This is a genomic window from Kribbella kalugense (assembly GCF_004365875.1).
GTDB lineage: Bacteria > Actinomycetota > Actinomycetes > Propionibacteriales > Kribbellaceae > Kribbella > Kribbella kalugense.
In genome coordinates, this window is the sequence record NZ_SODF01000002.1 from 961045 (window position 1) to 1016200 (window position 55156).

The 55156-nt window shown below is 67.7% G+C and carries 64 protein-coding genes and 1 riboswitch (2 of these 65 running past the window's edge); of the genes, 28 read left to right on the forward strand and 36 right to left on the reverse strand.

Annotated elements, in window-relative coordinates; all coding sequences use genetic code 11:
- Positions 1-289: the 3' portion of a DinB family protein gene (locus EV650_RS22260; RefSeq protein ID WP_134120965.1), read on the forward strand. Its footprint begins 215 nt before the window's first position; only the last 289 of its 504 coding nucleotides appear in the window; its start codon lies beyond the left edge, outside the window; it ends in the stop codon at positions 287-289.
- 5 nt (positions 290-294) lie between these two features.
- A complete protein-coding gene (locus tag EV650_RS22265) occupies positions 295-990 on the forward strand; it encodes a pirin family protein (RefSeq protein ID WP_134120966.1) in 696 nt (231 codons plus the stop codon).
- Here the strand turns inward: EV650_RS22265 and EV650_RS22270 are convergent.
- Positions 987-1316 (reverse strand): L-rhamnose mutarotase, encoded by a 330-nt coding sequence (locus tag EV650_RS22270; RefSeq protein ID WP_134120967.1) that lies wholly within the window; start codon positions 1314-1316, stop codon positions 987-989. The two genes, EV650_RS22265 and EV650_RS22270, sit on opposite strands and share 4 nt — an antisense overlap.
- A gap of 230 nt (positions 1317-1546) precedes the next feature.
- Here EV650_RS22270 and EV650_RS22275 point away from each other — a divergent pair, with 230 nt between their 5' ends.
- Together EV650_RS22275 and EV650_RS22280 are read left to right on the forward strand one after the other, a co-directional pair.
- On the forward strand, positions 1547-3448 hold the full coding sequence (locus EV650_RS22275; RefSeq protein WP_134120968.1) for a penicillin-binding transpeptidase domain-containing protein: 1902 nt from the start codon (positions 1547-1549) through the stop codon (positions 3446-3448).
- A gap of 63 nt (positions 3449-3511) precedes the next feature.
- Positions 3512-3778, forward strand: coding sequence for a TFIIB-type zinc ribbon-containing protein (locus EV650_RS22280; protein ID WP_134120969.1), 267 nt, complete (start codon positions 3512-3514; stop codon positions 3776-3778).
- Positions 3779-3797: 19 nt separating this feature from the next.
- On the opposite strand, the gene EV650_RS22285 is transcribed toward EV650_RS22280, so the two are convergent.
- Complete coding sequence (locus tag EV650_RS22285) at positions 3798-4211, reverse strand: PaaI family thioesterase (protein ID WP_134120970.1); 414 nt, start codon at positions 4209-4211, stop codon at positions 3798-3800.
- A 33-nt stretch (positions 4212-4244) separates the two neighbouring features.
- Here EV650_RS22285 and EV650_RS22290 point away from each other — a divergent pair, with 33 nt between their 5' ends.
- Entirely contained in the window at positions 4245-4718 is a 474-nt protein-coding gene (locus tag EV650_RS22290) for a GNAT family N-acetyltransferase (protein ID WP_134120971.1), read from the forward strand.
- Here EV650_RS22290 and EV650_RS22295 read toward each other — a convergent pair.
- A complete protein-coding gene (locus EV650_RS22295; protein ID WP_134120972.1) occupies positions 4687-5544 on the reverse strand; it encodes an alpha/beta fold hydrolase in 858 nt (285 codons plus the stop codon). The two genes, EV650_RS22290 and EV650_RS22295, sit on opposite strands and share 32 nt — an antisense overlap.
- A 316-nt stretch (positions 5545-5860) precedes the next feature.
- Between EV650_RS22295 and EV650_RS22300 the strand changes: the two genes are divergently transcribed.
- The 5 genes from EV650_RS22300 to EV650_RS22320 are packed head-to-tail and all read left to right on the forward strand — an operon-like array spanning position 5861 to position 10882.
- Positions 5861-6883 (forward strand): ABC transporter ATP-binding protein, encoded by a 1023-nt coding sequence (locus EV650_RS22300; RefSeq protein WP_134120973.1) that lies wholly within the window; start codon positions 5861-5863, stop codon positions 6881-6883.
- Positions 6880-7692 carry an ABC transporter permease gene (locus EV650_RS22305; protein WP_134120974.1) on the forward strand — a complete coding sequence of 271 codons (813 nt, stop codon included), beginning with the start codon at positions 6880-6882 and terminating at the stop codon, positions 7690-7692. Before EV650_RS22300 ends, EV650_RS22305 begins: the two co-directional genes overlap by 4 nt.
- Positions 7689-8513: an ABC transporter permease gene (locus EV650_RS22310; RefSeq protein ID WP_134120975.1), complete on the forward strand. Its 825-nt coding sequence runs from the start codon at positions 7689-7691 to the stop codon at positions 8511-8513. Before EV650_RS22305 ends, EV650_RS22310 begins: the two co-directional genes overlap by 4 nt.
- Before the next feature lie 18 nt (positions 8514-8531).
- Complete coding sequence (locus tag EV650_RS22315; protein WP_134120976.1) at positions 8532-9620, forward strand: DNA polymerase IV; 1089 nt, start codon at positions 8532-8534, stop codon at positions 9618-9620.
- Positions 9621-9676: 56 nt separating this feature from the next.
- Positions 9677-10882 carry a Fic family protein gene (locus EV650_RS22320; protein ID WP_134120977.1) on the forward strand — a complete coding sequence of 402 codons (1206 nt, stop codon included), beginning with the start codon at positions 9677-9679 and terminating at the stop codon, positions 10880-10882.
- Between the two features lie 47 nt (positions 10883-10929).
- On the opposite strand, the gene EV650_RS22325 is transcribed toward EV650_RS22320, so the two are convergent.
- Genes EV650_RS22325 through EV650_RS22355 form a run of 7 tightly spaced genes read right to left on the reverse strand, consistent with a single transcriptional unit; the run spans position 10930 to position 18456 of the window.
- A complete protein-coding gene (locus EV650_RS22325; RefSeq protein WP_238174376.1) occupies positions 10930-11868 on the reverse strand; it encodes a phosphotransferase family protein in 939 nt (312 codons plus the stop codon).
- 8 nt (positions 11869-11876) lie between these two features.
- Positions 11877-12716 carry an amidohydrolase family protein gene (locus tag EV650_RS22330; RefSeq protein WP_134120979.1) on the reverse strand — a complete coding sequence of 280 codons (840 nt, stop codon included), beginning with the start codon at positions 12714-12716 and terminating at the stop codon, positions 11877-11879.
- On the reverse strand, positions 12713-14230 hold the full coding sequence (locus tag EV650_RS22335) for a sugar ABC transporter ATP-binding protein (protein ID WP_134120980.1): 1518 nt from the start codon (positions 14228-14230) through the stop codon (positions 12713-12715). The genes EV650_RS22330 and EV650_RS22335 overlap by 4 nt, the downstream gene beginning before the upstream one ends.
- Positions 14227-15222 carry an ABC transporter permease gene (locus EV650_RS22340; protein WP_134120981.1) on the reverse strand — a complete coding sequence of 332 codons (996 nt, stop codon included), beginning with the start codon at positions 15220-15222 and terminating at the stop codon, positions 14227-14229. Before EV650_RS22340 ends, EV650_RS22335 begins: the two co-directional genes overlap by 4 nt.
- Entirely contained in the window at positions 15219-16289 is a 1071-nt protein-coding gene (locus EV650_RS22345) for an ABC transporter permease (protein ID WP_134120982.1), read from the reverse strand. Before EV650_RS22345 ends, EV650_RS22340 begins: the two co-directional genes overlap by 4 nt.
- Positions 16286-17374 (reverse strand): mandelate racemase/muconate lactonizing enzyme family protein, encoded by a 1089-nt coding sequence (locus EV650_RS22350; protein WP_134120983.1) that lies wholly within the window; start codon positions 17372-17374, stop codon positions 16286-16288. The genes EV650_RS22345 and EV650_RS22350 overlap by 4 nt, the downstream gene beginning before the upstream one ends.
- Positions 17371-18456, reverse strand: a complete 1086-nt coding sequence (locus EV650_RS22355; protein WP_134120984.1) for a substrate-binding domain-containing protein — start codon at positions 18454-18456, stop codon at positions 17371-17373. Before EV650_RS22355 ends, EV650_RS22350 begins: the two co-directional genes overlap by 4 nt.
- Before the next feature lie 125 nt (positions 18457-18581).
- On the opposite strand from EV650_RS22355, the gene EV650_RS22360 reads away from it, so the two are divergent.
- The 4 genes from EV650_RS22360 to EV650_RS22375 are packed head-to-tail and all read left to right on the forward strand — an operon-like array spanning position 18582 to position 21226.
- On the forward strand, positions 18582-19277 hold the full coding sequence (locus EV650_RS22360; RefSeq protein WP_238174377.1) for a GntR family transcriptional regulator: 696 nt from the start codon (positions 18582-18584) through the stop codon (positions 19275-19277).
- Positions 19278-19303: 26 nt separating this feature from the next.
- Positions 19304-20155, forward strand: a complete 852-nt coding sequence (locus tag EV650_RS22365) for a fumarylacetoacetate hydrolase family protein (RefSeq protein WP_134120985.1) — start codon at positions 19304-19306, stop codon at positions 20153-20155.
- 33 nt (positions 20156-20188) lie between these two features.
- A complete protein-coding gene (locus tag EV650_RS22370) occupies positions 20189-20839 on the forward strand; it encodes a class I SAM-dependent methyltransferase (RefSeq protein WP_238174378.1) in 651 nt (216 codons plus the stop codon).
- A 9-nt stretch (positions 20840-20848) separates the two neighbouring features.
- Positions 20849-21226 (forward strand): VOC family protein, encoded by a 378-nt coding sequence (locus tag EV650_RS22375; protein WP_134120987.1) that lies wholly within the window; start codon positions 20849-20851, stop codon positions 21224-21226.
- 519 nt (positions 21227-21745) lie between these two features.
- Here EV650_RS22375 and EV650_RS22380 read toward each other — a convergent pair.
- The 6 genes from EV650_RS22380 to EV650_RS22405 are packed head-to-tail and all read right to left on the reverse strand — an operon-like array spanning position 21746 to position 25373.
- A complete protein-coding gene (locus EV650_RS22380) occupies positions 21746-22132 on the reverse strand; it encodes a hypothetical protein (protein ID WP_238174379.1) in 387 nt (128 codons plus the stop codon).
- A 56-nt stretch (positions 22133-22188) separates the two neighbouring features.
- On the reverse strand, positions 22189-22560 hold the full coding sequence (locus EV650_RS22385; protein WP_134120988.1) for a hypothetical protein: 372 nt from the start codon (positions 22558-22560) through the stop codon (positions 22189-22191).
- Positions 22557-23792: an alpha/beta hydrolase gene (locus tag EV650_RS22390; protein ID WP_134120989.1), complete on the reverse strand. Its 1236-nt coding sequence runs from the start codon at positions 23790-23792 to the stop codon at positions 22557-22559. Before EV650_RS22390 ends, EV650_RS22385 begins: the two co-directional genes overlap by 4 nt.
- Before the next feature lie 58 nt (positions 23793-23850).
- Positions 23851-24411: a histidine phosphatase family protein gene (locus EV650_RS22395; RefSeq protein WP_134120990.1), complete on the reverse strand. Its 561-nt coding sequence runs from the start codon at positions 24409-24411 to the stop codon at positions 23851-23853.
- Entirely contained in the window at positions 24408-25172 is a 765-nt protein-coding gene (locus tag EV650_RS22400) for a CbtA family protein (protein WP_134120991.1), read from the reverse strand. The genes EV650_RS22395 and EV650_RS22400 overlap by 4 nt, the downstream gene beginning before the upstream one ends.
- A 3-nt stretch (positions 25173-25175) precedes the next feature.
- The gene (locus EV650_RS22405) at positions 25176-25373 is read right to left on the reverse strand and encodes a CbtB domain-containing protein (protein ID WP_134120992.1); all 198 of its coding nucleotides are present in this window, start codon (positions 25371-25373) and stop codon (positions 25176-25178) included.
- Between the two features lie 38 nt (positions 25374-25411).
- A riboswitch (cobalamin riboswitch) is annotated at positions 25412-25554 on the reverse strand.
- An 81-nt stretch (positions 25555-25635) separates the two neighbouring features.
- On the opposite strand from EV650_RS22405, the gene EV650_RS22410 reads away from it, so the two are divergent.
- Positions 25636-26277 (forward strand): LysE family translocator, encoded by a 642-nt coding sequence (locus tag EV650_RS22410; protein ID WP_134120993.1) that lies wholly within the window; start codon positions 25636-25638, stop codon positions 26275-26277.
- On the opposite strand, the gene EV650_RS22415 is transcribed toward EV650_RS22410, so the two are convergent.
- The 4 genes from EV650_RS22415 to EV650_RS22430 all read right to left on the reverse strand — a co-directional run bounded on the left by EV650_RS22415 (position 26267) and on the right by EV650_RS22430 (position 30712).
- Positions 26267-27628, reverse strand: coding sequence for an MFS transporter (locus EV650_RS22415; RefSeq protein WP_134120994.1), 1362 nt, complete (start codon positions 27626-27628; stop codon positions 26267-26269). The two genes, EV650_RS22410 and EV650_RS22415, sit on opposite strands and share 11 nt — an antisense overlap.
- 29 nt (positions 27629-27657) lie before the next feature.
- Complete coding sequence (locus tag EV650_RS22420) at positions 27658-28026, reverse strand: DUF1304 domain-containing protein (protein WP_134120995.1); 369 nt, start codon at positions 28024-28026, stop codon at positions 27658-27660.
- A 15-nt stretch (positions 28027-28041) separates the two neighbouring features.
- The gene (locus EV650_RS22425; protein WP_202874817.1) at positions 28042-28950 is read right to left on the reverse strand and encodes a phosphotriesterase family protein; all 909 of its coding nucleotides are present in this window, start codon (positions 28948-28950) and stop codon (positions 28042-28044) included.
- A gap of 73 nt (positions 28951-29023) precedes the next feature.
- Positions 29024-30712: a DEAD/DEAH box helicase gene (locus EV650_RS22430; RefSeq protein ID WP_238174380.1), complete on the reverse strand. Its 1689-nt coding sequence runs from the start codon at positions 30710-30712 to the stop codon at positions 29024-29026.
- 204 nt (positions 30713-30916) lie between these two features.
- On the opposite strand from EV650_RS22430, the gene EV650_RS22435 reads away from it, so the two are divergent.
- On the forward strand, positions 30917-31426 hold the full coding sequence (locus EV650_RS22435; RefSeq protein WP_134120996.1) for a DinB family protein: 510 nt from the start codon (positions 30917-30919) through the stop codon (positions 31424-31426).
- 748 nt (positions 31427-32174) lie between these two features.
- Here EV650_RS22435 and EV650_RS22440 read toward each other — a convergent pair.
- Genes EV650_RS22440 through EV650_RS22450 form a run of 3 tightly spaced genes read right to left on the reverse strand, consistent with a single transcriptional unit; the run spans position 32175 to position 33652 of the window.
- The gene (locus tag EV650_RS22440) at positions 32175-32840 is read right to left on the reverse strand and encodes a TetR/AcrR family transcriptional regulator (RefSeq protein ID WP_134120997.1); all 666 of its coding nucleotides are present in this window, start codon (positions 32838-32840) and stop codon (positions 32175-32177) included.
- Complete coding sequence (locus tag EV650_RS22445; RefSeq protein WP_134120998.1) at positions 32812-33222, reverse strand: thiol-disulfide oxidoreductase DCC family protein; 411 nt, start codon at positions 33220-33222, stop codon at positions 32812-32814. The genes EV650_RS22440 and EV650_RS22445 overlap by 29 nt, the downstream gene beginning before the upstream one ends.
- Positions 33215-33652 carry a hypothetical protein gene (locus EV650_RS22450; protein ID WP_202874819.1) on the reverse strand — a complete coding sequence of 146 codons (438 nt, stop codon included), beginning with the start codon at positions 33650-33652 and terminating at the stop codon, positions 33215-33217. The genes EV650_RS22445 and EV650_RS22450 overlap by 8 nt, the downstream gene beginning before the upstream one ends.
- Before the next feature lie 126 nt (positions 33653-33778).
- Here EV650_RS22450 and EV650_RS22455 point away from each other — a divergent pair, with 126 nt between their 5' ends.
- The 3 genes from EV650_RS22455 to EV650_RS22465 all read left to right on the forward strand — a co-directional run bounded on the left by EV650_RS22455 (position 33779) and on the right by EV650_RS22465 (position 36767).
- Entirely contained in the window at positions 33779-34825 is a 1047-nt protein-coding gene (locus EV650_RS22455) for an amidohydrolase family protein (protein ID WP_238174381.1), read from the forward strand.
- Entirely contained in the window at positions 34822-35181 is a 360-nt protein-coding gene (locus EV650_RS22460; RefSeq protein WP_134121000.1) for a YybH family protein, read from the forward strand. The genes EV650_RS22455 and EV650_RS22460 overlap by 4 nt, the downstream gene beginning before the upstream one ends.
- 143 nt (positions 35182-35324) lie before the next feature.
- A complete protein-coding gene (locus EV650_RS22465; protein WP_134121001.1) occupies positions 35325-36767 on the forward strand; it encodes an ankyrin repeat domain-containing protein in 1443 nt (480 codons plus the stop codon).
- Here EV650_RS22465 and EV650_RS22470 read toward each other — a convergent pair.
- Positions 36733-37836, reverse strand: coding sequence for a calcium:cation antiporter (locus tag EV650_RS22470; RefSeq protein WP_134121002.1), 1104 nt, complete (start codon positions 37834-37836; stop codon positions 36733-36735). The genes EV650_RS22465 and EV650_RS22470 overlap by 35 nt on opposite strands.
- Positions 37837-37900: 64 nt before the next feature.
- Here EV650_RS22470 and EV650_RS22475 point away from each other — a divergent pair, with 64 nt between their 5' ends.
- Entirely contained in the window at positions 37901-38407 is a 507-nt protein-coding gene (locus EV650_RS22475; protein ID WP_134121003.1) for a GNAT family N-acetyltransferase, read from the forward strand.
- Positions 38404-39243: an SCO6745 family protein gene (locus tag EV650_RS22480; RefSeq protein ID WP_134121004.1), complete on the forward strand. Its 840-nt coding sequence runs from the start codon at positions 38404-38406 to the stop codon at positions 39241-39243. The genes EV650_RS22475 and EV650_RS22480 overlap by 4 nt, the downstream gene beginning before the upstream one ends.
- Here the strand turns inward: EV650_RS22480 and EV650_RS22485 are convergent.
- Positions 39227-39826, reverse strand: a complete 600-nt coding sequence (locus EV650_RS22485; RefSeq protein ID WP_134121005.1) for a TetR/AcrR family transcriptional regulator — start codon at positions 39824-39826, stop codon at positions 39227-39229. The genes EV650_RS22480 and EV650_RS22485 overlap by 17 nt on opposite strands.
- A 102-nt stretch (positions 39827-39928) precedes the next feature.
- Here EV650_RS22485 and EV650_RS22490 point away from each other — a divergent pair, with 102 nt between their 5' ends.
- The gene (locus EV650_RS22490) at positions 39929-41137 is read left to right on the forward strand and encodes an FAD-dependent monooxygenase (protein ID WP_134121006.1); all 1209 of its coding nucleotides are present in this window, start codon (positions 39929-39931) and stop codon (positions 41135-41137) included.
- Here EV650_RS22490 and EV650_RS22495 read toward each other — a convergent pair.
- Positions 41088-41975: a LysR family transcriptional regulator ArgP gene (locus EV650_RS22495; protein ID WP_134121007.1), complete on the reverse strand. Its 888-nt coding sequence runs from the start codon at positions 41973-41975 to the stop codon at positions 41088-41090. The two genes, EV650_RS22490 and EV650_RS22495, sit on opposite strands and share 50 nt — an antisense overlap.
- Positions 41976-42048: 73 nt before the next feature.
- On the opposite strand from EV650_RS22495, the gene EV650_RS22500 reads away from it, so the two are divergent.
- The 3 genes from EV650_RS22500 (at position 42049) to EV650_RS22510 (ending at position 44543) form a co-directional block, all read left to right on the forward strand.
- The gene (locus EV650_RS22500; protein ID WP_134121008.1) at positions 42049-42645 is read left to right on the forward strand and encodes a LysE/ArgO family amino acid transporter; all 597 of its coding nucleotides are present in this window, start codon (positions 42049-42051) and stop codon (positions 42643-42645) included.
- Between the two features lie 120 nt (positions 42646-42765).
- Complete coding sequence (locus EV650_RS22505) at positions 42766-43743, forward strand: Abi family protein (RefSeq protein ID WP_166678237.1); 978 nt, start codon at positions 42766-42768, stop codon at positions 43741-43743.
- A gap of 158 nt (positions 43744-43901) precedes the next feature.
- A complete protein-coding gene (locus tag EV650_RS22510; RefSeq protein ID WP_238174382.1) occupies positions 43902-44543 on the forward strand; it encodes an MBL fold metallo-hydrolase in 642 nt (213 codons plus the stop codon).
- Here EV650_RS22510 and EV650_RS22515 read toward each other — a convergent pair.
- On the reverse strand, positions 44540-45451 hold the full coding sequence (locus EV650_RS22515; RefSeq protein WP_134121011.1) for an SDR family oxidoreductase: 912 nt from the start codon (positions 45449-45451) through the stop codon (positions 44540-44542). The two genes, EV650_RS22510 and EV650_RS22515, sit on opposite strands and share 4 nt — an antisense overlap.
- A gap of 46 nt (positions 45452-45497) precedes the next feature.
- Between EV650_RS22515 and EV650_RS22520 the strand changes: the two genes are divergently transcribed.
- Entirely contained in the window at positions 45498-46190 is a 693-nt protein-coding gene (locus EV650_RS22520) for a TetR/AcrR family transcriptional regulator (protein WP_134121012.1), read from the forward strand.
- On the opposite strand, the gene EV650_RS22525 is transcribed toward EV650_RS22520, so the two are convergent.
- Entirely contained in the window at positions 46112-47035 is a 924-nt protein-coding gene (locus EV650_RS22525) for a DMT family transporter (RefSeq protein ID WP_134121013.1), read from the reverse strand. The two genes, EV650_RS22520 and EV650_RS22525, sit on opposite strands and share 79 nt — an antisense overlap.
- 35 nt (positions 47036-47070) lie before the next feature.
- Positions 47071-48273, reverse strand: coding sequence for an MFS transporter (locus tag EV650_RS22530; protein WP_134121014.1), 1203 nt, complete (start codon positions 48271-48273; stop codon positions 47071-47073).
- 103 nt (positions 48274-48376) lie between these two features.
- Between EV650_RS22530 and EV650_RS22535 the strand changes: the two genes are divergently transcribed.
- Entirely contained in the window at positions 48377-49246 is an 870-nt protein-coding gene (locus tag EV650_RS22535; protein WP_238174383.1) for a hypothetical protein, read from the forward strand.
- On the opposite strand, the gene EV650_RS22540 is transcribed toward EV650_RS22535, so the two are convergent.
- The 5 genes from EV650_RS22540 to EV650_RS22560 form a co-directional block, all read right to left on the reverse strand.
- Positions 49233-49625, reverse strand: coding sequence for a GNAT family N-acetyltransferase (locus EV650_RS22540; RefSeq protein ID WP_238174384.1), 393 nt, complete (start codon positions 49623-49625; stop codon positions 49233-49235). The genes EV650_RS22535 and EV650_RS22540 overlap by 14 nt on opposite strands.
- Entirely contained in the window at positions 49622-50368 is a 747-nt protein-coding gene (locus tag EV650_RS22545; protein WP_134121016.1) for a phosphotransferase family protein, read from the reverse strand. The genes EV650_RS22540 and EV650_RS22545 overlap by 4 nt, the downstream gene beginning before the upstream one ends.
- Positions 50353-51342, reverse strand: a complete 990-nt coding sequence (locus tag EV650_RS22550; RefSeq protein WP_202874821.1) for a pyridoxal-phosphate dependent enzyme — start codon at positions 51340-51342, stop codon at positions 50353-50355. Before EV650_RS22550 ends, EV650_RS22545 begins: the two co-directional genes overlap by 16 nt.
- 3 nt (positions 51343-51345) lie before the next feature.
- A complete protein-coding gene (locus EV650_RS22555) occupies positions 51346-51702 on the reverse strand; it encodes a helix-turn-helix domain-containing protein (protein ID WP_134121018.1) in 357 nt (118 codons plus the stop codon).
- A gap of 113 nt (positions 51703-51815) precedes the next feature.
- On the reverse strand, positions 51816-52967 hold the full coding sequence (locus EV650_RS22560) for a trans-sulfuration enzyme family protein (protein ID WP_134121019.1): 1152 nt from the start codon (positions 52965-52967) through the stop codon (positions 51816-51818).
- A 131-nt stretch (positions 52968-53098) separates the two neighbouring features.
- Here EV650_RS22560 and EV650_RS22565 point away from each other — a divergent pair, with 131 nt between their 5' ends.
- Entirely contained in the window at positions 53099-53605 is a 507-nt protein-coding gene (locus tag EV650_RS22565) for an Lrp/AsnC family transcriptional regulator (RefSeq protein ID WP_134121020.1), read from the forward strand.
- Here the strand turns inward: EV650_RS22565 and EV650_RS22570 are convergent, their stop codons facing one another.
- Both EV650_RS22570 and EV650_RS22575 read right to left on the reverse strand, forming a co-directional pair.
- Positions 53606-54625: an LLM class flavin-dependent oxidoreductase gene (locus tag EV650_RS22570; RefSeq protein ID WP_238174385.1), complete on the reverse strand. Its 1020-nt coding sequence runs from the start codon at positions 54623-54625 to the stop codon at positions 53606-53608.
- A gap of 129 nt (positions 54626-54754) precedes the next feature.
- Positions 54755-55156, reverse strand: partial view of an NADPH-dependent FMN reductase gene (locus tag EV650_RS22575; protein WP_134121021.1) — the 3' portion only. 123 nt of this gene lie beyond the right edge of the window; 402 of the gene's 525 nt are visible here — the last part of the coding sequence; its start codon lies off the right edge, out of view; the stop codon is at positions 54755-54757.

Sequence of the window (55156 nt, forward strand, 5' to 3'; positions counted from 1 at the left end):
CTTCCTCGACGAGCCGGCGGACAACCCGGTCTTCCAGAAGGAGCCGAGCAGCGCCGACTGGCGGGTGGACGGCGTACCGCTGGCACGGCTGCTGGACGAGTTCGACGCGCAGTGGGCGGACTCGAACGAGATCACCGCCGCCCACGCGCTGGACGACGTCGGAGAGGACCCCGAGTTCCAGCCGACGTTGCGATGGATTCTGATCCACATGGTCGAGGAAACCGCGCGGCACGTCGGGCAGCTCGACACCATGCGCGAGCTGCTCGACGGTGAGACCGGGTATTACTAGATCTCATGGAGATCCGGCGGGCAGGTGAGCGGTTCCGGACTGCGAGTGGGTGGCTGGAGTCGTGGCATTCGTTTTCGTTCGGGGCGGACTACGACCCGGCGAATGTCGGGTTCGGGTTGTTGGTGGCGCACAACGACGAGACGGTTGCTCCTGGCACCGGGTTTGAGACGCATCCACATCAGGACCTGGAGATCGTCACCTGGGTACTGCGGGGTGCGCTGGCGCACCGTGATTCGGAAGGGAACAGCGGCCTGGTCTACCCGGGCCTGGCCCAGCGGATGAGTGCCGGCTCCGGGATCCAGCACTCGGAGTGGAACGACGGCGGCGAACCGGTGCACTACGTCCAGATGTGGGTGCGGCCGGAGGCGTTCGATCTGCCGCCGTCCTACGAGCAGGCGGAGTTGGACCTGACCACGGGTGAGCTGATCCCCGTCGTGTCGGGGCTGGCCAAGCACGCCTCGAGTACGGCGATCCACCTCAACCAGCCCCAGGCCGGGATGTCGGTCGCGCGACTCATGCCGGCGCAGGCGGTCGAGCTGCCGGCAGCGCCGTACCTGCATCTGTTCGTGGCGAGCGGTACGGCCGAGCTCGAGGGCGCCGGTGAGCTGGGCACCGCGGACGCTGTGCGAATGAGCGACTCAGGCGGGCGTCTCACCGCCGGGCCGGGTGGCGCCGAGGTGCTCGTCTGGGAGATGTACTAGTCGGCCTGCTCGCTCATGGTCCAGACGTGGCGTAGGGACTGGCCGGCTACGCCTTCGGGGTTTTGGGCGAAGCCTTCGACGAACTGGCTCATGTGTTGCTGCCAGCGCTGGTCGGTCGGGTCGTCGCGCAGGTAGGCGACCGCGGCCTCGAAGTCGTCGGACACGACCAGGTGGAACAGGTCGCGGCCGCTGCGCCAGATCGACCAGTCGCTGATGCCGGCGGTGTGCATCGCGGTGATCAGTTCCGGCCAGACACGAGCGTGCTCGATCTCGTAGGCCTCTTCGGTGCCGGGAATCAGGCGGCTGTGCAGAGCAAGGCGGGTCACAAGGGTGCAGAATACGCCGGGTACGACGAGGCTGGAACGCGGTTCCACCATCCGTGCAGACCGATTCGCGCAGACTCTTGCCCCTGATTCACGCTCCCTCTGGCGCCAACTCCTGAGCGGGACTGAGCGTCGTACTTGGGTGGGTTGAGTAGTTTCGCCCTCGTGGTGAGGTAGCCACACGCCGAAGACTGTGCCCGGTGTCCATCCGTCGTCGTGCGAGAGTTGGGATTGTGAAGCGAACCACTGCGATCGTCTGCCTGAGTAGTCTGCTGATCACCGCGGGTTGTTCGGACAGCAAGTCCGGCAGCGGGAAATCCGGGAACGACGAGCAGAAGGCGTCCGGTGCCGTCATCAAGCAGTTCGCCGACGCCTGGGTGAAGGCGTGGGCGCCGGACGGGAAGCCTGACGCCGCAGGAGCGCTCACCGACAACCCGACGGTGTTCGCCAAGCGGCTCGACGACACCGACACCGCGCTGGTCGCCAGCACCGTGACAGTGAGCCCACAGGGCGACCCGAAGTGCAGCGACGCCAACAACTGCACGCAGGAGCTGGCCGTCGAGGCGCAGCTCCGCGGCATCGGCGCGATGAAGTGGACCAGTACGGCGACCGCCGTGAAGACCGGCGACGCCTGGAAGATCAAGGCCTCCGGCGACACCATCTACCCGGGCCTGGGTGACGCCAACTATCTGAAGCGGGTCCGCGCCCTTCCGGCCCGGGCCTCGATCCTCGACCGCAACGGCGTCGCCCTCACCGCGAACCGGCCGGTCGTCATCGTCGGAGTCGCGTCCGGCATCACCGCGACACCGGCGACGTACGCCGCATTCACGAAGAACCTGCAGGTCGACGGTGCCAAGCTCGCCGCGCGGGCGAAGGCGGCGCCGGCCGGGCAGTTCGTGGACGCGATCACGATCCGGGCCGAGCAGTGGGAAGCGCTCCGGCCGACGATGAGCAAGCTCCCCGGCGTGCTGACCATGGGTGGCACCCAGTCGCTGCCGCCGAACGCGACGTTCGCCCGGTCGATCATCGGCACGATGAAGACCGCGACCGCGGACACCCTGAAGAACGCGGGCACACAGGCGTCCGCGCAGGACCAGGTCGGTACGACGGGCCTGCAGTACGCGTTCCAGCAGCAGCTCGCCGGTACGCCGGGCGGCACGGTCACGCTGCGGGACGGCAAGACCAAGCTGACGATCAAGACCGTCTTCAGCCAGAAGGGCACCGCCGGCAAGCCGGTGAAGACCACCCTGGACACGAACATGCAGAAGGCCGCCGAGGCCGCGCTGGCGACCAGCAAACTGCAGGCGTCGCTGGTCGCGGTACAGGCGTCGACCGGCCAGATCCTGGCTGCGGCGAACGGTCCGACGGTCGCGGCGTACAACCGCGCCTTCCAGGGCCAATACGCACCGGGCTCGACGTTCAAGATCGTCACCTCGGCGGCGCTGCTGGCCAGTGGTGAGACCGCCGCGACCCCGCTGCCGTGCACGAACACGATCAACGTGTTCGGCAAGACGTTCAAGAACTACGACGGTCTGGCGGCGTACGGCGCGGGGACGATGCAGAAGGCGTTCAACGAGTCTTGCAACACGGCGTTCATCTCGCAGCACGCGCGGCTGCCGAAGGACGCGATGACCAAGACCGCGGCGATGTTCGGCATCGGCCGGGACCTGAACCTGTCGATCTCGGCGTACGGCGGTCAGGTGCCGGCGCCGAAGGACGACGTGGCCGAGGCCGCGTCGATGATCGGCCAGGGTACGGTCACCGCGAGCCCGCTGGCGATCTCGCTGGTCGCGGCCGCGGTCGACCACGGTACGGCGATGAAGCCGGTACTCGTACCGGGCAAGGACGCTGCCGGTGCGGCCGCCTCACCGTTGCCCGCAGCAACGGTCGCGAACCTGCGGACCTTCATGCGGACGACGGTCACCAGCGGTACGGGAAGCGTGCTGGCCGGCAGCGGTGCGGTCGCGGCCAAGACCGGTACCGCCGAGGTCGTGTCGGGCGGCAAGGTCATCACCAACGCGTGGATGGCCGGCTACCGCGGCGACGTGGCGTTCGCGGTCATCGTCGAGGGCGGCACGTCCGGCTCGCACACGGCCGGCCCGATCCTGAAGACCTTCCTCGCCAGCTTCAAATGAGGACTTGCTGAGAGTTCGCTGAAAGCTCGCTGTGACGGCGAAATCGTCACTTAGGGTTGCTGGATGGAGAGCTTGGTTTGCCCTAAGTGCCGCGGCGGAATGCGTACGTACGAACGCAGTGGGATCACCGTCGACCAGTGCGGCGAGTGCCGTGGGATCTTCCTCGACCGGGGCGAGCTGGAGCGCTTGGTGGACGCCGAGGCTCGCTTCAACGCCCCGCAGCAGCAGCCTCGGTACGAAGAGAAGAAGAAATACGACGACCGCCGCTACGACAACCAGTACCAGCACAAAAAGAAGAAGAAGTCCTTCCTCGAAGACCTCTTCGACTAACTGACGAGGACGTGTGTGGTCATCGGGTCAGGGCGATGACGGTGCCCTGGGCGATGGCGCAGAGGGTGGTTGTGCCGGCTTCGTCGGTGGTGGTGAGTTCGCAGGTGCAGGTGGCCTGGCGTTTGCCCGAGTGGGCGACTTTCGCTTCGGCGCGGAGGGTCGCGCCTCGGGCCGGGCGGAGGTAGCTGATCGTGAACCCGCCGGTGAGTACGTCGGCGCCCAGCGTCGTACCGCCGGCGAACGTGATGGCGTTGTCGGCTGCATAGGCGAGTACGCCGCCGTGCAGGAAACCGTTCTGCTGCTGGAGATCCTCGCGGATGTCGACCTCCAGCGTCGCGCCGCCGTCACCGAATGCGGTCACCCGGGCCCCGACCAGCACGCTGAACGGCTGCGCGGCCAACAGCTTCTGAGCCACCTCGAGCGTCAACTCCATGCCGCTAGGCTAACGGGCGGCTATCGTCAGCATGTGACGACGCCAACCCCGCCTGCGGTGGTCCTCCGCCCCATTACCGACGCCGAGTACCCGGACTGGAAGGACCTGACCGCGACATCGTTCGCGGCCGGCATCGGTCCGGTCCGAGGACTGAATGCCGACGAGGCGGTGAAGTTCGCATACGAAGAGACCGAGCGGCTGCTTCCGGACGGGCCGGCCACCGAACACCACCTGATCTGGATCGCCGAGGCCGGTGACGAACCGGTCGGCAGCCTGTGGATCAGCCTGCGCTCGAAGATCCCGTTCATCTTCGGCATCGAGGTGGACAGCACTCAGCGCGGCAAGGGGTACGGCCGGGCGATCATGCTCGCCGGCCAGGATGAGTGCCGCCGCCTCGGCCACACCCAGATCGACCTGAACGTCTTCGCGGACAACACCACCGCGGTCGGGTTGTACGACTCGCTCGGGTACGCCGTCATTTCTCAGCAGATGCGCCTCGACCTCTGACGAACTCCCTGATCAAGCCGGCGAACTCCGCCGGCTGGTCCAGCGGCATAAGCGTGTAGCTGTCCGCAACCTCAGCGAACTGGGCCTGGGGCAACAGTTCGGCGAGCCGACGGCCGTGGTCGAGGGGCATCACGCGGTCCTCGGACGCCCAGACCACCAGCGCAGGCTTGTCGAAGTGCGCGAGCTCCGGCGCGGTCTCGACCAAGAGATTGCGGTCCGCGAAGACAGCCCGGAGCATCCGTACCGTCTCCGCACGGATCTCGGGCTGCTCGAGCACCGGCCTGATCCATCGGGCGGTCACCGCGTCGCCGCGCTTCGTCAGTGTCCCGAAAGCGAGCGGCGTACGACGGACAGCCCGGACCCGCAACTGCTGCATGAACGCGCCGAACAACCCCGGCGACAGCTTGCCGGACAACGCGAGCGTCTTTCCCGTCAGTCCAGGCGGCAGGTTGTCGAACGCCTCGCACGACGCCAGCACAGCCCGTCCCACCCGCTTCGCACCATCGCGCAGTACGAGCTGTACGACGGCCCCGCCGGTGTCGTTCCCGACCAGTACGACGTCGTGCAGATCGAGCCGGTCGAGGAACTCGGCGACCAGGCCGGCGATCCCCGGCAGAGACAAGTCGGCATCCGGACTCATCGGCCGCCGGTGTGCTCCGAGCGGCAGGGTGGGCGCGATGCAGCGGTGGTCAGTGCTCAGGTCGGCGATCACGTCGTCCCAGAGCGAGGCATCCATCAGCAGCCCGTGCAGCAGCACGACCACGGGTCCGTCGGTACCGCTGTCGACGTACTGCAAGGTCCCGGCCGAGAGCTCGATCTCATTCATACGGGAATCATATTATATGAACCTCATACACGCCGAGGAAACGTGGTGGACGACGCTTTCCGGGACGGCATACCGTTAGCGGTGGCAGCCGCACGTCGGAAGGACCCACAGGGAGCGATGCCTACACCTCGCCGAGATAAGGGTTGATTTTGCGTCAACCGGCGCGATCGTCCTGGATCGCGCAGCCGAGACGGACCTCGAGGGCCGCCCGGTAGTTCTCGTACGGCGGAGTGACCGGCCTGTGCTCTGCGCGTTGTGCGCGGTGACGCTGCCCGGTCCGTAGTCAACCGACTCTCTCGAAAGCGGTGCATCGCCCGTGACATCTGCTCACGCCTTGCCGCCTGTCATCGCGGCACACGATCTGACCAAGACCTACACGTTCCACCAGCAGCGCGCCGGACTCGGCGGGGCGCTGAAGAGCCTGGTGAAACGCAAGTACGAAACCCGGCTCGCGGTCGACCGCGTCACCTTCGACATTGAGCGCGGCGAAGTAGTCGGCCTGCTCGGCCCGAACGGCGCCGGCAAGACGACCACGCTGAAGATGCTCTCCGGCTTGCTCTACAAGACCTCCGGCGACCTGGAGGTTCTCGGCCACACGCCCTCGGATCGCAAGCACGATTACCTGCGCCGGATCGCGCTCGTCATGGGTCAGAAGACCATGCTCTGGTGGGACGTCCCGGCGATGGAGAGCCTCCTGCTGCACAAGGACATGTACGGCTTGTCCACAGCGGAGTTCGACCGCAACGTGGCCGAGCTGGCCGAGTTGCTCGAGGTCGAGCACCTGCTGAACGTCCAGGTCCGCAAGACCTCACTCGGTGAACGGATGAAGCTCGAGCTGATGGCGGCGCTCGTCCACGGCCCGGAGATCCTGTTCCTCGACGAGCCGACGATCGGCCTCGACGTGGTCGCGAAGGCCCGGGTCCGGACGTTCCTCGCCGACGTGAACCGGCGCCGCGGTACGACGATCCTGATCACCAGCCACGACATGGACGACATCGAGGCGCTCTGCTCGCGGGTGATGATCATCGACCACGGCCGGCTGCAGTTCGACGGCGGTCTGGATGATCTGGTTCGTACGGCGCAACCGCGCAAGCTGGTGCGGGCGACGTACGCGACACCGGTCGACGGCGCCCGGCTCGAAGGGCTGGAAGGTGTGACCGCGGTCGAGGTCTCCGGCCAGACGGTCAAGCTCCAAGCCGATCGGGAGCGGGCCGGTTTCGTGATGGAGCAGCTCACCCGGCTCGGTCCGCTGGTCGACCTGGATGTTGCGGACGCGGACGTCGAGGACATCATGCGCGACCTGTTCCTCCGCCGCAGCACGCTGGGGGACGCCTCATGAGCACAGTCGCCCGGAACCTTCGCGTCGTACGGCGGATGACGGCGGCCGAGATCGCCCAGCAGTCCGTGTACCGCGGCGCCTGGATCATCTTCATGCTGGCCAACATCTGCATGCCGATCATCTCGCTGCTGATCTGGCGGACCGCGCTCTCGAACGGCGCTCAGCTCCCAGTCGACGAGCGCTACATCACGACGTACTTCGTGCTGCTCGGGTTCGTCACGATGGCGACGTCGTCCTGGATGGCGGCGTTCCTGGCCAACGACATCCGGCTGGGGAAGTTGTCGAGCTGGATGGTGCGGCCGGCGTCGTTGCTGGTCGGCTTCGTGGCGAACAACCTGTCGGAGAAGTTCCTGAAGCTGTTCGCGCTGGTGCCGATGATCGGCATCGTCTGGTGGATCTTCCGCGACTCGATGAACATCCCGGCCGGGCCGGGCCGGTGGGCGCTGTTCGCGGTCAGCATCGTGCTTGGAGCGGTGCTGGTGTTCACGATCGACATCCTGATCGCGGCGCTGGCGTTCTGGATGGATGACGTCGGCGCGTTGGTGCAGGCGCGGGTGATCATCTCGAGTGTGCTGTCGGGAGCCGTCGTACCGCTGGCGTTGATGCCTACGTGGTCGCGGGGTTTCGTTGATCACCAGCCGTTTCGGTTCACGGTGTCGTTCCCGGTCGAGATCGTGGCGGGACAGCTGACCGGGCGCGAGTTGCTGGCGGGCTTTGGGATCCAGCTCGGGTACGTCGTCGTGCTCGGAGTGATCGCCCGGCTCGTGTGGTCGGCGGGGATCCGCGCGTACTCGGCGGTGGGCGCATGAGCACACCGCTTGATCGGAACTGGATGCACAAGCAGTGGCGGCATCTCCGGCTGTGGCGGCGGTTCTTTGCACAGGCGGTCGTTCGGGAGACGCACTACCGCGCGCATTTCCTGACCACGCTGCTCGTCGGTCTGGTCCAGCTGGGGTTGGGGATCGTGCCGACGCTGCTGCTGTTCGGGTTCACGTCGGAGGTGCACGGATGGTCGCGGGCCGAGGTGATCGCGCTGGTCGGCGTGTACCAGATCGTCACCGGGCTGATGGCGACGTTCGTCGCGCCGAACATGAACCGGATGACGTCGTACCTCACCGAGGGTGAGCTGGACGTCGTCCTGCTGCGGCCGGTGTCGAGCCAGTTCTACCTGACCTTGCGGTGGATCAACATCGCAGAGCTGACGAACGTTGCCAGCGGCATCGTTGTGCTCGTGATCGGGTTGGTGCAGTCGGATCTGCGGCCGGGTTTCGGGCAGGTGGTGCAGGCCGTCGTACTGGCCGGCTGCGGGTTGGTGTTGCTGACGGCGGTGTGGTCGGCGATGTCGTTCCTGGCGTTCTGGCTGCAGTCGGTGGGCCCGATCGGGGTCGTGTACCTGAGCGCGGTCGAGGCCGGCCGGTACCCGTTGGTGTTCTTTCCGGTCGCGGTACGGGCGTTCCTGACGTTCGCGTTTCCGGTGGCGTTCGCGACGACGTACCCGGTGCGGGCGCTGGCGGGCGATCTGGGCTGGGGCTGGGTCGCGCTCGGCGCTGGGCTTGCGGTGGTGGCAATGACCCTAGTTCGTTTGTTGTGGCGGCGTGGATTGCTCACGTACGCGAGCGCGTCTAGCTGATGTGGTTATCTGTGAGGTATGAGCTGGTGGGTCCTGCACGTGGACATGGATCAGTTCATCGCGGCCGTGGAGATCCGGCGGCGGCCTGAGCTGCGTGGGCTGCCTGTCGTGGTGGGCGGATCCGGGGATCCGACCCAACCACGGCAGGTGGTCGCCACGGCGTCGTACGAGGCCCGGGAGTACGGCGTACATTCCGGGATGCCAGTGCGGGCGGCGTACAAGAAGTGCCCGCAGGCGGTGTTCCTGCCCACGGACCCGACGGCGTACGACGCGGCGTCTGTCGAGGTCATGGACGTGTTGCGCGGGTTTCCGGTCGTGGTCGAGGTGTGGGGCTGGGACGAGTGCTTCGTCGGAGCCGAGACAGACGACCCGGAGGCACTCGCCGCCTCGCTCCGCGCCGCCGTCGCGTCTCAGACCAAGCTGACCTGCGCGGTCGGCATCGGCGACAACAAAACCCGGGCCAAGCTGGCCACCAACTTCGCCAAACACACCCGCTCCCATGCCGAACCTTTCACCGGCGCCGGTGAAGGCTCATCCGCCGGCGTCTACCGACTCACGGCCGCCAACTGGCGCGAGGTGATGAACCACCGCCCGATCCGCGATCTCTGGGGCATCGGCAGCCGGATGGAGAAGAACCTCAACGAACTCGGCATCACCACCGTCGCCGACCTCACCGCCGCCGACGTCGACGCCCTGAAGAAACGCTTCGGCCCCAACATGGGCGCCTGGTACGCCGCCCTCGGCCGCGGCCTCGGCGACACCCAGGTCACCGACGTCCCCCGCGAACCCGTCTCCCGCAGCCACGAAGAAACCTTCCCCACCGACCTGGTCGAACTCCCCGACATCGAACGCGAACTCCGCCGCATCGCCGAAGAGGTCACCCGCGAAGTAGTCGCCGACGGCCGCACCATCCAACGCGTCTGGGTAAAACTCCGCTTCACCAGCTTCTACACCCCCATCAAAAGCCGAAAACTAAAAACCCCAACCCAAGATCCAGAGGTCATCTCCACCACAGCCCTTGAATTGTTGAAGAAGTTCGAGATCCGCCGCCCCATCCGCCTGATCGGCGTCCGCGTCGAGTTCGTCCCTCCCGAGCCCGCGCGATAGCTCCAGCAGAGACGTCATATATAACTTTAACCCGATAACGTTGTATAGTGGCAGACGTGAACCAATCCGCAGACGCTCAGCTCGCGGTCGGCTGGGAACGCTGCACCTGGGACGGGGCCGACACCCCCATGTCCCGTCGTGAACGGGCAGTAGCGCAAGGCCCGTACCTGGCAGCGGTCCCGCCTGCGATCTCGGGCATGGACTTCGACATCACGTCCGCGATTGCCACCGAGGCCGAGGATGCGCTGGTCGAGATCTCTCATTTCGACGCCGAGTTGGCCAACAGCCTTCCGCGAGCTGATGGAGAGCTCGCTCCACTTGCCGTCGTCCTGCTGCGCACCGAGTCGGCGTCCTCCTCGCAGATCGAAGGCGTCACCGCCGGAGCGAAGGCGTTGGCCATCGCGACCCTGCACGAGTCGTCAGGCCAGAACGCCCGAATGGTCGCCGCCAACGTCGAGGCCATGCAAAGGGCGATCGACCTGGCCGACGACCTCAGCACGGACTCGATCCTCGCCGCCCACCGTGCCCTGATGGATGGTCAGGCCTACGCAGGTCCCGGACGACTGCGGGACGGCCAGGTTTGGATCGGAGGCGGCCCAACTCCCCACACCGCGACATTCGTTCCGCCCCGGTACGAGCGGGTCCCGGCCTTGATGGAAGATCTGGTGGCGTTCTGCAATCGGACGGATATCCCGGTTCTGACCCAGGTCTCGATCGCGCACGCTCAGTTCGAGACGATCCATCCGTTCAACGACGGGAACGGACGTACCGGCCGGACCCTGGTCCACGCGATGCTGCGCCGGTCTGGCGTGACGCGACGTCTGACGGTCCCGGTCTCGGCCGGTCTACTCACGGACACCGAGGCGTACTTCGCCGCGCTTGGATCGTATCGAGACGGCGATCCCGCACCGATCATCACCCAGTTCAGCCGTGCCTCCTTCGCCGCGGTCGGCAACGGGCGGCACTTGGTCACTGACCTCACCGAGATCTACGCCGACTGGCAGCAGGATCTCCCGTCTCGACAGGGCTCGGCCGCCCGTCGACTGCTGCCGCACCTGCTCAGTCAGCCCGCAGTCGCGGTCAAGCACATCCAGCAGCATCTGGAGGTCTCACAGCCGGCCGCACAACGGGCCGTCGACCAACTTGTCGAAGCCGGAATCCTGAAGCAGATCTCAACTGGAAAGCGCGATCGCGTGTGGATCGCACGTGAGGTGATCACTGCGCTCGACAACTTCGCAACCCGCTCCGGCCGCCGCGGTTGACCCCAGGTGGTTGGGACTACCTGCTTTCCGGTTCGGGAAGGAGCAGCTCAGCCGAGCTCGGTCAGTGCCTTTGCTAGTGCTTCGTAGCTCTCCCGGACGGCTTCGGGGTTGTTGAGGCGGTGGCGTTCTAGGCGGGTTGCGGCTAGGTGGCGGGCTTCGTAGAGGGTGGCTCGCCAGAGGGCGGTTGGGGTGCGGTCCAAGGCGCCGTACGTTTGCCAGAAGGCTTCTCGTTCGTCGGGTTTTGCTTGGGCCATTCGGATTGTCCAGTCCGCGGCGGGGTCTCCGAACTCGGCTCGGTCGAAGTCGAGCACTCCGGAGATCACCGGTTCGGGCGCCTTGGGGTCCAGTAGGCAGTTGACGGTCCAGAGGTCGCCGGTCAGCAGGCGCGGCTCCTGTATCTCGTCCAGCTTCGCTCGGCCGCGGGCAGCCAGCGTGGCGGCCGTTCGTACGTCCTCGGCGTCGAGGCCTACGTGTTCCAGGTCGGCTGCGATCTGGGTGAACGATGCGATCACGACCTCGCTCCAGGACGAGTACGCCGGCCCGTCCACTCGGCCGAAGTACGGGCCACGTACGGCGTGCACGGAGTGGGTGATCGCGCCGAGTTGCCGAAAGAACGTCGTACGCCCGGACCGTGGGTATCGCCCCAAACCATCCGGTGCCGGGACGCCGGGCAGGCAGGTCTGGATCATCCAGTCGCGGTCGACGACGGCGTGCGACCAGTCCACGGCGAGCACCCGAGGCATCAGTTCCGCAACCACCGCCAGCCAGGGCACCGCGGCGTACTCGTTCCGCATCAGATGCCGTTCGGACCCGAACTGCGCACTCTCCTCAGGCGCCACCCGCAGCACCACCGGCTCGTCCCGCCCGGCCAGGTCCACCCGGTACACGCTGTTGTACCCCGCATATCCCAGCTCGACCGCCGTCACCGGCACCACGCCTGTACCGAACGCCCGCTGGCAAACCGCCTCGATCTCGGCGGGGGTCAACGCGCCCACTAGAGGTTGTAGGTGCGGGTGGCGGTGGTGGTGAAGATTGCTTCGTGGTCTGTGGGGGTGAGGTTGGTGGTGAGGGTTTTGGCGGTTTCTACGACCTGGTCATAGGTGGCGGCTAGTAGGCAGACGGGCCAGTCGGAGCCGAACATGACTCGGTTTGGGCCGAAGGACTCGAGGACTACGTCGGCGTACGGCTGGAGGTCGGTGGGTTTCCAGGTGGTCCAGGGGGCCTCGGTGACCATGCCGGAGAGTTTGCAGGTGACGTTGGGAAGGGCGGCCAGTTCGCGGAGGTGACCCGCCCACGGCTCCAAGGGTTCGCCGATGACGGGCTTGGAGATGTGGTCGACGACGAAGGTGAGTTGGGGGAGGTTGCGGACGGTCTGGATCGCGGCGGGAAGGTGCGGGGTCTTGGTGAGGAGGTCGTAGGCCAGGCCGGCGTCGGCGACGGCGGTCAGGCCGCGTTGTACGTCGGGCCGGAGGAGCCAGTCGACGTCGGGTTCGTCGTGGACCTGGTGCCGGATCGCCTTCAGATACGAGCCGTCCGGGCGGGACAGTAGGCTGTCGAGGACCTCGGCAATGTCCGGGGCGGTCAGATCCACCCAGCCGACAACCCCTGCCACGAGATCGTTGCTTGCAGCAATCTCTAGGAACTCGACGGTCTCGTCGACCAACCCGACTGTTTGGACCAGCACGGTCGACGTGACGTCGGCCGCAGCGGCGAGTGGCGCGAGGTCTTCGAGCGAGAAGTTCCGCCGGATCGGGTCCAGCTCCGGACCGACCATCCAGGTCTGCTCCCGGACGCTCAAGTCCCAGACATGGTGATGCGCGTCGACTCTACTCATGCGGCGGTGGTCCCCTCGGCGTGGATGAGGCGGATGACTTGCTGGCTCATGCGGTCGTAGTCGTGGTCGTTCGGAAGCTCACCCTGTACGGCGTGGTCGCGCATGACGACGACCCGGTCGGCGAGGGTGATCATCTCCGGGAGGTCGGAGGTGATCAGCAGGATCGCCAGCCCGTTGGCGGCAAGGTCCCAGATCAGCGTGTGAAAGGCGTCCTTGGTGCGTACGTCGATACCGACCGTCGGCTCGTCGATGATCAGGATCTCGGTCTGCGCGGCCAGCCACTTCGCCAGCGAGACCTTCTGCTGATTGCCGCCGGACAGCGTCCCGGCATGCTGCGCCGGGGAAGCGATCCGGATGCCGAGCTGCTCGACGTACGTCGCAACCGTCGAGGTCTCCTCCTTCGCGGGGACGTAGCCGAGCGCCTTCCGCAGCCGGTCCCAGATCGTCACCGCGATGTTCCGGCTGACGGACTGCTCGAGGAAGACGCCTTCCTCTTTCCGGTTCTCGGTGACGTACCCGATCTTGTAGTTCCGCAACGCGTCCCGCACATTCCGGATCCGCACCGCCGAGCCACGCACCCGCACCTCGCCGGCCGTGATCCGATCCAGACCGAGCAGCGCCTTCGCCAGCTCGCTCCGCCCGGCACCGACCAGACCGTACAGCCCGACGATCTCCCCCGGCCGTACGGCGAGGTCCACGTCGACATGCCCGGTCGCCGTACTCACGCCGGCCAGCTCCAGGATCGGCGCCACGTCGCGATCGACCGCGCGAGGAGGCAACGAGAGCGCTTCGTGGGTGCGACCAACCATCAGGTCGACGACCTGGTCGCGGGTCAGGTCGGAGAGCGCACCGCCGGAGAGTACGGACGCGCCGTCGCGAAGGACCGTGACCGTGTCACAGATCTGGAAGACCTCCTCCAGCTTGTGACTCACGAACAGCACGGCACGTCCATCGTTCTTCAGCTTGTCGACGACCCGGAACAGCAGTGCCGACTCGTTCGGCGTGATGGAGGCGGTGGGCTCGTCCAGCAACAGCACCCGACTCTCGATCGACAGCGCCTTGGCGATCTCGACGAGCTGCGCTTGCGCGACAGACAGCTCGGTCACCGGCTGATCCGGGTCGATGTCGAGCTCCAGCTCGGCCAGCCACCGCGACGCCTCCGAGCGGATCGCCGCCCGGTCGACCAGCCCGCGGGACGTCGGCAGCTTCTGCAGCAGGATGTTCTCCCCGACCGTGAAGCCCGGGATCAGGTTCCGCTCCTGGTGTACGACGCCGATGCCCGCCGAGGCCGACTCATGCGGTGAGCCGAATGAGACCTCGCGCCCGTCGAGCAACAACCGCCCGCCATCGGGCCGATAGAGGCCCGTGATGACCTTGATCAGCGTCGACTTGCCCGCGCCGTTCTCGCCGAGCAGCGCGTGCACCGATCCCGCTTCGAGCGCGAGATCCACGCGGTCAAGCGCCCGTACGCCGGGAAATACCTTCTCCACCTTCTCAGCCTGGAACAGCGTCATGACACACCTCCGGCGACTGTGGCGTCTGGTGCCTTCACGACGGTACGGCGTTGTTGCCGGCGGGTTCGCACCTGGCCGAGGACGACCGAACCGAGGACCACCGCGCCGACCACGAAGTTCACCCAGGACGGCTCGAGCGAGAACTCGGCCCGCGCCGTGTCCACGAACCGCACGATGAACGCGGCCAGCACCGTCCCGAGCACCACAACGGACCCACCCGTGAGCAAGGCCCCACCGATGATCGGAGCCGCGAACGAAGGCAGCAGCCAGTCGCCCCCGATGCTCTTGTTCACACCCGGCGAGGACGCGACGGTCAGGATCGCGGCCACACCCAAGACCGCTCCGGACAAGGTGTGCGCGATGATCACCGAGCGGTCGTTCGAGATCCCGGACAGCCGTGCCGCGATCGGGTTGCCCCCAGACGCGAGCAACTGCCGTCCAGGCACGGTACGACGGAGCAGCACCGACAGCGCGCCCGCGACGATCAGCGCGACGATGAAGATCAACGGAAGTACGCCGAAGAGCGCGAACGACCCAAAGTCCTTCAATCCTTGGGGATACGCATCAACAGTCCTCGTGCCGACCAGACGGTACTGCACGCCAAGCAGCACGGTCATCGTCGCCAACGTGACGATGAACCCGTTGATCCGGGTCAAGACAACAAGCACCCCGTTGACCAGCCCGGCCGCAGCGGCCAACAGGAATCCGATCAGCAGCGCGAGTGGAACAGGGACGCCGTGGTCGGCCATGAGCACACCCATTGCCGCCGAGGCGAATCCACCGATCGCACCGACGGCCAGGTTGAGTTGACCCACAGCCAGAACCACCATTTGAGCCAACCCGATCAAAACCGGCACCGCAAGGAACTGAAGCAGCACTCTTAAGGAATTCGCTGAGACCAGATCACCCTTCGAAGCGATCACCAGGAACACGAAGAACACCACGCAGATCGCCAGCAAGGTCATCTCGGTGGACCGCGCGAAACGCCTCATCGCCGTCGCACCCCCTGCCGCTCGGACAGCACTGTCCGGATCCGATCGGTCGACAAGGCAACGAGCAGGATGAGGCCGAGGTAGATGTTGAGGCTCTCCAGCCCAACCCCCAGCAAATCAAGGCCTTTCCGGATCACCGTGGTGAGGGCCGTGCCCAGCAACGTTCCCCAGATAGACACGAAACCGCCGGCCAGCAACGTCCCGCCGAGGATCGGGCCAAGGAAGGACGGGAGCATGAACTCCGCGCCGATCGTTGCCTTGATGGACCCAGTCGAGATCGCGAGCATGAAGCCGGCCAGTGCGGCGAGGCAACCGGACATGGCGTGCGCGACGATGACTCGGCGCGCGGTCGGGATGCCGGACAGCTCGGCAGCGCGCACCGACGAGCCGGTCATCAACAGCTCGCGGCCGAGCCGCGTCCGCGTGAAGATCCACCCGACGACGGCCATTGCGACGACCGCGAAGATCGCCAACTGCGGCACGGCCGGCGAACCACACACGTTCCCGACACAGATGTCGGCCAGCGAGTAGTTGCGCAACTCCCGCATCCCGGGAGGCTTGGTAACGAACGCCGCGTTGTCGGTCAACGCCGTGTACACCAACGGGATCAACCCCAACAGCAGGAAGTCCAGCGCCAGCGTGACCACGAACGAGTTCACTCCGGTCCGCGCGATCACCCAGCCCGCCAGCGCGCCGATCGCCGTACCGGCAATGAGTCCGACCAGCAGGCCGGAGTACAGCGTGAAGTGCCAGAGGTCGTACGAGATGCCGGTGATCATCATCGAGAACGCGGCCATCCGGCCGACAGCCAGGTTCATGTGACCGATCGACAGCACACTCAGCTGCGCCAACCCGACCACAGTGAACATCGCGATGTCCCGCAGCAACGGGAACACCACGAGCTGCTGGTTGAAGAACGCAGGCCGTAGTACGCCGAACAGCGCGGACAGCAGCACCACCAGGATGAGCAGTCCGATCCGCTGGTTGGCCCACCACGGTGTACGCCGGAGTGCCGCAACCGGAGCGTCTTCCTGCAACGCCTCAGTGGCGGTCGAGGAGACGCTCATCCGACACGCCGATCGTCAATCGCGTCCTGATCCCAGTCGATGCCCAGACCGGGTACGTCGGGAGCCACAGCGTGCCCGTCGACCACCGTCATCTCTGACTGCGTGATCGCCCGCAGTTGCGGGATGTGCTCCACATAGCGCCCATTCGGCACCGCAGCGGTCAGACTGACGTGCAGCTCCATCAAGAAGTGCGGACACACCTCCAGGTTGAACGTCTCCGCCAGATGCGCGACCTTGAGCCACGGTGTGATCCCACCGATCCGTGCCACGTCCACCTGGACGATCCCGGCGCCACCAGCAGCGACGTACTCCCGGAACTGCGAAACGGAGTACAGCGACTCCCCTACCGCGATCGGGATGGACGTGGACGCGGCTAGTCGCACGTGACCGGTGACGTCGTCAGCCGGCAACGGTTCCTCGAGCCACGAGAGGTCCACCTCCTCAAAGGCAGCGGCCCGGCGCTTTGCCTCGGCGTACGTCATGGACTGGTTCGCGTCGACCATGATGTCCATCGACGGGCCCACAGCGTCCCGCACCGCCCGCAGCCGCTCCACATCCTCGTGTACTCGCGGTTTGCCGACCTTGAGCTTCACACCGGGCCAGCCGGCCTTCTGTGAGGCCAGAGCGCCCGCGACCAGCTCATCCGTTGTCAGGTGCAACCAACCGCCCTCGGTGTCGTACAGCGGCACCTGCTGACGAAAACCACCTGCCAGTCGCCACAACGGCTCGTTGGCCCGCAAACAACGCAGATCCCACAGAGCGGTGTCCACAGCGGCCAGAGCCAGCGAGGTGATCGCACCGACCGTCGTAGCGTGCGTTGACCAGAACAGGTCGGACCAGAGCGCCTCCACGTTGCGTGCGTCCGTACCGACGAGCCGGGGCAACAGGTGGTCTCGCAACAACGCCAGTACCGCGGTACCGCCCGTACCGATGGTGTACGAGTACCCCAGCCCGCTCAGCCCGTCCGATGTCGACAAAGAGACGAAGATCGTCTCCTGCTTCAGAAACGCTTGTACGGCGTCGGTGCGGACCGTCTCGACCGCCAGGTCGACCAGGTACGCCTCTGCCGTGGTGATCGTGCTCACTGGCAGCTCAGGTGGCTTGCGAATTCGGTCTGGAGCTCCTTGGTCTTCGCCTGCCGCTCCTGGTCGTAGGTGTCGACGTTGGCCTTGGTGACGACGAACGACCCGGAGTCGACGATCACACCGGGGTCCTTCATCGTGCACTGCTTGGACTGCAGCAGGGCGAGCAGCCAGGCACCGACGTACGCCTGGCCGACCGGGTTCTGCGTGACGGTCGCGGCGACCCCGCCGGACTTGATCCCGGCCAGGATCTTCGCGTCGTCGTCGATCGCCACCACCTTGATCGGAAGCTTGCTGCCGGCAACACCGTCGGCCGCGGCCACGGCCGGGTTGTAGGCGGTGGTGACGATGCCCTTGATGTCCTTGCCCTTGGAGGCGAGCAGGTCGGCGACCGCCTTCTGCGCGGTGGACAGGTCCGTGTCGATATCGGTGATCACCGGCAGTTCGGTGACCTTGCCGCCGGTCTCGGCGACCGCCTTCTTCACGCCGGCGATCCGGCGCTGGGTGTTGGAGTCGACGTTGTTGCCGGTCAGGTGCACGATCGTGCCCTGACCGCCGATCGCCGCGATGGTCGCCTTGGCCGCCTTGTAAGCCGCCGTCTCGACGTCGGTGGACAGGCAGAAGTCGGCCGAGTTGGCGTTGCCGGCCGGGCAGGACGCCAGCGAGCCGACCGCGAACCCCTTCGCCTTGAGGTCCTCGAAGGTGGAGTTGATGTCGGTCGGCGACACGCCGAAGATGCCGAACGCGTTGTACCCCTGCGCGGCCAGCGAGTTGATCACGTTGTTCTGCTTGCCCTGGTCCCACTCGCTGGTTTCGTTGAACGTCACGTCACCCAGCTTGAACTCGGTCTTGTCCTGCTGACCGGTGCTCTTCCACGGCTGGAAATACGGGTGCGCCCCGCCGGGAATCAGGGCTAGCTTGACCTTCGAGCCGTCCTTCAGCGTGACCGGTCCGGACGAGGTGCTGGTGGACGCGTCGTCTCCGGTGCTGGTGCCGCCGGAGTCTCCTGTGTTCTTCGTGGTGCATCCGGCGACGAGGGCCACGGTGGCCAGACACACCGCTGTCCTACGGAACGTGACGTTCATGGGGCGGCTCCAGATCCTATAGGATATTGCGAATCCGATGCTGCCGCTTCACACTGGACCCGTCAAGAGTCGTGCAGGTAACGATGAGGGTTGGGCAGAATGGGAGCTTCCCGGGAGGAGCGACGGTGACAGATGCGCATGTGGGTCTGGCGGGGCAGCTCGCCCGCCTGCCGCAGCGACAGGTGCTGAGCGACGACGTCTACGAGACGGTCAAGGGCCTGATCATGGACAGCGTGGTCGAGCCCGGCACGCGGCTGAACATCGACGCGCTGACGCGCGAGCTGGGCATCTCGCAGACCCCGATCCGGGAGTCGCTGGCCCGGCTGGAGTCCGACGGTCTGGTGATCAAGGAACCGCTGCGCGGCTACCGGGTGTCGTCCCGGCTGACCCGCGAGGAGTTCGAGGACCTGTTCGAGTACCGGCTGCACATCGAGCCGTGGGCGGCCGGGCGCGCCGCCGAGCGAGCCGCGGCCGACGACCTGGCCAGGCTGAAGGCGGAGATGCTCAGCTACACCGACGTACCGGACCGTCCGTCGTACGAGAGCTATCGGGCGATGGCGGCGCACGACCAGCGGTTCCACGACCTGGTCCTCGAGCTGGCCGGTAACGAGACCGCCCGGCTGTCCTTCCAGCGGACACACTGCCACCTGCACCTGTTCCGGCTGTACTACGGTGGCGGCATCGCGACGAAGGCGTTGCGAGAGCACAAGGTAGTGGTGACCGCCGTCCGCAAGGGCGACCCTGAGGATGCGGCCGCGGCAATGCGGTCGCACATCGAGGCCTCGCGCGCGCGGCTGCGTCCCATCTTCGACCAGGACTGAATTTCTTCTGACTCAGGGAGACATCTGTGGAACTGCTCCGCCTCGGCGCGGTCGGTGACGAGCGCCCGTACGTGCGCGCCACCGACGGCACCGTCCACGACCTGACGCCCCTCACCGCCGACATCGACGGCGCCTTCCTCGCCGCCGACGGCATCGCCCGTACGCGCGCCGCGCTGGAGGCCGGCGAACTTCCGGCCGCCGACGTCGACGGCCTGCGGATCGGCGCCCCGATCGCCCGGCCGGGCGCCGTGGTCTGCATCGGAATGAACTACGCCGCCCACGCGGCCGAGTCCGGCTCCGAGCCGCCGAAGCAGCCGATCGTGTTCTTCAAGCACCCGAACACCGTCGTCGGCCCGGACGACGAGGTGCTCGTCCCGCGCGGCTCGGCCAAGACCGACTGGGAGGTCGAGCTCGCCGTCGTCATCGGCAAGCAGGCCCGGTACGTCGAGACCGACGAGGAAGCACTCGCCTGCGTCGCCGGGTACGCCGTCTCGAACGACGTGTCCGAGCGCGCGTTCCAGATCGAGGTCTCGGGCGGCCAGTGGTCGAAGGGCAAGTGCTGCGAGACCTTCAACCCGCTCGGGCCGGCGCTTGTGCCGGCTGATGAGGTCTCGGATGTCCAGGACCTTCGGCTGAAGTCATGGGTGAACGGCGAGGTCCGTCAGGACTCGAACACGCGCGACATGGTGTTCTCGGTGGCGGCGCTGATCCGCGACCTCTCGCAGTACATGGTGCTCAGCCCCGGCGACATCGTGAACACCGGAACGCCGGAGGGCGTGGCGCTGTCCGGCCGGTTCCCGTTCCTGTCTCCGGGCGACGTGATGGAGATGGAGATCGAGGGACTCGGTCACCAGAAGCAGGCACTCGGCAAGGCCTGAAAACTGTCCCCGGCCGGCTTTAGGGTCGGCCGGGTGACTGACTTCCTGGCCGACATCAGCAGCTCCTACGACAACGTCGCCGTCTCGTACGCCGAACGCGTGGTGGACGGACCCGAGTGGGAAGAGGCCGGCTTCGACCTGCTCGCTGAGCTCGTCTCCGGCCGGACCGCGCTGGAGGTCGGCTCGGTGTCGGACGTCGGCTCGCCGTTGGAGGTCGGCTCCGTACTGGACGTCGGTTGTGGGCCGGGGCGGACGACTGGGCTGCTGGCGGAGCGAGGTCTGCGGGTGATTGGGATCGATCTGTCGCCGGGGATGATCGAGGTCGCTCGCCGCGATCATCCGGACCTGGACTTCCGGGTCGGTTCGATGACCGCGTTGGAGTTGCCGGACGACTCAGTCGGCGGGGTCGTGTCCTGGTGGTCGATCATCCATCTGCCCCGCGATGTGGTCCCGCAGGCGTTCGCCGAGTTTCACCGCGTTCTCGCTCCTGGCGGAGTCCTGCTGATGGGCTTCCACGTCGGCGAGGAGTCCACTCACAAGACCTCCGGGTACGGCGGTCATCCGATGAACATCTACGTCCATCGATGGACAGCTGCCGCGCTCACCGAACTCGCGGTCGCGGCCGGCTTCACGCCGTACCCCGAGGTTGAAATTCCCGACCACTGCCTGCTGTTCCGGAAGTAGTCTCGGCGCATGACTTCCCGCGTGCGAACCGTGACGTTCGATACCCACGACCCTTACGAGCTGGCCGGTTTCTGGCTGCAGGTCCTGAAGGCCGAGCGTCCCGACGACGACAAGCCCGGCGACCCGTACGCCGCCGTGGTGACGGACTCCGTCACGCTGCTGTTCGAGCAGAACAACGACGAGAAGGCCGCCAAGAACCGCGTCCACCTCGACCTCGAACCGGACGGTACCCGGGACGAAGAGGTCGCCTGGCTCCTCACCCTCGGCGCCACCATCGCCCACGACCACCGCAACCCCGACGGCACCGGCTTCGTCGTCATGCACGACCCCGAAGCCAACGAATTCTGCGTCCTCCGAAGCGCCGCCGAACGAGCCGCCACCAGCTGATCGAGGAGTACAGCGGACGGCCCCGCGTGCTAGGCACCCGCTCCCCTCGTCGCGGTTGCAACGCGCGCCCCACCCACCCTCCGGCGGCCGCCGGCGCATCCTTTCCGGCTAACGCCGGGTTGTTGCGGGCTGCCGCCGCGGTTTGCGCTGCCGCGCGGGCGGAGGCTTGGCCGGCGCCCGTCGGAAGCTGACTGCGGTCTTGGGTGATCCTGGACGCGCTGGGCCTGAACGCCTCCGCCGGACAACACCCCCTTTCCGGAAGAAAATTGCCCGATACCGCCTAAAAAGCTCCGGAAACCGAGCCACCCGCGGGCGGCAGCCCGCAACGCCCGGCGCAGCCGGAACGGGGCGGCCGGAACCGGGCGGCCGTGCCCGCAGCACCCGGCGGTAGCCGGAAGGGATGCACCGGCGCTGAGCCGGGGCGGGTGGAGCCGGCGTGTTGCCGCGTCGAGGAGCGCAGCGACGAGAGAGCGGCTGCGTAGGCGCGTGGGTCGACCACATCCCCCGCGACCACGGCTGCTACAGGTCGTCGGCGTAGGGGGTTTGGCCGGTGAAGGTTAGGTGCCAGTCGGTGGATTTCGCGGAGGCGGTGAGGTCGTAGCCCTCGCGGCGGGCGGTTAGTTGGTGGTGGCCTTCGGTGACGTCGGCGAGGGTGACTTTCCAGCCGCGGGACTCGAGGGTTTCGGCCGCGAAGCTGATCTGAGCTTCGGGGTCGGGAGTGGTGGTCGGGTCGCCGGTTTCGACGGTGATCGTGCAGACGGACTCGTGGCCGCGGTCGTCGGAGAGGGCGCTCTGGTCCACTGGGCCGAGGTCCTGCGTCACCGTTGGGGTCTGGTCCGGTACGACGATTGCCGCCACCATGAGGAGTTCCGAACGCAGGTAGTTGCGGGCTTCGGTCAGCGTCACAACCCCGTCATACACCTTGCCATCAAGTCTTGCGAGGGACCGCAGCGAGTCGTCGGTCAGGAGACGAGGGGTGTCTCGCCGGTGAAGGTTATCCGCCAATCCGTCGCCCACGCGTGGACCGCGACATCGAAACCGTCGCGGGTGGCGGCGACCCGGTAGTGGCCGTTCTCCGGGGGCGCGACCTCGACCGTCCATCCTCTGGCGCGGAGCGCTTCGGCCGCGGCCTGGACGGCGGCGGCCGGGTCCGGGGACTTCGGGTTGCCGGTCTCGACGGTGATCCGGCAGACGGTGGCGGGTCCGCGGCCGTCGAACAGTACGCCGGGATTCACCGGCCCCGGGTCGTGTGTGACGACTGCCCGCTGGTCAGGTACGACGACCGCCGCAACGGCCAGCAGTTCGCTCCGGAGAAACTCCCGCCCGCCCGTCATCGCCGCGGCCCTTCGAACGGCCGCGACCGCGCCTTACCTACCGCTCGAAACGCCCCACCACCCCGCCCACCAGCACCCTCCCGCGCACCAGAACCGGCCGCAGCACCGGCCGCCCCAGCACCAGACCCAGCACCAGGCCCAGCACCAGCACCAGGCCCAGCACCAGGCGACTCATGCCCGCCTCGCCCTGCCGCAGCGCGAGCGGAAGCCCGGGACGGTTTGGTAAGTGCCACAACCCCGTCGTACACCTTCGAAGCAGCCCGCGACGCAGCGTTCAGCGGCCCACCCCACGAACTCCCCAGGATCAGCTTGGACTCAGCGGCCCGGCTCGTGTCCGTCACCGTGATAGCGCCAAGATCTCCACGAACCACCCGACCAATATTGCGCAGCGCCTCGCTGTTAGTCCGGTAATACTCGTTATGCCAATGCACCGAAACCGCCTCGTCGTTCACCAGCGGATCGTTAGTCGCCATCCGAATCGCGTCGGGAAACGTCGCCGGATCCGGCCCATGCCACTCGGAATACGCCACGTAATCCCCCGGCGCCCGCTCGACGTACAGCCGAGTCGGCGGCGGCACGAAATCAGCGGCCTCATCGATGTACTTCGTAATCCCCGGCGACCCAGTCATCACCACGCGATCCGCCCGCCCGCCGGCCAACAAAGCCTGTCCCGCAACATCGGTGCCGTAGGAATGCGCAATCAACGTAGTCTCCGCGCCAGGCGCCTTCAGATCGTCAAGCTCGGTCAGGAAGTCCGCCAACCGAGGCCCAGCCTCAATCGCCGCGTCCTTGCTGGCAGCCTGCACTAGCCCCTGCGGCGAGTCGTAATCCAGCCACACCACAACCGCGCTATCCGGCCCCGCCTCCTGCCGGATCAGGTCGCCGCGATCCGACTGCCCGCGGAACGTCTCCAGACTGTTCCCCATCCCCGGAACCAGTACGCCGACATTCCGCGCCCGGTCGAGATCGCCGAGCACCTCCACCGCGCGTCCGCGACCCTCCAGATCCACCTTCAGAAACTGGCGCGACCGCTGGACCTCGACGACGTTGCCGTCGGCATCCACCTCGGTGGCCGTGACCGGGGCGAGCAGTTCGGTGACGGTGGCCAGCCGCTCCCGCTCCTCGTCGGTCGCGGTGCCGGCATCGGCCGCAGCCTGCAGGCGGTCGCGGGCAGCGACCAGCAGTTCGTGGTTAGCGCGGTACTTCTCGGCAAGCTGATCTGGCTCGGTCATGCATGACTCCCCGTGACAGCCAACCACCTGGGCGTGAGATCGGCCTGTCCGCAGTGTGTCAGGCCGACGGCACGAAGGCCAGTGACCAGTTTCCGCTGTGGTGGGAGAGGTTGACGGCAGCCAGCGGCCGTACGTCGACGTGCCGGAGCGACTCGGCCGGGGCGTCGACGACGTACAGGACGATCGCCCGGACCACCGCGGGATGAACCACCGCGACCACCGCACTGCGCTCGTCGTGCCGCTCGGCCAGGTCACCGAGCCAATCGGCGACCCGGACGAGTACGTCGTTCTCGGTCTCGCCGCCCGGCGTGGCGGTGTGCGGCCGCTCGAGCCATGCCGACACCCGCGACGGCTCGGCCGCGAGCAGTTCCTCCAGCTCGCGGCCGGCCCATTCGCCGTACTCGCGGTCCCGCAGAGTCGACTCCACGACCGGAGTGAATCCCAGTGCGGACGCGGTCTGTACGGCGGCCTGCTCGGGGCCGGCGTACACCGCATCGGCGGAGACCTTGAGATCGCGCGCCACCTCGACACTCGCCGGATCCGGTTCGGCGTCGCCGCCGAGCACGAGCCCGCGCAACGCGGGAGTCAAGGCGTGCGCGATCACTGTCAGAGCCGTCAAGCGGCAGCCACCTTCGTTCGGACCAACCGGCGGTCCACCGCGGCCGCGTACCCGAATCCGAGCAAGAGCCACAGCGTCGCCTGCGTACCGAGCGAGGCGAACCGGAACTGCCACAGCAGCGTAGCGGGGAACGTCTCCGGAACCTCGTTGATTCGCGGCAGGATCAGGTACGCCGCCACGACGGTGGCAACCAGTCCGGCCACACCACCCGCGAGCCGGGCAACGTCGCCGTACCGCGCGGCCCAGCGGGACAGCGCGACCCCGGCCCAGACCGCGAGCAGCCCGATCACCAGCGTCAGCAGATACGTGACAGTCCGCCTGGTGATTGTGTCCGGATCGCCGACGGCCGGTGGATTCGGTGGGTACTTGAAGAACGGGACCAGCACGATGCCGATGAAGCCCGCGGCGGCGAGCCCGAGCGCGGCGTACGCGTCGTTCCCGGTCCGGAGCTTGCGACGGAGCAGCGTGAACGCGACGGCGAACATGCCGCCGAGCGCAACGCCGTACAGGCTGGTGGCGAGGAACAAGCCGGCCCTCTGGCCGTCCCGGCTGACGAGTGGCTCATCCTCTTGGGCGGCAGGCTCAGCACTGTCGGCATGGTCATTGTTGTGGTCATGTGAGTGCGCGGCGCCGGCCTCTTCGATCGCAATCGCCGCGTCGACACGCGGCTCGCCCATCACGTAGGCGAACGTTCCGGCCAGCAGGCCGGCGAAGAGTCCGACGATCAGTCCGCGCACCAGGAGCGATCCGAAGGTGCGCATCGTCTAGTGGCAGGGCACGCCGAGAAGATGGCGACCGTCGTGCATCAGCTCGTGCAGATACATGCCGGACCGCGACACCGCACCCTGGTCGAAACCGACCAGGTACGCGAGCAGGAGCATCACGCCGACGCTGAGCAGCGCGGCGGCGAGGACCTTGGGTGAGAGAGCCGGTACGGCGACCGACGAGGCAGGAGCTGCCATCAGACGTGACCTCCTGGGGAAGTGCGCGTTCCCCTTCGAAAGGCTGCTGGTGCCCGAGCGTCCTGACTTACGAGCCGAAGCTCGCTCACAGTGGCGCGGCCGTGCCGGACTCTCACCGGCTTCCCTCATGGCACCGCAGGTTGTCTCCCGAACCGTAGAGGCCGGGCCGGAACCCGGTCAACGCGGCACGGCGCGGCGGTGATCTATCCCACCCGCCGGATACCCTGCTGCGCCGCGACGCCGTCGCATCTACTCTGAGCAGATGCCGTCCGCTCATCACCTGATCGCCTTCGCGATCACCGCGTTCATCATCATCGTCGTTCCGGGGCCGAGTGTGCTGTTCATCGTCGGTCGCGCGCTCGCGGTCGGGCGTCGCGAGGCAGTGCTGACGATGCTCGGCAACACGATCGGCGCCGCCGTCATGCTGGCCCTGATCGCGCTCGGGCTCGGCACGCTGATCGCGGCCAGTGCGATCGCGCTGACCGTCGTGAAGCTCGGCGGGGCGGCGTACCTGATCTATCTCGGCGTACACGCGTTCCGGTCGCGGAAGTCGCTGGTCGAGGCCATGACCAGTGGCGTGAAGCCGGGCAGCAGCCGGAAGACGATGCGGCAGGGCTTCCTGGTCGGTGTCACCAACGCCAAGACCGCGGTGTTCTTCGCGGCCGTGCTGCCGCAGTTCGTGGACAAGAGCGCGAGCAGCCCGGCCTGGACGCAGATCCTGATGCTCGGCCTGATCTTCATCCTGATCGCGCTCTGCTCGGACAGCGTCTGGGCGGTCGTGGCCGGCACGGCGCGCGAGTGGTTCGCCCGCTCCCCGCGCCGGCTCGAGCTGGTCGGCGGCACCGGCGGCCTGATGATCATCGGCCTCGGCGCCAGCATCGCCATAACTGGTTCTAAGGAGTAGTACGCCGACCTGCCTGTACACCGATCAAGGCGAGCAGGGCCGGGAATCCGAAGGCGACCAGGTACGCCGTGACCGCGGAGTGTGGCTCCATTGCCGCGAACAACGAACCGCCGATCGCGAGGATCGTTGCTGTCGACAACGAGTCGCTGAGTTGTGCTGCCGAGCTGTTGGCGCCCTGTTCGTCGCGTTCGGAGTACTCCAGCACCAGCACCGACAGCGTCGGGAAGACGGTCCCCATGCCGAGCCCGGTGAGGCTCCAGCCGAGGATGCCGACCAGGACCGGCACCTGCGGGTTCAGAGTCAGGGCGGCCGTCACGATTCCGAGCACGATCGACAGCATCCCGGCCTGCAGGAACACCGCGTTCGAGAAGGGCTGGTTCGGCCGGCCGCGGTACCAGGAGGCCGCCGACCAGCTCAGCGCGCTCACGGTCAGTACTAAACCGGCCAGAGCCGGCGACAGGCCGCGCTGCCGGGTCAGCATCAGCGGCAGGAACACCTCGGCGCCGAACCCGGACGCCGCAACCAATCCACGCAGCGCGATCACCGACGGCAGGCCGCGCCCGAACACGAACGTCCCGGACGGCAGCAGCCGAGGCCCGAAAGCGATCACGCCGGCCAGGCCAATCACGAGCAAGACGATCTGGAGTGCGCCGCGCTGCTGCCCTCCGTAGTGCAGCAGTCCGACCCCCACCGCGGCCGCGATCGCCCACATCGCTCGCTTGTCCCACAGCTTCCCGGGCCGCGGCTCATGCTCGATGCCGCGCGCCAGCCCGGGCCGCATCACCAGCGCGGCCGGGATCCCGATCACCGGCACGGCCAGGAACACGATCCGCCAGCTCGCATGCTCGACGATCAGTCCGGCGATCGCGGGGCCGACCAACGATGGCACCACCCACGCCGTCGCGAACGCGGCGAAGATCTTCGGGCGCAGCCTGGCCGGGTACAGCTGGCCGACGACGACGTACAGCGCGACCGTGAGCAGACCTGAGCCGAATCCTTGGATGATCCGGCCGAGGACCAGGATCTCCATCGTCGGCGCGAACCCTGCGATCACCAGGCCGAACAGGAACCACGCCGTACCGTGCCAGAGCGGGCGAGTCGGGCCCTTCAGGTCACTCCAGGTGCCGGAGACAACCATCGCGACCACGCCGGAGGCGAGCGGTCCGCCGAACGCGAGCGCGTACAGGCTGAGCCCGTTCAGCGCCTGCGCGACGGTCGGCATCGCGGTCGCAACCGCCAGGGACTCGAACGCGACCAGGGTGATCAGCGCGGTCATCCCGATGGTCAACGCGCGGTACTGCGGAGAGAGGACGCCGCCTGTCTCAGTGGTGGGCTCGGCAACGGTTGTCATGCCGAGAAGACTGGTTGCTCAAGTGTGCTTTAAGTCAAGGCGGCGAGAACGAGAGCGATGATCGGCGGGACGGCTTGGGTGGCCGCGGCGCGGACCATCCGGCGGTCGGAGGCAACGAGTACGACGCCGGCGCCGGCCATGCACGCGCAGGCGAACAGGGCGATGGCGTGGCCCTTGTCGCCGCCCCAGATCAGGCCGCCGAGTGCGCCGATCGCGAGGAACAGGTTGTAGAAGCCCTGATTGAACGCCCACGGCCGCGCGGCCGCCATCTCGGTCTCGTCCTTGACCAGGAACCGCCGGTAGGTGCTCGGCTTGCGGAACAGCAGGCTCTCCATCGCGAACACCACCAGATGGAACGCCCCGGCCAGCCCAACGAAGATCTGCGCAATGACGCTCATGCCGGGAAGGTACCGCTACCCTCGCCAATCCGTGGTGAAGGCGCGCGCTGGGTTGTTCCGGAACACGGCGTCCGCCACGTCGGCACCGAAGTACTGCGTGATCCGCGGCTTCAGGTGGGTCAACAGGTACGGCATACCCGGGCCTTCGCCGGTCGCCGCACGAGCGCGGGCGGTCGTGGTGTCGCCGCCGAGCAACAGGCGGTCCGTGTACCCGGCGTCGATCAGCGCCGCCAGACAGTCCATCATCCGCGGATCGGTGGCGTTGTTCGCCCGCGACGGCCCGTCGAACGCCAGCCACGCACCCCGCCGCGCCAACTCGAGCTGCACCCGATGATCGGGGAAGCGGTTGAGATGACCGAGGATGACAGCGCCCGGATGTACGTCGAGCTTGTCGACCAGCAGGTCTAGTACGGCGTCGGCCGCGGAACCCAGCTCGTGGTGGACTGCGATGGGCGCGTTCGTCGCGTGATGGGCCTCGGCCGCGGCATGCATCACCAGCTCGGCGTGCGCGTCGAGGACGTGGAATCCGCCCGCCACCTTGATGAGTCCAGCCCGGACCTGGCTGTCCCCGATACCCGCGGTCAACTCACGGACGAAGATCTCGGCCAGTTGGTCCTGCACCTTGTCGACGAACCCGTCCGGGTAGTGCTCCCGTCGATGCAGTCCGGTCGCGGCGACGATCGAAACCCCTGTGCTGCTTGAGATTCCGGGCAGCAGCTCGGCGCGGCGATTCAGCCCGTGCGGTGTCCACTGGACGATCGCCTGACCACCTGAGTCCGCGAACGCACGTACTTCGGCCAGCGCGGCGGCCTCGTCGTCCAGCTCCTGGCCGGGCAGCGCGGCCGACCGGAAGAACAGGTGATCGTGCGAGTCACACACGCCGAGCGCGTCGGGACGCAGGTCCCCCAGAACAGTCCTGATCACCGATCCTCCTCGTTCGATGGTCCAGTCATAACGCACAAAAGACCCAGTCGGAGTGACTGGGCCTTTCTGCGGGTCAGCGACCGCGGCGGGAGCTGCCTGCGCGCGAGCCTGCGGAGAACGCTGCGGCTCCGGCGGGGCGAGCTGCCGATCCCGGAGTGCTCGTGCTGTAGCTCTTCGGGCCGCCCGAACCGGCGCGGGCCTTCGAGCGACCGGAGCCCCTTGAGCCACCTGCTGCCCGAGCCGACTGGCCGGAGCCGGACTGGCTCGACCGCTTGCCGGTGGCCGGCTGAGCGGGGCCCGAAGCGCGCCGACGGCGGTTGCCGCGGCCCGATCCGTTGCCGCCCGAGCTCGCGACGCGTTCCGGCTGGACCGGCCTCGCCGACGGCTCGACGTACGTCCGTTCGCCGGGGGCCAGCTCGGTCAGCAGCGGGTCGCCGGTGGTGAGCTTGGTGACCGTCGCGGCGATGCCGGCCTTGCGGGTCAGGTCGCGGACATCGCGGACCTGGTCGTCGGTCATCAGCGTGACCACGGTCCCCTCGGCGCCGGCTCGCGCCGTACGGCCGGAGCGGTGCAGGTACGCCTTGTGCTCGATCGGCGGGTCGGCGTGGATCACCAGCGTCACGTTGTCGACGTGGATGCCACGGGCCGCGATGTCGGTGGCGACCAGGGTCTTCGCCGACCCGTCCGAGAAGGCCTCGAGGTTCCGCGTGCGGGCGCCTTGCGACAGGTTCCCGTGCAGCTCGACCGCTGGGACGCCCTGGGCGATCAGCTTCTTGGTCAGCGACTTGGCGCCGTACTTCGTCCTGGTGAACACCAGCGAACGCCCGGGAGCAGCGGTCAGGTCGACCAGCACCGGGAGCCGCGTGTCCGGCTGCACATGCAGAACGTGGTGCGTCATCTTGGCGACCGGCGAGCGGGCCGAGTCGACGCTGTGCGTGACCGGGTCGGTCATGAAGCGCCGGACCAGGACGTCGACGCCGGCATCCAGGGTGGCCGAGAACAGCAGCCGCTGGGCCGTGGCCGGGGTCGCCTCGAGAATCCGGCGCACGGCGGGAAGGAAGCCGAGGTCGGCCATGTGGTCAGCCTCGTCGAGCACGGTGATCTCCACCGCGCCGAGCTTGGCGTGACCGGCCTGGATGTGGTCCTCGAGCCGGCCCGGGCAGGCGACGACGATGTCGGCGCCCTTGCGCAGGCCGTTGATCTGCGGGCCGTGCCCGACGCCGCCGAAGATCGTCATCGACCGCAGGCCGAGCGTGTCGGCGAGCGGCGTGATCGAAGCCTGGATCTGGGTGGCGAGCTCGCGGGTCGGCGCGAGGATCAGCGCACGCGGCTGGTTCGGCTTGCGCTTCGTGCTGCTCGCGGCAAGCCTCGCCAGCACCGGCAGGACGAAGGCGTAGGTCTTGCCCGAACCGGTCCGGCCGCGGCCGAGAACATCCTTACCAGCCAGGGAATCCGGCAACGTGGCCGACTGGATCGGGAACGGGTTCGTCACACCGGCCGCGTCGAGCGCGGTCACCAGCGGTGCCGGTACGCCGAGCTCCGCGAAGGTGCGGTTGTCGGGGGCAACTGTTTCGGTCTGCTCGTCAAAGTTGCTGGTGGCAACTGTCGACTGCTCGACGACGGCCGGCTTGGTGCGGCCGGCACCGGAGCCGCGGCGACGCCGTGGGCGTGCCGATCCGCCGCGCGCATCGCCGTTGGGCTTGCGGGACGGGGAGGTGGACTGGTTGGACGTGGGTGTAGACGTGGGGCGGCGGGCCGCCATATAGGTACTCCAAAAGTCGGGGGTCGTCCTGCCCGGCGCGGCCGAGTGGGCCGCGGCGCGTGGTGGTCGACTGCTGGCGCACAGTAGTTGCGCTCACCGGCCCGAGGCAGAACTGGGCGGGCCGTCACCCATAGTGTACGTCACCGGAGCCCAGCACCGGTTGGATATACACAGGACACTGGTCACACACGCTAGGTTCTGCTCGTGACGACAGAGTTCCGGGTGGACCCGCCCACCGCCGCCGACGAGCGGACGCTCCTGCAGGGATTCCTCGACTTCCACCGCGGCACCCTGCTCTGGAAGGTCTCCGGCCTGACCGGCTCGCAACTGGTCCAACGCGCCGTCGACCCGTCCAGCATGTCGCTGATCGGACTGGTCCGGCACCTGAGCGAGGTCGAGAAGTACTGGTTCCACCGGGCTCTCGCCGGCCACGACTCGCCGCCTAAGTTCTGGACGGGCGAACACCCGGACGGCGACTTCGACCTCGCCGATCCTGAGCTGGCCGAGCAGGACGTCGAAGACTTCCGCCAGCTGGTGAAGACCTCCGACACGCTGGCCGCGGGCTACTCGCTGGACGACACGTTCACCCGCCCCGGCTACGAAGGCGCGTACTCGGTCCGCTACCTCTACATCCACATGATCGAGGAATACGCCCGCCACAACGGCCACGCCGACCTCCTCCGCGAACGCCTCGACGGCCAGACGGGCGAGTAGTCCGCCCCACGCGTGCGCACCCGCCCGCCCCGGCGAGCTATCGCCGGGTGTTGCGGGCTGGCGCCCGCGGTTGCTCGCTCGGCTCGTGAGTGACTGCGAGGCGGGCGTCTGCTCACCGAGCTGGCGTGGTGGGAGGAGCTGTGGTCGGGAGTCGACCGTGATTTGCGGACCGCCACGCATGCAGAAGTCGCGCGGGGGCGCGGACCTGAGCGTGCGCACTCGCCGTGATGTGGGGTTCTGCATGCATGGCGGTCCGCCTCGCCGCAGCACGCACGCCCAGTTCGCGCTGGTGTGCGAAGACGTGCGGCCGGGTGTGATGCGAAGCGAGCTGTGGTGGGGAGGACCTGTGGTCGGGAGTCGACCCGGATTTGCGGACCGCCACGCATGCAGAAGTCGCGCGGGCGCGCCGACCTGAGCGTGCGCACCCGTCGCGACCCAGGGTTCTGCATGCATGGCGGTCCGCCCAGCCGTAGCGCGCAGGCCCAGTTCGCGCACGCGCGCGGGCACCGACCACAGCTCCTCCCGACCACGATCGACCGTGAGCAGACGCCGGCCCGCAGTCACTCGCGAGCGGAGCGAGCAGAAGGCGGGCGGCAGCCCGCAAGTCGTCGGCGCTAGCCGACAAGGCCCGGCGTCAGCCGGAAGGTATGCGCGGGCGCTAGCCCCCGAGGGCGAGCGGGTGCGCGCGTGGCGGGCGGGCCGAGGGGCGGAGCGGCGAGGGGCGGCTGCGGAGCATGCGGCGGAGGAACTACTTGATTGAGCGGATCAGGCCGACTAGATCGTTCACTACGCCTCGTACGCCTGGGATGCGGGTGAGGCGGAGGAGGCGGTCGACGAGCGGTACTACGCGATCGATCAAAGCCTTTGTGCGGCGGACGTCGTCGCTTTGGTCGTGGACCCAGAACAAAACAACGCCCATCTGCACGAGCCAAAGGAGCTCAGGCAACTCCGTCCGCAGGTCGGCGGGAAGCTTCAGGTCGGACCCCTCGACCACTTGGCGGAAGATCTCCACACTCGCGTCCCGGGCCGGGCGGGACTCGTCGCTGAAGGGTGACAGCGGGCTCTTCGGATCCGCTGCCGTCTTGAAGAACGTGCCGGCGAACTCGTGGTACGGCGCGGCCACTTCGAGCCAAATCCGCAGTACCCCGGCCAGCCGTGGCACGAACCGCTTCTCCGAAGCAAGAATCGGCTCGACCGCGACACGATGCTGGTCCTGGAGCAGGTCGTAGTACGCCTGCATCAGGTGGTCCTTGGAGCCGTAGTAGTAGTACGCGTTCCCGACCGAAACGCCGGCCTCGGTCGCGATCGCGCGCATGGTCGTCTTGCCGTACCCCTGCTCCCGGAACAGCCGCAGCGCGGTCGACAGGATCAGCTCGCGGGTCTGCTCACCCTTCGTGGTCGCACCGTCCGTCACATCCGTCAGCGTAGTCACCTCCACTCAACCGCCGCAGTCCTGCGGCTGCCTGCACCATTGCTCGCGCGACCGGCCGCATCGCTGGACTCGCCAGCCGTACGGCGGTGTGCCTGTGCTCCCCCGTGGCCCACAGGCACACAATCCACGCGCGATCGCCGATGTACACGGACCCGTCGTCGGCGACCACTGTCACCTCGCGCAACGTCGCCGAGTGATCCAGGCCGGGGTAGAGCGTCCGCGCGTTCGTCGACCCCGCCGCGACGAACCGCAGACGCACCAACCCGCCCTCCCCGTTCGGCCCCGGGTGCTGCGCCGCCAGCCACTGCTTGAACCGGCGGCACAGTTCGCACTGGGCGTCGTACAGAACGGTCAACTCACGCATGCTCGACCGGCCAGACCGGCGGCTGCCCACCACCCAAGCCCCCCGGCGCGACCACCGCGTTCGGCGGGACCGGCGGGGTGGTCTGCTGCTCGAGCCGGCTGCGGCGGCGCATCGCGTTGAAGACCCACACGTTCCCCAGGTGCAGCCCGCCGAGCACCAGCATCACCGTTCCCAGCTTCACGCTGAGTTGCTCGAACAGCTCACGCGCGTCCACGACCGCGTCCCCGCCGCGCAGGAACAGCGTCACGAACCCGAGGTTGATCAGGTAGAACCCGACCACCAGCAGCCGGTTCACCGCGTCGGCGAAGTCCTCGTTGCCGTGGAACACGTCGACCAGGAAGATCCGCCCGTTCCGGCTCAGCGTCCGCGCCACCCAGATCGTCAGCGGCACCGCGATCGCCAGGTAGACCAGGTACGTCGTCACCGTCATGTTCATCCTTGTCCCCACTCTTGAACACGTTCAACTCCTGTCGATCCAGACAGTACGCCGCTCATTTGAACATGTTCAAGTCGAGCCCGACGTGAGGTGGATCTCCCCTGAGGCAGGATGAAGACCATGACGACTGTGCCGACTTGGGTCTTCGAAGGAACAGTGCTCCCGTCCGGCGACTCCGCCCGCGTCACGTTCGGGCCGGGCGACATCGGTGAAGCTCTACCTGGCAGGTACGGCGTACCCGGTCTGGTCGACTCGCACTGTCACCTGACGATGGCGTACACCGACGACGGCCCGGCCATGCGAGGCGACGACTTCGCGCACCAGCGCCTCCGCGAGCTCGCCGAGTCCGGCGTCAGCGCGGTCCGCGACGTCGGCGGCAACCGCGACGTCACCCTGAAGCTCGCCCGGACCGAGGACGACAGCCGCCCGTTCGTGCTCGCGGCCGGCCGGTTCCTGGCACCGCGCGGCCGCTACTTCCCGCAGATGTACGAGCCGGTCGCTCCCGAGGACCTGCTCGCTGCCGTCGAGACCGAGATCGCCGAAGGCGCGAGCTGGCTGAAGTTGGTCGGCGACTTTCCCGAGGTCGACGCGGACGGCCCGGTCCGCGGCAGCCAGGTCGGCCCGACGTACGACCTGGACGTGATCGAGGCGATGATCGACGTCGCACACGATCGCGGCGCGCGAGTCGCCGCGCACGTCACGAGTGACCGTGTCACCGACCTGATCCGGCTCGGGATCGACTCGGTCGAGCACGGTACGTCGCTCACCGAGCAGGACCTGGAGACCCTCGGCGCCCGCGGCGGAGCGTGGACTCCGACCCTCAGCGCCGGTCTCACCCCAAGCCCGAACGAGACTCCCGAGGGTGCGGCTCGCCGCAAGGCTCGGTCCGAACACGTCGCGTCCCTCCTCCCGCTCACCGACCGGTACGGCGTCCGCGTACTGACCGGATCCGACGTGGTCGGCTCCGTCGCCGGCGAGATCGACCTGCTCGTCAAGCACGGACTCTCCGTCGAACAGGCCCTGACCGCGGCCTCGACCGGCGCCCAGGACTTCCTCGGCCTGACCGGCTCCGGCAACCTCGTGACGTACGACGCCGACCCGCGCGAACACCCGGAGGTCCTCGCGACCCCGGCCGCGGTGGTGCTCAACCACCGCCGGATCTCGTGAAGGAGAAGGACCTCGACCGCTGGGTCGAGCGCTACCGGAAGGCGTGGGAGAGCAACGATCCCGCGCACATCGCCGCACTGTGGACCGAGGACGCCGCCTGGTACCGGCGTCCGGACGAGCAGCCCGTTCTCGGCCGGGACGCGATCGTTTCGGCCTGGCTCGAGATCGCGGACGGGCCGGGCGAGACAGCGTTCGAGTACCAGGTGCTCGGGTTCGGCGACGGCGTCGGGTTCGTCCGCGGCTGGACGACGTACCTGACGAATCCGCCGGGCGAGTTCAGTAACCTGTGGGTGATCCGGCTGGACCGGGATCGGGCCCACGAGTTCACCGAGTGGTGGATGGAAAAGCCGCTGTGAGCTACTCTCGCTGGTAGGTGCTTCAGGGTGCCACCGGTCCGCGGGAAGGGCTTAGCCCACCTGGACGAACACGGTTGTGGCACTTGTTCACCTCCTTTCTCGCCTGACGATGCGGACAGCAGGCTCGTAGAGAGGAGGTCGGCATGCCGACCCGAAATCTTCCGGACGACCCGCACCTGGAGCACCTCCGCAAGCAGGCCAAGACGCTGCTCAAGGGCGTCCGAGCCGGGGACCGCGAGGCGATCGCGCTCGCGGACGAGTTCCATCCCGTCGAGACGCTGGCGGACGCGCAGCTGGTGGTTGCCCGTAGCTACGGATTCGCCAGCTGGTCACGGATCGTCCGGCACTTGGAACTGGTCGACCACTACAGTCGCTCGCCTCATCGGCAGTCGGTCGGTGGTCCGCTCGACACTCCCGAACAGCGCGCCGACGAGTTCCTCCGCCTGGCGACTTTGCACTACGGGCAAGACGATCCGGCCCGCCAACGATCCGCGCGCGAGCTCCTGGACCGCTTCCCGGACATTGCCCAGAGCAACATCTACACCAAGGTGGTCGCCGGCGACCTGGACGCCGTACGGGCGGAGTTGTCCGAGGCAACGACAGAAGGCGGACCGTACCGCTGGGAACCGTTGCTCTACCTCACCTACAGCCGCCTCGACGCACCCAACCAGGTCGAGATCGCACGTCTCCTCCTCGAGAACGGCGCGGAGCCGAACGCCGGCTACCTCTGGCAGGGCATGCCGTCACCGTTCACCGCGATCACCGGCGTCTTCGGTCGCGGCGAGGGCGACCAACCTCCACACCGCCAGCGGGTCGAGCTCGCCAGGCTGCTGCTCGACGCCGGCGCAGACCCGAACGACAGCCAGACCATGTACAACTGCGGACCCGGCTGTCCCCCGCCGTACGACGACGTACACCTGGAGCTCCTGCTCGAGTACGGACTCGGCCGCGGCGACGGCGGCCCGTGGCACGAACGGATGACCACCGCACATCCGACGCCGCAACAGTTGCTGGAGGACGAGCTGGTGTTCGCGTCGATGGCCGGTCTGCTGCATCGAGCCGAACTAGTGCTTGCCCAAGGCACCGATCCCGAAGGCGTCGGCACCAGGCACCCTGGTTTCGGCGGCAATCGCCCGTACGAACTGGCGGCGGTCCAAGGGCACACCGAGATCGCGGAGATGTTGCGTGCCCGGGGTGCGGCGCCGTTGGACGAGATCCACGAGGTGTACGCCGCGGCGATGCGCGGTGAGACGCCCGACATCGACGCCGATCTCGCCGCCCGAGCGGTCGCTCGCCAACGTCACCTGCCTGTTCGAGCCGCCGAGATCGGCCGCACCGAGGCGATGGAACCCTTGCAGCGGCTCGGGTTCGACCTGACGCGGATCTCGGGCGGAGCGGCGCCGATCCACCGGGCCGCACTCAACGGTCATCTGGAGACGGTCAAGAAGCTCATCGAGCTCGGCGCCGACCCGGAGCTGCGCGATCCCAACTACAACGGGAACGCGCTCGGTTGGGCGGAGCACAACCACCAGGAAGCGGTGGCCGACTACCTCAAGGGCTTACAGCAAGGAACAGGAACGCGCTGAAGACCGCGAGATGAACGGCCCCCTGGAGCAGGGTCGCGCGACCGGTGGCGAGGGTGACGACGCTGGTCACGACGGTCAGCGCGAACAGCACCATCTCCTTGCCGTCGAGCCCGAGGATGAGCGGTCCGTCGAGCCAGATGGACGCGATCGCGATCGCAGGGATGGTCAGTCCGATACTGGCGAGCGCTGAGCCGAGCGCCAGGTTGACGCTGGTCTGGAGACGGTTCCGCAGTGCCGCGCGTACGGCGGCAACCGTCTCCGGCAGCAGCACCAGTAGCGCGATGACAACACCGACCACGGCCAGCGGCGCGCCGGCCGACTCCACTGCGGACTCGAGCTTCGGCGACACGGTCTTGGCCAGACCAACGACCGCGACCAGACAGACGAACAGCAACCCCAGGCTGAGCAGCGCGGTCTTCCCACTCGGCGCCGCCGCGTGATGGTCCTCGTCCTCGTCGACATCGCCATCGGACCGAACCGGCAGGAAGTAATCCCGGTGCCGGATCGTCTGGATGAACACGAAAACGCCGTACATCACCAGCGACGTCACGCCGGCGAACGCGAGCTGCGCCGAGCTGAACCGCGGCCCCGACGCACTCGTCGTGAACGTCGGCAGCACCAGACTCAGCGTGACCAGCGCGGTCATCACGGTCAGCGCGGAGTACGACGCCTGCACGCGGAACTCCTGTACCCGGTGCCGCAACGAGCCGACGACCAGGGCCAATCCGAGGATCCCGTTGCAGGTGATCATCACTGCGGCGAACACAGTGTCCCGGGCCAGCGACGCGGCCTTCTCCCCGCCGGACGCCATCAGCGTGACGATCAGCGCGACCTCGATGATCGTCACCGCGAGCGCGAGAATCAGCGTGCCGAATGGCTCACCGACGCGGTGCGCGACGACCTCGGCGTGGTGGACGGCGGCGATCACGGCGGCGCCGAGACCGAGGCAAACCAGGATCAGCAGGACCGTGTTGAGGTCACGACCCCAGGTCACGAGCAGCACGACGAAGGCGAGCGGCGGCACGGCCAACGTCCAGCGCGGCAGCCCTTGGATCACGGAGTTTGTCATCCTCACACAGCCTATCGGGAATCCCCTTGGCATCCCGGCAACCTCAGGTGATGCTTCTCCCATCATGACTGTCGAGATCAGAGACGCGACTGACGGCGACTGGGCGGCGATCTGGCCGTTCTTCCACGAGATCGTCACCGCGCGCGAGACCTACACCTACGACCCGGAGTTGACCGAGGAGCAGGCCCGCGGACTGTGGATGTCGCCGTCCAGCTCGCCGCTGGCCCGGACCACGGTCGCGGTCGATGCCGACGGCACCGTTCTCGGCAGCGCGAACATGTACCCGAACCGTCCCGGTCCCGGCGCCCACGTCGCCAGCGCCAGCTTCATGGTCGACGGCAAGGCCCGCGGCAAGGGTGTCGGCCGGCTGCTCTGCGAGGACATGATCGCGTGGGCCGGCCGATCCGGCTTCCGGTCCATCCAGTTCAACGCAGTCGTCGAGACCAACGAACCCGCCGTACACCTCTGGCAGGACCTCGGCTTCCGCATCGCCGGCACCGTCCCGGAGACCTTCAACCACCCCAAACTCGGGTACGTCGGCCTCCACGTGATGTACCGCCCGCTGCCATGAATCGCGCGCGCGAGATGTGGAAGGTCCTCGAGCCGTTCCACGCGATCACCTACTTCTCTCCTGAGACCCGGAAGGCGACGGATGCGCTCGGCCTGAAGGGCGGCTGGATGAGCTACTTCGGCTGCCGCGCGGCGCCTCTTGGCCCGGTCGGTCCGGAGATCGTCGCCGCGGTGTTCTACAACTTCCACCCGGCGGTGGTCGCCCGCTCACTGCCGGACGCCTGGACCTACGCCGCCCCGGCCCAACTCCTCGACGCCCGCCTGACCGCCGTCGACCACGCCGTACGCCGGTTGTTCGCCGACACCGTGTTTGAACGCGCCGCCGAGATCGGGCGGCACGCGGCGGAGTTGGCACCGGTTGCCGGGCGGCCGATTGCGGCGGCCAACGCCGCGTTGGAGTGGCCGACCGAGCCGCATCTCGTGCTCTGGCAGGCGACCACGATCCTGCGTGAATCGCGCGGCGACGGACATGTCGCGGCGCTCGTCGCCGCCGGACTCAGTCCATGCCAAGCGCTGGTCACGATCTCCGCCGCGGGCGGGCCGTCGAAGGAGGTCTTCCAGCTCAATCGCCGGTGGAGCGACGAAGAGTGGGCGGCCGCCTCGGACGATCTGCGGAGTCGCGGACTACTCGACGCCGACGGCGCGCTCACCGACACCGGCCGCGCACAGCGGCAACAGGTGGAGGACACCACGGATGCGCTCGCCGATCAGGGTTGGCGTGCGCTCGGCGACGACCTGAGTCGCGAGCTGCACGACGTCGTACGCCCGTTCAGCGCTGAGCTGATGTCGGCCGGGCTGATCCCGGCGGACAACCCGATGGCTATGCGCTGGGACTGATCCGGTCCGCCACCGAGCGGAGCGATTGAGCCAACTGCTCACCGGTCGGCGCGGACTCGGGGTCGAACATCGCCTGCGCGACCACGCCGAGCAGAAGCGCCTGCATCAATGACCCGACGGCCTGAAGCTCCTCGGGATCCGCGTCCGGGCCGACGCCGCCGAACATTTGCGCGAGGCCTTCGCGCGCCTCGCCCTGCAGCTTCGACAGGTCGGACACCAGCTCGGGCATGGTCGCGCAGAGGCTGAGAACCTCGAACTGCACCGCCCACAACGCACGCAGGCGCGGATTCGACAGACTGTCGATGATCTGACGCCAGGTCGCGACGAACTGGTCATGCGGACCGCGCACAGCAGCCCGGTCGGTCGCCGTACCGTCATCGCGGGCGACCTCGGTCGCCCACTCGTCGATCAGCAGCGTGCGCATCGCCTCGGTGAGCAGCGCCTCCTTGGAACCGAAGTGGTAGCCGATCGCGGCCAGGCTGACCCCGGCCGCGGTCGCGATGTCGCGCGCCGTCGTCCGGCTGTAGCCCTTCTCGAGCAAGCAGGCCTTCGCGCCGTCGATCAGCGCCTCCCGGTTTCCCATGTCCAGAACTCTAACACATTCGTCTCATACGAATGTCTTGCACATTTGTCTAAGACCGTCGTACAGTCAGGGCACACCAACAAACTTCTTGGAGGGGTTCCGATGACTACGGTTCTGATTTCCGGCGCGAGCGTGGCGGGTCCGGCCCTGGCGTACTGGCTGCAGCGGTACGGGTACAGCCCGACCGTGGTCGAGCGCGCTCCGGCGCCGCGGCCCGGCGGCTACGCGGTCGACTTCCGCGGCGCGTCGATGACGGTGCTCGAGCGGATGGGCATCCTGGACGCGGTCCGGGCCAAGGCCACGAACATGGGCGACATCACCTACGTGAACGAGCAGGGCAAGCGCGTCGCCAGCACCCCGCCGAGTGCACTCAGCGGCGAACTGGAGATCCTCCGCGGCGACCTGGTCGAGATCCTGTACTCGCGGACCGCCGACACCACCGAGTATCTGTTCGGCGACTCGATCGCATCCCTGACCGACGACGGTTCGGGCGTCGACGTGGTCTTCGAGAGTGGTCTGACCCGACGGTTCGACCTGGTCATCGGTGCGGACGGGCAGCACTCGAACGTGCGCCGGCTCGCCTTCGGGCCGGAATCGTCGTACGCACACGACCTCGGCTACTACGTCTCGGTGAGCACGGTCGCCAACCACCTGGGCCTGGACCACACCGGGCAGATCCTGAACGTGCCGGGCAAGACCGTCGGCACCTACAGCGCACGCCACAACGCCGAGGCGAAGGCGCTGTTCTACTTCACCGCCAAGGACAAGCTGGACTACGACCGGCGCGACCCGGAGTCCCAGAAGGCGATCATCGACGAGCAGTTCGCCGGGATCGGCTGGGAGGTGCCGACGCTGCTGGCCGGAATGCGGCAGGCGCCGGACTTCTACTTCGACTCGATCACCCAGATCAAGCTCGACAGCTACTCCCGTGGACGGGTGGCGCTGGTCGGCGACGCCGGGTACTGCGCCTCGTCGCTGTCCGGGATGGGCACGAGTCTCGCGATCGTCGGCGCCTATGTCCTGGCCGGTGAGTTGCACGCCGCCGGCGGTGACCACGTGCGGGCTTTCGCGGAGTACGACGTACGCATGAAGGACTTCGTCGCTGCCTGCCAGAAGCTGGCGCTCGAGGGGGCGATGTGGTTCATCCCGGGCAGCAAAGGGTTCATGAAGCTGCGCAACCTGACCTTGCGGATGATGCCGTACCTGCCGTGGCGGAAGGTGATCGAGCAGGCGCCGTTGAAGGCCGGCAACGCGATCGAGCTCAGGACGTACGAAGACCAGCTTCCGCGGCCCGCCGTACCGCGTCCGTGAGCGCGTCCAGTATGCCGGACTCGAGCTTCCAGTGCTGCCAGTACAAGGGCACGTCGATGTACTTGCCTGGGGCAACTTCTACCAACCGCCCCGCGGCCAGCTCGGGTCCGGCCACCTGGTCCTCGATCATCCCCCAGCCGAGACCGATCCGGACCGCCTCGTGGAACGGCGCGGACGCCGGGATCGCGTGCGACGGCGGATCCAGCTTCCGCCGGGTCACCTTGCGGATCAGCCGGTGCTGCAGGACGTCCTTCTCGTTGAACACCACCATCGGCGCCTCGGCAAGGGCCTCCGGCAACGACTTCCCGGTCAGCCAGCGCTCGGCGTACTCCGGGGTGGCGAGCGGCAGGTACCGCATCTTCCCGAGCGGTACGACGCGACAGCCCTGGACGGGCCGTGGATCGGCGGTCACCGCGGCCAGGACGGTCCCGTTGCGCAGGTACTCCGCCGAATGTTCCTCGTCCTCCTGGTGGACCAGGAACCGGGCCTCGTGGGTCCGGGACAGGTCGAGCATCGCCGGCAGGAACCAGTTGTTGAGCGAGTCCGCGTTCACCGCGAGCGGGATCCGCTGGGCGTCGATCGTGCCGCGGACGGCGGCAATCGCCTCGAACTCGAGCAGCGAGACCTGCCGGGCCAACCTCAGGAGCGCCTCACCCGCGGCGGTCGCGCGCGCCGGCCTGCCGCGCATCACCACGACCTGTCCGAGACGGCTCTCCAACGCCTTGATTCGTTGACTGATGGCCGACGGCGTGACCTGCAAACGCCGGGCGGCCGCGTCGAAACTGCCTTCGTCGACGACGGCCACGAACGTCTCGAGCTGCGCGGAGTCGAACTGCATAATGAAGCAATCCTAATGGCATGTGAGAATCTTTAGCTGGTTTGAATGCGCTCGACTGCCTACCGTCGAACCCATGCCTGTCCTCGCCGGTTTCGCCACGTCGCTGTCCCTGATCGTGGCGATCGGCGCCCAGAACGCCTTCGTCCTCCGCCAGGGCCTCCGCCGCGAACACGTCCTGCCGGTGGTCCTGACCTGCGCACTCTCCGACGCACTCCTGATCTCCAGCGGCATCCTCGGCCTCGGCGCCCTGCTCACCCGCAGCCAACTCGCCCTCGACATCGCCAAGTTCGGCGGCGCCGCCTTCCTCTACACGTACGCCGCGTTGGCCGCCAAGCGAGCCTTCAAACCCGGCGCGATCACCGCCACCGACCGCGGACCGGCCGCCCTCCGCAGCGTCGTACTGACCTGCTTGGGCTTCACCTACCTCAACCCGCACGTCTACCTGGACACCGTCGTACTCCTCGGCTCCCTCGCCAACCAACGCGGCACCGACGGCCGCTGGCTCTACGGCCTAGGAGCCATCACCGCCAGCTTCACCTGGTTCTTCGCCCTAGGCTTCTTCTCCGGCAGACTCGCAAAGGTCTTCTCGCGACCAAGAGCCTGGCAATTCCTGGACTCCGGCATCGCCCTCATCATGGCCACCCTGGCAACCTGGATGCTCCTCCCTTGATATCCACAGCTGCGAATTCGCCCGGTAAGCGGGGCAGCCTCGGGTGTACACTCTCGGTAACACGGCCAGCCCCTCTGCCCCTCAGGGCACGGGCTGGTTTTCTTTTCCTGGGGGACATCCGTGACTGCCTACACCAAGCCGCACCTCGCCTTCGCCGACCAGGTCGGACTGCTGAAAAGCAGAGGCCTGATCATCGACGACGAGACCGAAGCAGAGCGCCTCCTCGGCGTCATCGGGTACTACCGCCTCAGCGGCTACTGGTACTCCTTTCGCCGGCGGTCGGACGGCGTCGGCCGCGACGACCACTTCGTCGAAGGCACCACCTTCCGCCAGGTCGTTCGCCTGTACGACGCCGATCGCAGGCTGAAGCTGCAACTGCTCGATGCGCTCGAACGCATCGAGATCGCGGTTCGGGTCATGATCGGATTCACCCTCGGACGACGCGGCGCGTACGCGCATCTCGACAGCCGGAATCTGGACGGCCGGTTCACGCGATCCGATGGCAGGCAGCCCAGCACGTACGACCGGTGGCTGCGCAAGGTGCTAACCGCACAGGCCAGATCCTCCGAGGACTTCGTCCTGCATTTCCAGCACAAGTACGACGGCCGCCTGCCGGTGTGGGTGATCACAGAGATCCTCGACTTCGGCGCTATGAGCTACTTGTTCCAGGGGCTGCAATCGGCGGATCGCAACGAGATCGCGGCCCGGTTGGGCGTCCTCGACCGGCGAGGTGACGGCAACGGCACTGCGTTGGCCAACTGGCTGCGGGTGCTCAACTACGTCCGCAACGTCTGCGCCCACCACTCTCGTCTGTGGAACAGGAACCTCGCCGATCAGCTCGCTCCGAGCCACCTGCGGTCGATCCCGGATCTGCGTCATCTGACCCAGCCCGAGGTATCCCATGCCCGGATCTATTCGACGTTGTGCGTCGTCGCGTTCTTGCTGTCTCGCCTCGGGCACGAGTCCCACTGGCCTGAGCAGATTCGGGACTTGATCAGTACGGAGATCCCGGCCTGCGGGCGCGAGCTTCGCGAGTTGGGATTCCCGGCCGGATGGGCCGGCGAGTGGCCGTTGGGCGTCGGACGTGGAGGTTCTTGATGGATGTGACGGTTTTGTGTGATGCGGTGGGGGTGTTTCCGGAGGGGGTTTCGGGGGCGTTGCCTGGGTGGGGTTCGGAGCAGCTGGCTTGGACGAGCGAAGTTATGCCGGGGAACGTTCGGGGGGAGGGGTGGTTGCTGCACTTTCATAGTTATTTGGTGGTGGGTGACTCGGGGGTGGTGCTGGTGGATGCGGGGGTTGGGCCGGCGGGTGGGGAGGCGGCGGAGTGGTTGGGGGTGGCTGGGCGGTTGCCTCGGTTGTTGGGGCAGGTTGGGGTGGAGGCCGGGGATGTGGATGCGGTGGTGTTGACGCATGTACATCTGGATCACGTGGGGTGGGCGTCGGACGGGGTGCGGCCGGCGTTTCCGCGGGCGGAGTACGTCGTACAGCGGGATGAGTTGGAGCATGTGCGCGGCGGATCGACGTACCTGAAGAGGATTCGGCCGATCGAGGAGGCCGGGCAGTTGCGGGTTGTGGACGGGGAGACGATGCTGCGCGGGATGCGGTTGGTGCCGACGCCGGGGCATACGCCTGGGCATCAGTCGGTGGTGACGGATCGGGCGGTGCTGGGTGGTGATGTGCTGGTGCATCCGGCGCAGGCTCGGTGGCCGGAGCTCACCTATGTGTATGAGCGCGATCCGGCGCGGGCGGTGACCTCGCGGCGGGAAGTGCTGGCGACGGCGGCGGCGATGGGCGTCCCGATCGCGGCCGCGCATCCACATGCTGCTCTGTCGGCGGACGCCGTACCAACGAAGGCGGCAGGCAACGGCGACCAGGCCTGCCCGCCGCACAAGCTTTAGCGGTAGCCGGTGGTGTCGGCCGGTTTGCCGGGGTCCTGGATGTCGACGATGTAGCGCCACGCGTCCGGCCGGCTGCCGTCGAGGTCGGTGAAGCCGTAGAGCTGCGCGAGTTCGCCACTCGACGTGGACTTGCCGTTCCAGCGTCGTACGTCGGGATCCGCCGCGAGCGCCGCCACTGCGCGACCGACGTACGACGGGCTCTCGGAGATCGCGAAGTGCGGGATCTGCTCGGTCGCGTCCCGCCAGTTCTCCTCGCGTACGCCGAACCCGTCGAGCATCGCCTCCGACCGCAGCCACCCCGGCGTCAGCAGCACGGCAGCAGCGTCGTACTGCTTCAGCTCGTGAGCCAGCGCGAACGCCATCCGGCTGACCGCACCCTTCGCGACGTCGTAGAAGAACGAGACGCGATAGTTCGACGCGTTGTAGTCGTTGGTGCCGTCCGTCATCTCGACGACCAGCCCACCTGGCGTCTTGATCAGCAACGGCAGCGCGAAGTGACTGGTGATCGCATGCGTGTTCACCCCCAGCTCCAGCAACCGCAGACCGCTCTCGAGCGAGCTCTCCCACACGGTCTTGTCCCAGTCGGGCTCGCCGTACTGCCCCCAGATGTCGTTCACCAGGATGTGCAGCGCGCCCTGCTCACTCTCGATCCGGGCGACCAGCTCGCGCACCTGATCGGGGTCGAGATGATCCACAGGTACGGCGATGCCGTGACCGCCGGCCTTGTCGACGAGCTCAGCGGTGTCCTCGATCGTCTCCGGCCGGCTCATCTCTGACTGCCGGGCCCGAGTGGTTCGTCCGGTCACATACACGGTCGCGCCGGCAGCGCCGAGTTCGACCGCGATCCCCCGCCCGGCTGCTCGGGTCGCACCGGCGACCAGCGCCACCTTTCCCGCCAAGGGTTTCATGGCTCCTCCTAATCCATACGTTGTACGATTATGTACCATACGACGTATGGTTAACGTCGGCAAGCGCTCCGGGCGGCCCCGCGCCGGGGAGGAGCGGCTGAGCCGGGAGGCGATCCTGACCGCGGCGCTGCAGATCGTCGACGACGAGGGCATCGACGCGCTGACCATGCGGCGGCTCGCGGCGACGCTGAAGGTCAACCCGATGTCGCTCTACCACCACCTGCCGAACAAAGCCGCCGTACTCGCGGGGCTCGCGGAGCTGGTGTTCGCCGGCCTGGAACTACCCGATCCGGGCGACACCGTGCCGTGGGATGAGCAGCTCAAGGAAGCCGCGCGCGCCTATCGCAACGGCCTCCGCCAGCACCCCAACCTGGCGCTGCAGGTGCTGTCCGACACGTCCGCCGTCTCAGACGTCGTGGTGGTGACGATGGAGCCGTTCTACCGGGCGCTCGACCGAGCCGGTCTCAAGCCGCGGCAGATCTTCGAGGCGGCGAACACCCTGATCGACTTCATCCACGGGTTCAGCCTCGGCGAAGCATCCGTCCGGTCCGAGACCTTCGAGCTCGCCCCCGACCTGCTCGCCCGCGTACGCGCACTGCCGGCCGACAAGGCACCGACCCTGACCAGGATCGTCGGCGGACTCGGCGCCGAGGGCCTCGCCTATGACTTCGACAGCGGATTCGAGTCCGGGCTGTCCACGTTGACCGCGGGCATCGCGGCAACGGCTCGCCGACGGTAGCGCGAGATCGCGACCCCGATCAGACAGAGCAGACCACCGACGTACGCGAGTCGCGCGGGACTCTCGCCGAGCAGCAGCCAGCCGAGGAAGATCGTGAGCGGCGGGACCAGGTACGTCGTGGCACCCATCCGACCGGCCGTCGTCCGAGCCAGCGCGTATGCCCAGGTCGTGAAGGCGATCGCAGTCGGGAAGGCCCCAAGGAACACGACCCACCAGATCGTCGCCGGTCGCGCATGTGCCGTCTCACGGACCAGCGTCGGCCCGAACGGCAGACAGGCAACCGCGCCGATCACGCACGACAACCAGGTCACCTCCAGCGCGGGCAGTCGCGCGAGCAGCGGCTTCTGCGAGACGACACCGATCGCGTACGCCGCCGCGGCTGCCAGGCAGAGCACGACACCCCACGTCTCGGCGCTGCCGTTGGACGACGACAGTCCGATCACGACCACCCCGCCGAACGCGACGACACTCCCGATCACCAGCTGACGCGGGAAGCCCTCGTGGAGAAGGACACCCGCCAGGAGTGCGATCAGCAGCGGACCGACATTCACCAGCATCGCCGTCGTACCGGCGTCGAGGTGGCGCTCGGCCTCGTTCAGCGCGAGGTTGTAGACGCCGAACCAGAGCAGACCGCAGGCCAGCAGGAATTTCCAGTCGCCCTTCGCCGGCCAGCGCCGCGGCCGGGTGAACACGAAGATCCCGAGCAGCACGCTGCCGACCAGCAGTCGCCCGAGCGACAGGGCGCCGGCCGACAGGTCCTGTCCGACATGGCGGATCGCCACGAAGGCGGACGCCCACAACACCACCGTCACCGCAGCTGCGGCCAGCGCACCCTGTTTCCTCATGCTGTTACAACGTCGCGTCGGCTCATGATGTGAGGTTAGGTCTCGGACGCTTCGGTCGCCGCCGAACTACGGGGAGCCGGCAACGCGAACGGTACGACGAAAGCCGTCAGCAGGACCGGGATCGTCAACCCCGCGATCAGCACCGACATCGTGAACCACATCGACCCGAGCGCGAACCCGCCGTACACCGCAATCGCGAAGACCTCGGCAAACAACCCCGACACCGACGTCACGGTCGCCCGGGCCGGACCGGTGATCGCATCCTGCAACCGCGACTCCGACACCACGATCACCAACTGCATCAGCCCGTACCCGAGTGCAATCGGCAAGAACCCCCACGCCGACCCACTCAGCGCCCCGGTCGCGATCAACACGGCAGTTGCCGCGAGCATCAAAGCAAAAGTTGCTGCTGGCAACTTGTACGCCGGCCCTGCGAGCGCACCGCCGATCGCCTGTGCTGCAACGGTTCCCGCGATCAGCAAAGGGATCACGCTGGTCAGCGCACCCGTCTCCCGGGCAAGCAACGGGAAGTACTCGTCGAACGCCAGGAAGCCGCCGAGCAACGCGACCAGCGCAACGGCTCGCCGCACCAGCCGACTCGTCAGCACCTCCGTCACGCCAGACCTCAGCATGTGAACGTAGTTGCCGAACGCCGCCCGCGTACCCGTTTCGTCCGACTCCCGGGCAGCCTCCACCGGCCGCGCCTCAGGCAACGACCACGCCACCAAGGCCTGGGCCAAACAGCTGAGCACACTCACTACCCCAGCCAGGACGTAACCACCGAGGTTGAGCAGCGGTGTCGCCAAAGCCGTCGCTGCCAGGTTCATCACGAGCGCGGCGGATCGCGCCCGACCGAGCAGGGTCGGGTAATGCGCAGTTCGATCCCGGGCGGCAAGCTCGTCGTACACGAACGCTTCGTACGTGCCGGAGATCAGCGCGGACGAAGTACCCCACAAGACGAAACCCAGCGCGAATCCGGCGAACGACGGCCACGTGATCCATGCGGCGTACCCGAGGCCGCTGAGCAGGGCACCGAGGATCAGCAGCTTGCGCCGGGAGTACGTGTCGGCCCAGGCGCCGGACGGCACCTCGAGGACGAACCCGGTCGCCGACCAGATGACGAACAGCGTCGAGATCTGGGCAGCCGACAGTCCGTGATCGGTGAACAGCAGCTGGTACAGCGGATAGAGCGGGATGAAGTCGTGCAGCGCCTCGAAGGCGATGACGCGGGCGAACAGACTTCGGTCAGTACGTCAAAGGTGCGGGCTCGGAAATCTCATGTCATTGACGATACGCGAAAATGAGGCGCGGATCCGGTGGAATTTCCGTCAGAGTAGGGCGATGGGACAGGTCAGCGAACGGTTCTGGGCGAAGCTGCCGGACGGCAGCCGGGACGCCCTCGTCGACGGGTTGAGTCAGTCCGAGCTGCAGTCCGTCCTGCTGGACGTGACGCGGGAGCGCGCCGCCAAGGTGACGCCGGCGCGGCTGCTGCAGCGCTGGCAGCAGGACCGGTTCGTGCGACCGTCGTCGATCGATCCGCGCGAGCTGGTGAAGACCCAGCAGCTCCTGTGGGAGCGGCTGCCGGAAACGTTCGACGGCGTGCAACTGTCCCCGGTGACCCCGCTGGGCACCTGTTCGGCGATCGCGACGATCAACCAGAACCAGGTGGTCAGCACGATCCGCGGCACCGAGGTCGCCAGCGACCCGACCAACGAGCTGGCGATCGAGGCCGCCGTACGCCGACGTGCCGGGCAGGACCGGGTCCACCTGGCCGCGTGCCAGCGGGTGATCCGGGCGCAGCCGTTCGACGGGCCGGGCATGTTCGCTCATTTCGAGCTGTTCACGCTGGTGTCGAGTGCTCGCGACACCGGCTCGTGCAGGACCGAGCTGCTGATCGAGCACCTGCGTTTCTGGCAGGACGTACTCGGCGACAAGGCAGTCCTGTCCTTCACCGCCTTCAAGGAGTCCGCGCTGCGGGACCGGATCGAGGACACGGTCCGGCCGGCGCTCGAAGTCGCGTTCACCGAGGACACCGAGCGGACGAAGAGCGAGAACTACTACGCCGGCACCGCACTCGACATCGGTCGGGGCAGCGAAGGGCTGGGCGACGGCGGCTTCACCACCTGGACCGCTGACCTGCTCGGCGATGCGAAGGAACGCTGCCTGACCTCCTGCATCTCCACCGAACGCCTGACGACTATCGGAGTTTGAGCAACCCCGCGTCGGTCGGCCGGAACCCGCAGGCGTCGAGGTAGAACGCGGTCAGGTGCGGCTCGAAGTCGACGTGCAGCCATTCACACCCGGCCTTGCGCGCCTCCTCGGCCGCGGTCAGCACGAGCTGCTTACCGATACCCCGCCGGCCATGATCCGGATGTACGGCGGTGTCCAGCACGAACGCGTGCCCACCGCCGTCCCAGCACACCTGCACGAACCCGACCAGCTGATCGTTGCTGAAGGCACCCACCCAGGTCAGCGCCCACCGCTCCAACCGCTCCGCCCAGGCCTGCACCTCCGGCTCGCTCTCGAACGCAGCCGCATGCAGCGTGGACAATTCCCGATCGTCCACCGGGAACCGCACGACGTACTTCACAGCAACTCCAATGCGGCTTCGAGGCGAGCGTTCCATCCCACAGCCTCACCATCGGGCAGGTCCGACACGCTCAGGTACCCCTGCACCATCACAGACGGCATGACCGCGCTCAGCCCCTCGCTGCCCCCGTAAGCACTCAACGCCTCCGGCCAGCGGGCGGGCTCCACCGATGACACCAAGAACCACGCGAGGTCCAGCACGCCCGGCGCCAACGACACGTCCTCCCAGTCCAGCAAGGCGACCACACCGTCGGGCCCGGTCCGCATGTTCTGCGCCGAGGCGTCACCGTGAGCCAAAGTCAGCTCACCCGCCTGCCCCACAGCTTGCTCGCCCTCGAGCACCCGACCGACCAGACGCTCACCAAAGGCACGCACCGGAGCAGACAGGTCGGACCGCTCCGCCAGCACCGGCCAGGTGCGGTCGTAGAGCTCCGCAACCAGATCCTCCCCCGCACCGGGCGGTCGCAGCCACGCCCAGTTCGCCCGGCCTGTCCACCGGCCATGCAACTCGCGCAACACCTGCGCAGCAGCGCCAGGGTCCGCCCCTGGCGCCCAGTCCGACAGGTCCTCCAGCACCAGCAGGGTCCCGTCAGGTCCAGACTCCGCCTGGTAGCACTCCGGAACGCGAACCCCGACCACCGGTGCGATCTCCCGGTAGAACCGCACCTCGGACTCGAACATCTGCAGCACATCTGGAATCGAGCCAGGCGCCGCGGGCTCCCGCCGCTTTATGTGGGTACGCATGCCTCAGTGCTTATCAGGACGACCGTGCTGTTCTCCATTAGATTTAGCTGGTCACGCGCAGCGCGGAGCCCGGCGAGGGTCGCCGCACCGCTCGGTCCGGAGGAGATGCCGGCCGCTTGCAGGTCGTCGACCGCCTTGAGTGCTGCGTCGTCCTCGACCGTGACCGAGTAGTCCAGACCTGAGCGGAGTACGGGCCAGGCGAGGCTGGACGGCGTACCGCAGTTCAGGCCCGCCATCACAGTCTTGCCGGTCGGGACGGTCAGCAACTCACCTGCGAGCAGGCTGGTGGTCACGCACGACGCGCTGGCCGGCTCGACCCCGAGCAACGCCGGCGTGACCGGTCCGCTCCGGTAGTGGGTGACGGCTGCCTGGGCCACCGAACCCACTCCCATCGGCACAACCACCAGATCAGGCTGTACGTCGATCTCCCGGAACAGCGTCGAGTAGCCGTCGACGATGTGCTGCGGGATCACCTCGTACCCGGGCCACGCGGAGTCCTGGATCAGCAACCGATCCCCCGAGGCGTACGCCGCAGCCTCGCCGACCGCGGCGTCGTACGAATCCGGTACGACGGTCACCGTCGCACCCTCCGACCGGATCGCATCCACAGCACCATCACTCACCACGTCCGGGACGAACACGTGTGCGGGCAGACCGAGCATCGCAGCCCGGCGCGCGACGGCACGACCGTGATTGCCGTCGGTCGCAGTCACCAACTCGGAAGCGCCGGCGTGCTCCTGCAGAGCGCGGTGGATCGCCCACCACGCACCCAGCGCCTTGAACGCGGGCAGCCCAAGCCGATGCGACTCGTCCTTCACGAGCACCTGACCGACCCCCAGCTCGGCAGCAAGCGCCGGGACAGGGGTCAGTGGAGTAGGGCGGTACGCCGGCAGGCTCTGGTGGAACGCCAGTACCTCAGCCGGAGCAGGCGACGTACGCCAGGACCTCGCGGCCGGGTTGGCGTACCAGCGCACCAACTAAGCGACCAGCGTGAACGCCTGTGCCGAGGCGGAGTACGCGCGTGGGCCGGAAGGGATCCGGTACGCCGCGCGGTCCTCGACCCGGATCGCAGCGGTCTGGAGGTGGACCGGCAGCGTGGACCGGGCCGCGGTGGTCAGGTCGAACTGCACCTCGGCCAGCAGGTCGGACAGCTCGAGCTCGAGTGCGCGGCAGATCGCGGCGAGGATCTCCGAGGAGGGCTCTTTGCGACCGCGCTCGATCTCGGAGAGGTACGGCACCGACACCTGGGCCAGCTCGGCGAGCTCGCGCAGGGTGATGCCCCGCTCGCGCCGGAGCCGGCGAAAGACGTTCCCGATCACCTGGCGTAGCAACACGTCTGGCCCTCCTCGCCTCCGGATGTCCTGTACCGAGTGTGCCATCCCGCGCGGGTCCGCCGGGCAAGATCTGCGCTGAGCAGACTCCGTACGGCGTTCTGCCCTGCGCAGAATCAGCCTTCCAGCGCGGATTGGAGGTCGGCGGTCAGGTCCTCGGGGTCTTCCAGGCCGAGGCTGAGGCGGAGCAGTCCGTCGGACGGCTTGGCCTCGGCGGTGACCAGGCGGTGGGTGAGCGCGGCGGGGTGCTGGATCAGCGTGTCCACGCCGCCGAGGGACACCGCGTGCGTGATGAGCTTCAACCCGCTGGCCACCCGGGACGCGGCCTCGAAGCCGCCGGTCAGGGTGAAGGCGAGGATCGCGCCGGGACCCGACTGCTGGCGTCCGATCAGCCCGGCGGGATCGGTCAGGCCCGGGTAGTAGACCTGCTCGACGGACGGCTGCGCGGACAGCCAGTCCGCCACCTTGATGGCGGTCGCCTGCTGCGCCCGTACGCGCACTGGCAGCGTCTGCAGTCCCCTGTGCAGTTCGTACGCCGCCAACGGGTGCAGCAGGCCACCTGTCACTGCGCGGATCTGCCGAAGCCGGCCGACCCACTCCACGCCGGCCGCGACGACGCCACCCATCACGTCGCCATGACCGCCGAGGTACTTGGTTGCCGAGTGCAAGACCAGGCTCGCCCCGTGCCGAGCCGGCTGCTGCAGGATCGGCGTCGCGAAGGTGTTGTCCACAAGCACCGGTACGTCGCCTGCCGCGCGGGCGACCGCCGCGATGTCGACCAGCTCGACGGTCGGGTTGGCCGGTGTCTCGACGATGACCAGGCCGGTGTCGGGGCGGATCGTTCCGGCGACCTCGTTCGGCTGTGTGTAACTGACAGTTGTCCCCAGGAGGCCTGTGGATAACAGGTGATCGGTGCCGCCGTACAGCGGACGTACGGCGACCACGTGCGGACGGCCTGCGGCAACGGTGGCGAGCAGGCAGGCGGTGAGCGCGGCCATGCCGGAGCCGAACGCGACGGCGCCGTCGGTCTGCTCGAGCTCGGCGAGCGCGCTCTCGAAGCGGGCGACGGTCGGGTTCCACAGGCGCTGGTAGACGAGGCTCCCGCCGTCCGGGCCACGGCCCTGCGCGAGCGCGTCGTACGACGCTCCGCCGGTGTTCACGTCGGGGAGCGGGTAGGTGGTGGACAGGTCGATCGGAGGGACGTGGACGCCGAGAGCGGCCAGGTCGTCGCGGCCGGCGTGGACGGAACGGGTGTCGAGCTGGGTCATCGTGGCCTCCTCACCTGAGATGCAGTGAGGATGGAATCTTCTGCGAGATTGATGCAATAGTTCCGAAGAAAATTCGTCCACAGGGTCATCCACATGCTGTGGATTCTGTGGACGGGCTCTACAGTGATGGCATGCCGAAGGATCGTCGGAGCCCTGGACCGGCTCCGCGGCCGGCTCCTGACGGGCTCGACGAGGTCGATCGGGAGTTGGTGCGACTGCTGACCGCCGACGGGCGGATGGCGAACAACGCGCTCGCCGAGGCGACCGGGATCGCGCCGTCGACGTGTCTCGCGCGGGTGCGTTCACTGCGTGAGCGTGGGGTGATCCGCGGCTTCCATGCCGACGTGGATCTGGGCGCGCTGGGTCAGCCGTTGCAGGCGCTGATCGCGATCCGGATCGGAGCGCATTCGCGTGACGAGATCGACCGCTTCCGGTCGAAGGTGCCGGGGCTGCCCGGCGTGCTCTCGCTGTTTCATGTCAGCGGCGCCAACGACTACCTGCTGCACGTCAGCGCGGCCACTCCCGACGCTCTCCGGGAGTTCGTCCTCGACCACCTGACCGCGGACCCAGCAGTAGTCCACGCCGAGACCAGCCTGATCTTCGAACACATCCGGGCGACTCCGGACGCGCGCAACTGATCAGCGGGGCTTGATGCCCCAAGCTTGCGCGAGCAGCTCGAACGAGCGGCGGCGTTCTGCTGGGTTGTGGATGTTGGTGGTGATGATCAGTTCGTCAGCGCCGGCGGAGTTGGCTCGGCGGAGGAGGTCAGCGGCTACCTGGTCCGGGGTGCCGACGGAGACCAGACCGGCCCACTCTTCGACAGCGGCCTCTTCTGCCTCGGACCACGGGTAGGCCTCGGCTTCCTCCGGAGACGGAAGCGGGCCAGGACGGCCGGAGCGCAGGCGGAGCATCGAGAGTGCGTTCGCGCGGGCGAGTTGCTGCGCGCGCTCCTCGGTCTCGGCGACGATCGCGGCCAAGGCCAGGATCGCGTGCGGCGCGCCCTCGTTCTCGAAGCGCTTGAAGTTCTCCCGGTACGACGCGATCACGCCGGCCGGATCGAGCGTCCCGAAGTGCCCGGCGTACGCAAATCCCGTCCCGAGCGCGGCCGCCGCCTGTCCGCCGTACGTGCTGGACCCGAGGATCCACACCGGCGGCAGCGGTACGTCGTCAGGTTGCGCCTTGATCGGCTCGAACGGGTGCCCGGCCGGGAACCCTTCGGCGTATGCCCGCAGTTCGGCGTACTGCTCGGTGAAGTCGTCGGCGCCGAGGGCCTCGCGGCTCCGGCGCAGTGCGAGCGCGGTGCGTTGGTCGGTGCCTGGCGCTCGTCCGATGCCGAGGTCGATACGGTCCGGGTACAGCCCGCCGAGCACACGGAACGTCTCGGCGACCTTCAACGGAGAGTGGTTCGGCAGCATGATCCCGCCGGACCCGACCCGGATGGTCGACGTGGCGGCAGCGACCGCCGTGATCATCACCTCGGGAGTCGTGCTCACCACGCTGGGGATGTTGTGATGCTCCGCCAGCCAGAAGCGGTGGTAGCCGGCCGCTTCCGCGGTGCGGGCCAGTTCCAGCGTCTCGTGCAGCGCCTCCGACGGCCGCGTGCCTGTCGGCACCGGCGAGAGGTCGAGCACGGACAGGGGCATCGGTTCGGCGCTCACGCTCCATGGCAACCGCCGCGGCGTGCAACCTATTCCTCCGGACCTGCAGCCCATCACAATCCCGGCGGCCGGCACCGGCTGAGCCTGGATCGACCGGAAGAACCAGCATTGTGATGGGCTGGAGATCCGCTATCCGGGGTACGGCGTCTGCGCGCGAGCATCGCGTAGCGCTCGGGCCCACCAGGCGAGCTGCCGGAGCAGGGTCGCGGCGGCCGCAGACGTGGTCGGATCCGTCGGCTCACCCGCGGTGAAGTCCTCTTCGCGAAACCCGAGACTGTCCCGGATCGTGACCGCGTGCAGCTCTCCGAACACGAGTCTCAGTTGTTCGGCGGCCCGCAGTCCGCCCGATCGGCCGCCGTACACGACGAACCCGACCGGCTTCGCGTACCAAGGCCGTCGTACGGCGTCGATCGCGGTCTTCACGTCGCCCGGATACGCGTGGTTGTACTCCGCCGTGACGATCATCACCGCATCCGCGTCCTCGATCCGCCGCGGCAACTCCGCCAGCGGCACGACGCTCAGGTCGATGAG

Bases quoted from the DNA above. Each gene is read 5' to 3' on its own strand.
- EV650_RS22480 (WP_134121004.1), top strand. From the start codon at position 38,404: ATGAATCGCGCGCGCGAGATGTGGAAGGTCCTCGAGCCGTTCCACGCG.
- EV650_RS22355 (WP_134120984.1), bottom strand. From the start codon at position 18,456: ATGAACGTCACGTTCCGTAGGACAGCGGTGTGTCTGGCCACCGTGGCC.
- EV650_RS22330 (WP_134120979.1), bottom strand. From the start codon at position 12,716: ATGAGTAGAGTCGACGCGCATCACCATGTCTGGGACTTGAGCGTCCGG.
- EV650_RS22340 (WP_134120981.1), bottom strand. From the start codon at position 15,222: ATGAGGCGTTTCGCGCGGTCCACCGAGATGACCTTGCTGGCGATCTGC.
- EV650_RS22560 (WP_134121019.1), bottom strand. From the start codon at position 52,967: ATGACCCAGCTCGACACCCGTTCCGTCCACGCCGGCCGCGACGACCTG.
- EV650_RS22535 (WP_238174383.1), top strand. From the start codon at position 48,377: ATGGGACAGGTCAGCGAACGGTTCTGGGCGAAGCTGCCGGACGGCAGC.
- EV650_RS22450 (WP_202874819.1), bottom strand. From the start codon at position 33,652: ATGACGGTGACGACGTACCTGGTCTACCTGGCGATCGCGGTGCCGCTG.
- EV650_RS22485 (WP_134121005.1), bottom strand. From the start codon at position 39,826: ATGGGAAACCGGGAGGCGCTGATCGACGGCGCGAAGGCCTGCTTGCTC.
- EV650_RS22265 (WP_134120966.1), top strand. From the start codon at position 295: ATGGAGATCCGGCGGGCAGGTGAGCGGTTCCGGACTGCGAGTGGGTGG.
- EV650_RS22345 (WP_134120982.1), bottom strand. From the start codon at position 16,289: ATGAGCGTCTCCTCGACCGCCACTGAGGCGTTGCAGGAAGACGCTCCG.
- EV650_RS22315 (WP_134120976.1), top strand. From the start codon at position 8,532: ATGAGCTGGTGGGTCCTGCACGTGGACATGGATCAGTTCATCGCGGCC.
- EV650_RS22520 (WP_134121012.1), top strand. From the start codon at position 45,498: ATGGTTAACGTCGGCAAGCGCTCCGGGCGGCCCCGCGCCGGGGAGGAG.
- EV650_RS22400 (WP_134120991.1), bottom strand. From the start codon at position 25,172: ATGCGCACCTTCGGATCGCTCCTGGTGCGCGGACTGATCGTCGGACTC.
- EV650_RS22305 (WP_134120974.1), top strand. From the start codon at position 6,880: ATGAGCACAGTCGCCCGGAACCTTCGCGTCGTACGGCGGATGACGGCG.
- EV650_RS22415 (WP_134120994.1), bottom strand. From the start codon at position 27,628: ATGACAACCGTTGCCGAGCCCACCACTGAGACAGGCGGCGTCCTCTCT.
- EV650_RS22405 (WP_134120992.1), bottom strand. From the start codon at position 25,373: ATGGCAGCTCCTGCCTCGTCGGTCGCCGTACCGGCTCTCTCACCCAAG.
- EV650_RS22335 (WP_134120980.1), bottom strand. From the start codon at position 14,230: ATGACGCTGTTCCAGGCTGAGAAGGTGGAGAAGGTATTTCCCGGCGTA.
- EV650_RS22375 (WP_134120987.1), top strand. From the start codon at position 20,849: ATGACTTCCCGCGTGCGAACCGTGACGTTCGATACCCACGACCCTTAC.
- EV650_RS22500 (WP_134121008.1), top strand. From the start codon at position 42,049: ATGCCTGTCCTCGCCGGTTTCGCCACGTCGCTGTCCCTGATCGTGGCG.
- EV650_RS22310 (WP_134120975.1), top strand. From the start codon at position 7,689: ATGAGCACACCGCTTGATCGGAACTGGATGCACAAGCAGTGGCGGCAT.
- EV650_RS22420 (WP_134120995.1), bottom strand. From the start codon at position 28,026: ATGAGCGTCATTGCGCAGATCTTCGTTGGGCTGGCCGGGGCGTTCCAT.
- EV650_RS22545 (WP_134121016.1), bottom strand. From the start codon at position 50,368: ATGCGTACCCACATAAAGCGGCGGGAGCCCGCGGCGCCTGGCTCGATT.
- EV650_RS22430 (WP_238174380.1), bottom strand. From the start codon at position 30,712: ATGGCGGCCCGCCGCCCCACGTCTACACCCACGTCCAACCAGTCCACC.
- EV650_RS22475 (WP_134121003.1), top strand. From the start codon at position 37,901: ATGACTGTCGAGATCAGAGACGCGACTGACGGCGACTGGGCGGCGATC.
- EV650_RS22280 (WP_134120969.1), top strand. From the start codon at position 3,512: ATGGAGAGCTTGGTTTGCCCTAAGTGCCGCGGCGGAATGCGTACGTAC.
- EV650_RS22525 (WP_134121013.1), bottom strand. From the start codon at position 47,035: ATGAGGAAACAGGGTGCGCTGGCCGCAGCTGCGGTGACGGTGGTGTTG.
- EV650_RS22455 (WP_238174381.1), top strand. From the start codon at position 33,779: ATGACGACTGTGCCGACTTGGGTCTTCGAAGGAACAGTGCTCCCGTCC.
- EV650_RS22385 (WP_134120988.1), bottom strand. From the start codon at position 22,560: ATGACGGGCGGGCGGGAGTTTCTCCGGAGCGAACTGCTGGCCGTTGCG.
- EV650_RS22410 (WP_134120993.1), top strand. From the start codon at position 25,636: ATGCCGTCCGCTCATCACCTGATCGCCTTCGCGATCACCGCGTTCATC.
- EV650_RS22465 (WP_134121001.1), top strand. From the start codon at position 35,325: ATGCCGACCCGAAATCTTCCGGACGACCCGCACCTGGAGCACCTCCGC.
- EV650_RS22390 (WP_134120989.1), bottom strand. From the start codon at position 23,792: ATGACCGAGCCAGATCAGCTTGCCGAGAAGTACCGCGCTAACCACGAA.
- EV650_RS22445 (WP_134120998.1), bottom strand. From the start codon at position 33,222: ATGCGTGAGTTGACCGTTCTGTACGACGCCCAGTGCGAACTGTGCCGC.
- EV650_RS22565 (WP_134121020.1), top strand. From the start codon at position 53,099: ATGCCGAAGGATCGTCGGAGCCCTGGACCGGCTCCGCGGCCGGCTCCT.
- EV650_RS22495 (WP_134121007.1), bottom strand. From the start codon at position 41,975: ATGCAGTTCGACTCCGCGCAGCTCGAGACGTTCGTGGCCGTCGTCGAC.
- EV650_RS22515 (WP_134121011.1), bottom strand. From the start codon at position 45,451: ATGAAACCCTTGGCGGGAAAGGTGGCGCTGGTCGCCGGTGCGACCCGA.
- EV650_RS22285 (WP_134120970.1), bottom strand. From the start codon at position 4,211: ATGGAGTTGACGCTCGAGGTGGCTCAGAAGCTGTTGGCCGCGCAGCCG.
- EV650_RS22490 (WP_134121006.1), top strand. From the start codon at position 39,929: ATGACTACGGTTCTGATTTCCGGCGCGAGCGTGGCGGGTCCGGCCCTG.
- EV650_RS22470 (WP_134121002.1), bottom strand. From the start codon at position 37,836: ATGACAAACTCCGTGATCCAAGGGCTGCCGCGCTGGACGTTGGCCGTG.
- EV650_RS22295 (WP_134120972.1), bottom strand. From the start codon at position 5,544: ATGAATGAGATCGAGCTCTCGGCCGGGACCTTGCAGTACGTCGACAGC.